The organism is Streptomyces sp. NPDC054834 (assembly GCF_053611185.1).
In genome coordinates, this window is the sequence record NZ_JBSGZV010000006.1 from 225,975 (window position 1) to 280,586 (window position 54,612).

Sequence of the window (54,612 nt, forward strand, 5' to 3'; positions counted from 1 at the left end):
GCATGACAGACACCCCCCAACTCCCTGACAATGAACGAGACATGACCCGCCGTAGGGTCGTCGTCGCAGGTGGAGCGGCCGTGGCGGCCGTGGGCCTCGGCGGTGCCCTCGCGGTGGACGCGTTCGCGGACACGGCGACCGGAACCACCGGAGCGGCCGCCGCGAGCACGTCGGAGGCGTGCTACACGCTCACCTCGGAACTGGTCGAGGGCCCGTATTACATCGACGCCGACAAGCTCCGTCAGGACGTCACCGAGGACCAGGAGGGCATCCCCCTGACCCTCACCCTCAAGGTGATCGACTCCGAGACCTGCAAGCCCCTCAGGAACGCGGCCGTCGACATCTGGCACTGCAACGCGGTGGGCGTCTACTCGGGCTACGAGTCCAACGGCGGCGGCGGTGGCGGCCCGGCCCCCACGGGCGAGCCGCCGACCGGCACCCCCACCGGCGAGCCCCCCACGGGCGGCCCGGGCGGAGGCGGCGGCGGACACCAGGAGCCGACGGACGACGACCGCTACCTGCGCGGCACCTGGCACACCGACCGGCACGGCCACGTCACCTTCAAGACCGTCTTCCCCGGCTGGTACCAGGGCCGCTGCATCCACATCCACGTCAAGGTCCACGTGGACGGCGAGTGGACGGACGCCGGGTACGAGGGCGGGCACACCTGCCACACCGGCCAGCTGTTCTTCGACGAGAAGTCGGTGGTGCTGACGGAGTCGGTGGAGCCGTACTCCACCAACACCACGACCCGAACGACCCTCGACGAGGACACCATCTACCCGGACAACGGGCACGAGGGCGGCCTGCTCTACCTCAAGTACGACAAGAAGAACATCGCCCGTGGTGTACGCGCCCACCTGACCCTGGGCGTCGACCCGAGCGCGACGAACGACGGCACGGGCGGCGGCCCCCAGCCCACCTCGTCGACGTCACCTTCCGCTTCGGCGAGCTGACAGCTCACCGGAGGCGCACAGCGATCCCGACGGTGCGTCACAGCGACCTCCCTTGTCATGAGGGGTGACAAGGGAGGAAGCGACAGCCATGGGATTCAGGATCACGCGAAAGCGCCACCGGTCCGGCCTGGACGCGGAGGTGGAGGCCAACCACTGGCTCGTACGGCTCGGCGGCAGCCTTGCCCCACCCGACGCCAGGACGTGGGCGACGGCACACGAGTACGCGGGGCAGGCACTGACGAACGCGGCGGAGTGCCACCGCACGGCCCGGGTCCAGTTGGCTGCCGCTCGCACGGCGGAGGAGTACGAACAGGTGACGCGAACGGCGCGCGAGGGCCTGCGGCACCTCCGGACGGCACGTCTGTCCCTCGGCCCCGTACCTCAGTCCCCCGGCTCGTCCGGTGACGCGCCCTCCTCCAGCAGCCGCTCGGCGATGTCCGTCGACCAGGCCAGGGCCCAGGCGCGTAGTTCCGTGACCTCGTCCTCCTTCAGGCCGTACGCCGTGAACGCCGAGTCCGCGTAGTAGTCCATGCCCTCCAGGCGGCTCTGGAGGGTGGGCAGGTCGAACTCGTCCCTGGCGTGGCGGCGGGCCAGTTCCTCCAGTTCGGGACGGGTGAAGCGGGCCGAGGCCGCCCTCGCGTCGATCAGGTCGACGGCGAGGCCACGGTCGTAGAGGGCCCGGATCTTGGTGCCGACCGCGTCCTCCAGACAGAGCGCCGGGCCGTAGGGGGTCGGGACGGGCGGGCTCCAGAAGGTTTCCTTGTGCAGGGCCAGGGCGGTGACCGGACCACCCGTCTGCGGGTCCGTGACGGACAGGTGGGCGGAGAGCGGGTCCGCGTCCCGGAGCGTCACCTCACGGCCCCGGGCGGTCAGCGCATCGCCGAGGACGTGGGCGATCCGGTCCATCGGCTCGGTGCTCTCCGTCGCCAGATCGACGTTCGCGTGCGGGCGCTCGAGCAGACCGTGGGCCTCAAGGGCATAACCACCGGCCAGGGCCAACGGGACGACCGCGTCCACGGCGAAGACGTCGGCGAGGAGGCGGAGGTGCGCCTCTGGGCCGGGCTGGGGAAGGTGCGGCAGGTTCACCCCGGAAAGTTTTCCCCAATCGCGGCAACCTTCGCGCCAACCACAACCACTGACGAGTAGTAAGCCGTCCCAGCACGTAAGGACTCCTCCGTGGCATCCCCCTCGCAGCGCCCCTCCCACCGCCGGTCCCACCGCACGCGGCGTGTCCTCGCCGTCTCCGCCGCCGCCGTGGCCGCCGGCGCCGGTGCCGGCTTCTTCGTGATGAACGCGAACGCCAGCGGCACCGACCTGTACCACCAGACGCTGGCCGCCAAGGACGGCTGGGCGTCCTCCGGGTCCGGTACGACCGGTGGGGCGAAGGCCGACTCCGCGCACACCTTCACCGTCTCCACCCGAGCGCAGCTCGTGAAGGCGCTGGGCTCCGCCTCCGACACGACGCCCCGGATCATCAAGGTCAGCGGGACCATCGACGCCAACACCGACGACTCGGGGAAGAAGCTGACCTGCTCCGACTACGCGTCGGGCACCGGCTACTCGCTCCCGGCCTACCTGAAGGCGTTCGACCCCGCGACCTACGGCCGCTCCAAGCTGCCCTCCGGTACGCAGGAGAAGGCCCGGGCCGCCGCCCAGACGAAGCAGGCCGAGAACGTCACCTTCAAGGTGCCGGCCAACACCACCATCGTCGGCGTGCCGGGCACCAAGGCCGGGATCACCGGGGGCATGCTCCAGATCCAGAGCGTGGACAACGTCATCGTCCGCAACCTCACCTTCTCCGCCACCGAGGACTGCTTCCCGCAGTGGGACCCGACCGACGGCGACGACGGCAACTGGAACTCGAACTACGACTCGGTCACCCTGCGCGGGGCGACCCACGTCTGGGCGGACCACAACACCTTCACGGACGCGGCCCACTTCGACAGCGCGAACGCGGAGTACTTCGGGCGGGAGTACCAGATCCACGACGGCGCCCTCGACATCACCAAGGGCTCGGACCTGGTGACCGTCGAGCGCAACCAGTTCACCAACCACGACAAGACGATGCTGATAGGCAGCAGCGACACCGACAGCACCGGCAAGCTGCATGTCTCCATCCACCACAACGTGTGGAAGGGCATCGTGCAGCGCGCGCCCCTGGCCCGGATCGGCCAGGTCCACATCTACAACAACCTCTACGACACCGCGACGGTCAACGGGTACGTGCTCCAGTACAGCATCAACTCCCGCGCCAAGGCGCAGGTCGTGGCCGAGGACAACTACTGGAAGATCCCTTCCACCCAGAAGGTCTCCAAGCTGCTCAGCGGCGACGGCACCGGCTCCGTCGCGGGCAGCGGCAACCTCGTCAACGGCACGGCCACCGACCTGGTCGCCGCCTACAACTCCGCGTCGTCGAAGAAGATCAAGACGACCGTCAGCTGGACGCCGACGCTCACGGCGGGCCTGGAGACGTCGGCGAAGAACCTGCCGACGTCACTGGCGACGACGACCGGTGCCGGGGTGCTGAACTAGCGGATCCGGGCCCCGTGGCGTCCGCTCGGGGCCCGGTCACTGCTGCTCGCCGGGCCCGCCTTCGTAACGCGGCAGGTCCTCGGTGGAGATCGTCCAGTCGGCGATGGTGACGTCCTCGCCGTAGACGAAGTCCTTGCGGGTGGCGTAGCGGGGGCCGTCGGGGGTGGCGTGGATGTCGGTGAGGACGGTGCCGGTGCCGGTGCGGGGGTCGAAGATCGCGTAGACGGGGACGCCCATCAGGGGGTAGTCACGCATCTTGGTGACCCAGTCGTTGTCCGGGTTGGAGCGGGAGATGACCTCCACGGCGGCGACAAGCGACCGGGGGGCGAAGGAACCCTCTCCTTCCATCTCCGCCTCGGCGATCACCATCACATCGGGCCGGCGCATGATGCCCTCGGGCTCGTCCTCCACGTCGGGCTCACCCGTGTGGGCCACGATCTCGTCCGGCATCACCTTTTCCAGGCGCTTCCGGACGCGCAGCACGGTGAGTTCGTGCGGCTTCATGGGCGACATCATGTCGAGGACGATCCCTTCCTTGGTGATCTCGAACTTGCCGGGGAGGTTGTCGTCCGCCGACTGAACGAAATCCCGCATGACCCGGTACAGGTGGGAGGCGCCCTGCCGCGCGTTCTCCGGGGCGATGGTCATGGCGCTCGCTCCTCGTCGTCTGTGCCCAGGGGCAAGGATCGTCACGTTCATGCTAGGCGGCCTCCGGGGAGATCGGATCGGCAGTCGCGGCAGCGGCCGGGAGTGGGTGAGCGGAAGGCGCGGTCACAGCCGTCGCAGTTCACCATGGGGTGCGGCACGGCCGGTGGCGGCTCGGGGGCGCGGAAGGGCGGCAGGGGCGGGAGCTGGGCGGTGAGGCGGTGGGCCAGGAGGGCGGCCGGGCGGCGTAGGGGCTCCGGCGGCAAGTCGCTGGTCAAGGCGTGGCGCACTGCGGTGGGGGTGAGGTCCCGCTCCAGCCAGGCGGCGACGCCCGGAGCGAGGTGCTCGGCGTCGGTGGCGGAGAGGAGCAGGCGGGGGTCCGTGCGGCGGAGGCCGGTGAGGACGTCGGTGGCCGTCTGGAGGAGGGCGGGGGAGGTGTAAGCGGGCTTCGGTACGTCGGGGAGGGCGCGGCGGCGTGCGGGTTTCTGCTGCGGGGCGGTGGCGGCGCGGCGGGCCGGGGGCTTGGGCGGGGTTGCTTCGGATGCGTCGCGGTGGCGGCCCGGCTGGTTGCAGGAGACGGTACGGGTCACGATCCGGCCGGTCTCGGTGCGTTCGCGGGTGCGGCGCAGGTAGCCGTGGTCCTCCAGCTCGTGCAGGGCGGCGGCGATCCGGGTGGGGCCCTCGGGGAAGCGGTCGGCGAGGGTCTTGATGTCGACGCGGGCGCCGGTGGGCAGGGACTGGATGTGGCAGGCCAGTCCGATCGCCAGGAGCGACAGGTCCGGGTGCTGGGTGAGGTGGTTGCCGATGACCGTGAAGCGGGTGGCGTGGCGGAAGTTGTCGTGGATGACGCCGCCGGGGTGCGCGTTCGCGTGCGGGTGGTTTTTGCCGCCGTTACGGGACTTGGCGTGCGGGCGCACGCTAGTGTTCCGGGTGTCCATCGGGAAGGTGCTTCTTCCTTGGTGGTCAGGCCCTCGCAGTGGGATTGCCCGTCCCGGCGAGGGCCGTCGTATGTCTGGGGTTGGGCCGTGCTGCGCTGAGCGTAGGGCAGACAACCCCGTACGAATCCAGCTGAGTTGGTGATGTTCACTCGCCAGAGTGAGCGTGCGCCGTGGGCGGGAGGGGTGGGGCTTGGTGCGGTTTCTTTCCCTCTCGTGTTCCTTGGGGAAGATCGCCGACGGCACCGGAGCACACGCGGTCGGGTTTCGGTGGCAGGTCGAGTTCGGCCCAGACGGTCTTGCGGGGAACGGGGCCCAGCGTGACGCCCCAGCGGTCGGCGAGGGCGTCGACGAGGAGGAGGCCACGGCCTGACTCGGCGTCGGGGGCGGGTGGACGGCGGTGGGGGAGGTTGCCACCGCGGGTGTCCGTTACCGCGATGCGGAGGGTTTCGCGGCGGGTCAGCAGTACGAGGCGGAAGTCGCGTCCGGGGAGTCGGCCGTGCGTGGCGGCGTTCGCGGCGAGTTCGGCGACGACGTGTTCGGCGGCCTCGGTGACGCGGTGGGGCAGGTCCCGGTTGCGCAGCCACTCCGTGGCGAGGAGCCGGGCGAGACGGGCGCCGCGTGGTGTGGGGGACAGCAGGACGCTGAAGTGAGCGGTGGGCGAGAGAAGTTGGGTGGACTTTTCCTGATTCACGTCACCGAGCGTGGCGGTGCGTGCTTACCGTGAACAGTGACAGCGCTGATACGTAGGGTGACTGTCCGGGGCTTGTCTGCCGCTGTCCGGGCTGTCGGAACTGGGCCTACGGGTACGACGGAGGGTGCGGCATGTCGGTGGACGGAGAAGTACGGCGGCTCAAGGGTGAGGCGGACGAGCCGGGGTGGGAGGTGGATCCGGACGACGAGTGGGGAGTGGCCGTCATCACCACTGTGGGCCGGCAGTTGAGGCTGCGGCGGGAGGCGGTGGGGATGCGGGCCGCCGAGTTCGCCACGGCGGTCGGGTACGGGGAGGACCTGGTCTACAAGGTCGAGGGTGGGAAGCGGATTCCGCGGCAGGAGTATCTGGACAAGGCCGACGAGGTGTTGGGCGCGGGCGGACTCATCGCGGCGGCTTGGGAGGACGTGAAGAAGGTCCGGTATCCGAAGAAGGTGCGGGAACTGGGGAAGCTGGAGGCTCAGGCGATCGAGATCGGTGTGTACGAGTGCAATAGCGTCCACGGGCTGTTGCAGACGCCAGACCATGCGAGGGCCCTCTTCGAGGCAGCGCAGCCGCCGTACTCGCAAGACGACGTGGAACGCATGGTGGCTGCTCGCCTGGCCCGCCAGTCGGTGTTCGAACGTGACCCGGCCCCGTCCATCCACTTCGCGCTGGAAGAGGCGGTGGTACGCCGACAAGTAGGGGGCACAATGGTGTGGCGACAGCAGCTTGAACATCTGCTGGAGGTGGGGAAGCTGCGCAACGTCACACTTCAGGTGATGCCGACGAACACCGATGCCCATCCAGGCCTGGACGGCAAGATCGAGCTTCTGAAGTTCCCAGACGGCACGGCGGTTGGGCGCTCGGACGGCGCCTTCAGCGGCCGCCCGATCACCGATCCGAAACAGCTCCGCATTCTTGAACTGCGGTATGGCACTATCCGGGCTCAGGCTCTCCCGCCCCGAGAGTCGCTGGCCTTCATTGCCCAACTGCTGGGAGAAACATGATCCGCAAGACCGCTGCCGGGGACGCCTCCGAACTGGCGTGGTTCAAGAGCAGCTACAGCAGCGGTACCGACGGCAACTCCTGCGTCGAGCTTGCCATCACCCCCGGCACCGTCCACGTCCGCGACTCCAAGAACGCCGAAGGCCCCCGGCTCGCGCTGGCGCCGGAGGCGTGGGCGGACTTCGTGACGTACGCCTCGGGAAACTGAACGGCCCGGTGGCAGCTCACTCCCGGGCCGTTCAGCACACGCGAAGCAGCCCTACGCACCGCTCCTCAGGTCAGGGCTGAGCAGTTCCTCCGGCGTGTCGACCGTGATGGCGCGGTCCAGATAGCGAGTGAGGGCGTCCGGGTCCGGACACAGGTAGAGGGGGCGGAAGATCTCCTTGGGTACCTCGATGTCACGCACCTCCAGGACCCGTAGGACCGCTCCGGCCCACGCCGCGGTGTATCCGGCGGTGTACCCCCGGGCCCATTCCTCGTCCTCGTGTTCGTCATCGGGCCGCTTGTCCACCCTGGCCCGGATGCGGGCCATGTCCCGGAGGGAGAGGGAGCCTCGTCGTCTCAGATCCTCCAGCCCCCAACGGAAGTCGCCCACTACGCGCTCCAGCGGTACGCCCAAGCCCATGGACACCAAGCTGAACCGGAGCAGGTCGTGTAGTTCCGGTGAAGCGTCCAGATCCTCGGTCATGATCGCCCCGTGGGTCAGGCTTCGGCCTGATCCGCGGTGGGCCCCGCGTCCTCGGCGAAGAGCTCGTCGACGCTCTCCAGGTGCGGCGTCCGGTCCAGCCAGCGGTTGAGGAGGTCGAGGTCGGTGCAGCCAGCGATGCGGTCCCGGGCCTCCTCGGGGACGGTGATGCCGCGTGCTTCGAGGAAGCGAAGGATGGCTTTGGCCTCGCCCTTGGCCTCGCCCTTGGCCTCGCCCTTGGCTTCACCCTCTAGGTAGGCCTTCTCCATCACCGTGCCCCGCCCGGGGAAGTAGTTGACGAATGTCACGATGTCCCTCCATTTGTCTCCGGCGGGGGTGTCCCCCAACGCCGAGTCCAGGAACTGAAAGAAGTAGCTGGCGGCGTTCCAGTCCATCCCTGCGAGGGCACGGCCCAGTGCGTCCAGTATGGCGTCGATGTGGGGGCTGTTGGCGTGAGCCAGAGCGGAGAACACGGCCATCGCCGGCTTCTCCGCCGCGGTTCTCGGGTCGGTGATCACAGGGAGGTTGTCCGGTCCGACGACCAAGGGGTACGTCATCTGGGCGGTCCAGCCACGCGTGCCGCAGGAGAAGGGACCGGTCGCCCACTTGGTCGTGGCCCGGTCGCGGCAGACGACGAGCAGGAGCACCGGCAGGCCGTACTTCGCCTGGAGGTAGGCGATGTAGTAGGGCCAGCTCGACTCCTTCTTTGTGTCCCTTCTCTCCTGCGCCTCGACGGCGAGCAGGAAGTCGTCCCCGTCGGACGGACCGATGCGCAGCACGGTGTCGATGTGGCGCGCCAGCGGTCTGGCTTCCGTCATGTCGGTGCCGATCGCGTAGACGGCCGCCTTTTCGGGGAAGGCGATGCCCAGCACCCCGAATACGGGGGAAAGGAGCTCAGGCCGCTCCTGGAAGATCCGGTGCATGCCTTCATGGGCTGATGTAACCACGCGTGCAACGTAAGCGGATCAAAGGCCGGAGTCCCGGTGGACGGAAGACGCTCACTCTTTCGGGGATGGGAAAAACGTTCACGCCGCTGCGGTTGCCGTCGGCCGCAGACTGTTCTTGGAAAACGCCACGTCAGGCGCTAGCGGTGTGCCAGGCCGTTGAGCATCAGGGTGAGGGTGAAGTCGAAGCGGTCGTGGCCCTCGCCGGCGGTGAGTTCGGTGGCGTGGCGGGTGGTGTGGGGGAAGGTCTCGGGGGGCAGGGCGGTGAGGCGGCGGCGCAGTTCGTCGCGGTCGTGGACCCAGACGGCGTCGTCGTCCGCTGATCGCCGGCGCGCGATCGACACTTCGAGGCAGTAGGCGGCCACGTAGAGCAAGAGGGCGTCGATGGTCCAGGCGGCGGCCTGCGGGGCGGCGCCGCCGGCGAGCAGGATCGCCAGCATTCCCTCGCTGACGCGCACGGTCTCGAGGTTGGTGGGGGCCATGGCGAGCGCGGCACGGGAGATCCCGGGGTATTTCAGGTACTGGTCGCGTATCTGGGCGCACACGCCGCGGATCTGCTCCCGCCAGGCCGCGGGGTCGGGCTCGGGCAGTACGAGCTCGGCGCACAGCCGCCCGATGAGCAGCTCGTCGAGGTCGGCCTTGTTGACCACGTGTGCGTAGAGCGAGGCGGGTCCGGTATCGAGCGCGCCGGCCAGCCGGCGCATGGTCAGCGCCTCATAGCCCTCTGTGGCGATGACGCCCAGCGCGGTGTCGACGACCTGCTCCACGGTGATCGGGGCCTTGCGGCGCCGCGGCCTGGGGCCGGCTTCGGGGCTCGGCGGCTGATGGCGCGCCGCGCGTCGCTCTCTCGGGTTCACCCGACCATTATAGCTTGACACGAACAGTGTTCGTATATAGAACGCTGTTCGTGTCTAATGATATGAAGCATGCTGTGGACGTGACCGTGGTCGGAGCCGGGCCGGTGGGCCTCGTGCTCGCCGCGGAGCTGGCGCTCTCCGGGGCGAGCGTGCAGGTACTCGAACGACGGGCCGAGCCGGACGAGGCGATGAAGGCGCAGTCGATCAACATGCCGACGGCCGAGGCACTCGACCGCCGGGGCCTGCTGCCCGCCGCCGAGCAGGTGCAGCGAGAGATCCTCGAACGGGTGGGGGCAGTGGGGGCGTTCGCGCGCATCGCCGACGAGCAGCAGCAGCGGCACGGTGGCGGTCGGCGAGCGGTCGATACGCGGTTCACCGGGCATTTCGCGGGGATGGTCCTCGACGCCGACCTCGTGGACTGGTCCGATCCGGACCTCGCCGCGCACGCCGCGGCCGGCGGGGCGCGGATGGTGCCGCAGCCTCAGCTGGAGAAGCTGCTGGCCGGCCACGTCGCGCGACTCGGCGTCCCGGTACGCCGCGGGGTGGAGGTCACGACGCTCGACGACACCGGCGACGGCGTGCTCGTCGGCACCACCGCCGGCGCGGTACGCACCGGGTGGCTGGTCGGGTGCGACGGCGGGCACAGCACCGTGCGCCGCCTCGCGGGCATCGACTTCCCCGGCACCGACCCCGAACTCACCGGCTACCAGGCGGTCGTCGACATCGTCGACCCCTCGCTGCTCGCGGACGGATGGACGTGGTCGACCCAGGGGGCGTACCGCTACGGACCACAGCCCGGGCGGGTGGCCACCCTGGAGTTCGGCGGCCCTCCCGCCAACCGATCGGCGCCGGTCACCCTCGAGGAGGTGCAGACCAGTCTGCGCCGGGTCTCGGGCACCGACGTCACGCTGACTGCGCTGCGCGCCACCCCCACCCGCTGGACCGACAACACCCGCCAGGCCGCGACCTACCGGTCGGGGCGGGTGCTCCTGGCCGGCGACGCCGCGCACGTGCACCCGCCGTTCGGCGGTCAGGGGCTCAACCTCGGGGCCGGTGACGCGATGAACCTCGGCTGGAAGCTCGGTGCCGTGGTCGCGGGGTGGGCACCCGACGGGCTGCTTGACACCTACGACGCCGAGCGCCGCCCCATCGGCGCCTGGGTGATGGACTGGACGCGGGCCCAGATCGGGGTGCTGCGAGGAGACGCCAAGTCGGCCGCGCTCCGGGAGGTCGTAGCTGATCTGCTGAGCACCCGGGACGGCACGACGTACGCGGTCAAGAAGATCTCCGGTGTCACACAGCGCATCGACCTGCCCGGCGATCATCCGCTGGTCGGCCGGTTCGTCCCCGACCTGTGGCTGAGGGACGGCTCCCGTCTGGCCGACCACGGTCACGGCGGCGGATTCCTGCTGCTCGACCGCACCCCGGACGGCGCGTTCGCTCGCCTCGCCGCGGCCTGGGCCGGGCGGGTGAGCGGCGTGACCGACGGCCACGCGACGCCGGCCGGGGTGCTGGTACGCCCGGACGGGGTGGTCGCCTGGGCCTCCGACACCACCGACACCGCTGCCGTCGCCGGCCTCGAAGCCGCCCTGCACCGATGGGCCGGCGCGCCGTCCTGAACCCCCACCTGAAGAGGCCCGGAAACGAGTCGTTTCCGGGCCTCTGCGCGCGAGAGGGGTACGCCCTACGCGCTCGGCTTCTCCTCGAGGCGCGGGAAGAGGACCGCGCCCTTGGTGACCGTGGAGCCCGCCGGGAGCTTGCCCCACTCGCCGGACTCCTGGACCTTCTGGGTGGCGAGGGCGCCCAGGGAGGCCTCGGCGCCGAGGGAGTCCCAGAGCTTCTGGGAGGTGTCCGGCATGACCGGGTTGAGGAGGACGGCTACCGCGCGGAGCGCTTCCGCGGCCGTGTAGAGGATCGTGGCGAGGCGGGCCTGGCCCTCCGGAGAGTCGTCCTTGGCGACCTTCCACGGCTCCTGCTCGGTGAGGTAGCCGTTGACCTGCTTGACGAAGTCGAAGACGGCCAGGATGCCGCCCTGGAAGTCCAGCTCGTCGCCGATCTTCCGGTCGGCCTCCGCCACGGCCTTGGCCAGGCCCTCGTGGACGGCCTTCTCCGCCTCGCCGACAGCCGTCGCCTCGGGCAGCGCGCCGCCGAAGTACTTACCGACCATCGCGGCGACCCGGGAGGCCAGGTTGCCGTAGTCGTTCGCCAGCTCGCTCGTGTAGCGGGCGGAGAAGTCCTCCCAGGAGAAGGATCCGTCCTGGCCGAAGGCGATCGCGCGGAGGAAGTACCAGCGGTAGGCGTCCACGCCGAAGTGCGAGGTCAGGTCCTGCGGCTTGATGCCGGTCAGGTTCGACTTCGACATCTTCTCGCCGCCGACCATCAGCCAGCCGTTCGCGGCGATCTTGCCGGGCAGGGGCAGGCCCTGGGCCATCAGCATCGCCGGCCAGATCACCGCGTGGAAGCGGAGGATGTCCTTGCCGACGAGGTGCACGTCGGCCGGGAAGGTGTCCTCGAACTTCTCCTGGTTCTCGTTGTAGCCGACCGCCGTGGCGTAGTTCAGCAGCGCGTCGACCCACACGTAGATCACGTGCTTGGCGTCCCAGGGGACCGGGACGCCCCAGTCGAAGGTCGAGCGGGAGATGGAGAGGTCCTGGAGGCCCCGGCGGACGAAGTTCACGACCTCGTTGCGCGCGGACTCGGGCTGGATGAAGTCCGGGTTGGCCTCGTAGTGGGCGAGGAGCCGGTCGGTGTACTCGCTCAGCTTGAAGAAGTAGTTCTCCTCGCTGAGGATCTCCACCGGCTTCTTGTGGATGGGGCACAGCTTCTGGCCCGCGTACTCGCCTTCACCGTCGAGCAGCTCGCCCGGGAGCTTGTACTCCTCGCAGCCGACGCAGTACGGGCCCTCGTAGCCGCCCTTGTAGATCTCGTCCTTGTCGTACAGGTCCTGCACGAACTCCTGGACGCGGTCGGTGTGCCGCTTCTGCGTGGTGCGGATGAAGTCGTCGTTCGCGATCTCCAGGTGCTCCCACAGGGGCTTCCAGGCCTCGGTGACGAGCTTGTCGGCCCAGGCCTGCGGGGTGACCCCGTTGGCCTCGGCCGTGCGCATGATCTTCTGACCGTGCTCGTCCGTGCCGGTGAGGTACCACACCTTCTCGCCGCGCTGACGGTGCCAGCGGGTGAGCACGTCGCCTGCGACGGTCGTATAGGCGTGGCCCAGGTGAGGAGCGTCGTTGACGTAGTAAATGGGGGTGCTGACGTAGTACGCCTTTTCACCCTGCTTCTCGGATCCAGTGGCCGCCATAAGTCGAAATCCTACTGGCCCGCTGAAGATCGACTCACATGCGTTTCGGGGGGTGGACCTGTGGCGCGGGGCCGCTGGTCCACCCCCCGAAGGGGATCGGCGGGGGCTTACGGGCGCCAGGCCGCCAGTACGCCCTCGTAGAGCTCGGTGTCGGTGAGCTCGCGCGGGGTCGGGCCCGCGTGGAAGAAGGACGCGTTGTCGGTCTTCAGTTTGCGTAGGTAGTCGAACGCCTTGTTGTCGTGCTCGCCGAAGGCGACGAAGGAGAAGAAGACGCCGGGGTGGGTCTTCGCGGCCTCGGTGAGGGACTGGGTGGCGGGGGTCTTGGCGTCGGGGGCGCCGTCCGTCTGGAAGATCACCAGGGCGGGGGCGGTGGGGTCGGGGGTCTTGTCGTGCAGGGCGAGTACGGCTTCGACGGCGGCGTGGTAGCTGGTGCGGCCCATGCGGCCCAGCCCTGCGTGCAGGTCGTCGATCTTGTTCTCGTGGTCGGTGAGGGTGAGCTCGCCGGTGCCGTCCACCTCCGTGGAGAAGAACACCACCGGGACCGTGGCCTCGGGGTCGAGGTGGGCGGCGAGGGCGAGGGTCTGCTCGGCGAGGGCCTGGGCGGAGCCGTCCTTGTAGTACGGGCGCATGCTCGCGGAGCGGTCGAGGACGAGGTAGAGCCTTGCCCGGGTGCCGGTGAGGTCGGTCTTCTTGAGGGTGGCTGTGGCTGCCTTGTAGGCGGTGACCAGGGCGGGGGCGCGGGTCTTCACCCGGGTGAGGGGGATGGCGGGGGTCGCCTTGGCGTCGGCCTCGGCCTCGGCCTCCGGCTCCGGCTGCGCCTTGGCCTGCGGCTCGGGGGTCGGCTGGGGTGCGGCCTCGGCTTCGCCTTCGGCCGGGGTGTTCCCACCCGCACCACCCGTGCTGGTTTCGTGGTCGGGTGCGGGTGGCCCCTGTGGGGCGTCCTCGCCGTCGGCGGCCGCAGGCTGCGGTTCCTGGGCGGGCTCCGCCTCGGCCACCGGCTCCGCCGGCACCTCGGGCTCCGCCTCCGGCTCGGCGGCTGCTTCCGCTGCGGGCTCCGCCTCGGCCTCCGGCTCGGCGGCTGCTTCCGCCTCGGGCTCCGCCTCCGGCTCGGCGGCTGCTTCCGCTGCGGGCTCCGGCTGGGCCTCGGCGGCTGCTTCCGTTACGGGCTCGGCCTTGGACTCCGGCTCCGCGTCGGCGGTAGCCGTCGGCTCGGGCTCGGCTTGCGGCTCCGGCTCGGGCTTCGTGGTGACGGCTGTCGGCTTCAGGGTGATTTCGGCTTCGGCGGGCTGGGACGGGTGGGGGACCGTCACCTTGTCGAAGGCGGCCGAGACCAGGTCGTGTTCCGTGGCCTGCTCGTCAGGGGAGGACGGGCGGGGCTCGGGGATCCGGGCCGTGGGTTCCGGCTGCGGCTGCGGCTCCGGTTTCGGTTCCGGGGTGAGCGTCGGCTCGGGCGAAGGCGTGCTGTCCGCACCCTCTGCTTCGGCGGTACGCCCCTTGCGTGACCGGCCGAACGCGTTCCGCAGGAGAGTGAGAATGCCCATGTGCGCAACCCTTCGCTGAGTTGATGCCCGTAGATCCCTGGCCAGGACGGACACGTAAGGTTAGCGGCCCCAGATGGTGATCTTGGGTTGGGTCAGTGCAGTGAGGCGATGGCACGGGCCGCCGCCACTTCCTGGCGCAGCGGTTCGAGGACGCTGCCCGACGGTCCCGTGAGGTCGGTGCGGACGGCGATCAGGGATTCGGCGTGCCGGACGCCGTCCGAGAGTTCCTTCAACTGCATGGTCACCTGGGCGACTTCGGCCGAGGACGGGGAAGCCGCGCCGTGGCGCACGCGGACCCGGGCCGCCGTCGTCGCGTCGACGATGCGTTCCACGGCGACGACCAGCGGCCACCAGGCGGCGGCGCGGCGGCCGGTGGGCGGTGGTTCGGTCAGGGCGCGCTGGAATTCCGTACGGATGGCGGAGAGGTCGCGGTAGAGGCGGCGGCGCATGCGGGCGCGGGATGCCGGGTCCGTCGTCGGTTCCGTGGGTTCGCCGAACGCCGACTCCACGTAGCGGGCCGTGTCCGCGACCGCGTTCGCCAGGCGGTCGCCCACGCGCGTGTGCCAGCTCTCCGGCCAGAGGAGGTAGCCGGCGATCAGGGCGATCGCGCAGCCGAGCAGGGAGTCCGTCAGGCGGGGCAGGAGCAGGGCCGTGCCCTGGTGGTTCAGGATGTCGGAGAGGAGGAGGATCACCGGGGTGATCGCCGCCGTCTGGTAGCCGTACCCGCGGGGGGTCAGGGCCGGGATCAGGGGGGCCAGGATCAGCATCACCGGGACGTCCCACCAGCCTCTGGGCACCTCCGCCAGGACCGCCGCCGCGATCACCAGGCCCGCCACCGTGCCGAGGGCGCGCAGCAGGGCGCGGGAGAAGACCGAGCCGAAGTCGGGCTTGAGGACGAAGGTGATGGTGAGGGCGACCCAGTAGGAGCGGGGGACGGGGATGAGGGAGACCAGGGACTGCGCGATGGCGATGCACAGGGCCAGGCGTAGTCCGTAGCGCCACGAGTGGGCGGAGAGTACGACGCCGCGGGCGGCCCGGGCGGTGCGGATACCGAGGTGGGCGGGGCGGCCGAGCCGGTCGTCGATGCCGCGCGGGTCGACGTCGGGGGAGGCGACGACCTCGGCCGCGTGGCGCAGGGCGTGGTCGACGGCGCGGGCGGTCTCGGTGGTGGGGGTGGGGAGGGGCACCAGGTCCATCGGGCCCGTGTAGCCCGTCTCCACGGCGAGGGCGAGGTGGTGGATCGTCTTCGGGATCTCGGGCGGGAGTGGCCGGCCCGCCAGGTGGGCCGCGGGGGCCGCCTCCACCACCGGGGTGATCGCGTTCAACTGGGCCAGCAGCCGGGTGAGTTCGCGGCTGCGGCCGTGGTGGCGGGCGCGGTGGGAGAGGATGAGGTCGTAGGACTGGTTCAGGGACTGGGTGACGGCGTGGCGGGCGGCGTCGTACTCCTCCGTCCGGTCGGTGCCGCTCGCCGCGAGCAGGGCGGCCACGGTCCGGTAGGTGCCGGCCGCCGCCGTCCGTTCCGGCACTCCGGACCGCAGCGGCCAGGCCAGCAGGGTGAGCAGGAGGACGAGCAGGCCGCCCCCGGTCATCAGGGCCGGCGCCAGCCACCAGGGGCCGGGCAGGGGGAGGCCGGCGCCGATGACCGAGTTCAGGAGTAGGAGCAGTCCGGACACTGAGGCGACCGCGCCGATCGTGGAGATCATTCCGGAGATCAGCGCGACGCCGGTGACGGCGGCGACGGCGAGCCAGCCCCGGCCGTGGACGAGCGCGCCGAGGGTCACGCCGAGCGCGCCGAAGAGCTGGGGGACGGCGATGTTGAGGAGCCGCATGCGGTAGGCGTCGGCGGTGTCGCCGATGACGCCGGACAGGGCGCCCATGGAGGCGAGCGCGCCGTACTGGGGCTGTCCGGCGGCGAGTCCGACGGCCAGGGGCGCCGACATCGCGATCGCGGCGCGGGCCACGGCGGGCAGGTTGACGGGGGCGTGCTGGGGCTGGAGGTTCCGCATCAGCCAGTCGGGAGGTGTGAGGCCGATGGGGAACTCTCGGGGCATGCGCCCATTATGGCCGCCGCGCGCGGCCCCGCTCCGGGTCATTCCCGCTGGTGGAGGGTGAGGTCGGTGAGCAGCGCGCGGTGGTCGGTGCCGGTGAGTCCGAGGAAGCGGGCGCTGGTCGCGGAGAAGTCCGGGGAGATGAGGACGTGGTCGATCTGGGCGCCGACGACCCGGGCGGTGCGGGCCGGCCAGCTGGGCGTGCGGTCGTCTCCGACGAGGCGGGCCGCGTCGCGCAGGCCGGTGTCGAGGATGCCGCGGAAGGCGGCGTGGTCCTGGGAGGCGTTGAAGTCGCCGGCGAGGACGGTGGGGGTCCGCCGGTCGGCGGCGGCGAAGTCGCGCAGCCGGCCCAGCTCGCGGTGCCAGGGGCCGAGCCGGCCGGGGAGCGGCGGCATGGGGTGGGCGAGCTGGAGCCGTACGGGGTGGCCGCGTACGTCGGCGACGGCGCCGGGCATGCCCATGGTGCCGGTGACGCCGTCGGTGCCCCGCAGCGGGTAGCGGCTGAGGATGAGGGATCCCTCGGAGCCGCCCGCGACGACCGCCTGTCGGTGGGGGTAGGTGTCGCCGAACTCCCGCCTGAGCGTGGCCTGACAGGTGTACTCGCACTCCTGCACGAACACCAGGGCGGGCTTGTAGCGGCGGATGGCGGGGACGAGGGAGTCGGTGCCGCGGCCGAACTCGACGTTCGAGGTCAGCACCCGGAAGGAGACCAGCGGCTGCCCGGGGGCGTCGCTGGTCTTGCCGTACGGCTCGATGAACCAGGCCAGCAGCCCGAGCAGGGCCAGGCCCCACACCAGGCCGGTCCACCACCGCGCGAGGAGCGCGAACAGCAGGGCCGTGCCGGTGGGGAGCAGCAGCCACGGCAGGAAGGCGAGCAGCTGGGTCACTGGTGTGATGCCGTCGGTGTCGGCGACCCGGCAGCCGACGACCACGCTCACCCCCGCGCACAGCAGCCCGGCGCACCAGGCACCGAGCCGCCTGCGTTCGGGCTGGTTCGTCACGTGCCCGAGGGTACGAGTCTCCCGTCCGCCCGCGCCAGGAACTCCTCCAGCACCTCGTTGAACTCCTCCGGGCGTTCCAGGTTGGGCATGTGTGCGGCGCCCTCGATCACGTGCAGCGTCGAGTCGGGGAGGGCGGCGTGCATCGCCTCGGCGTCGGGGACCGGGGTGAAGGTGTCGTCGGCGCCGACGACCACGAGCGCGGGCACACCGACCCGGGTCAGCAGGTCGCGGTAGTCGGGGCGTTCGGCCCGGCCGCGCAGGGCCGCCGCGGCGCCCTCGGGCGGGGTGGCCGTCATCATGCGGTGGACGTGGGCCTTGACCTCGGGTGAGGCGTACGGGGCGACCATCTTCTCCAGGACCTCGTCGGCGTACCCGCGCATGCCCTCCCGCAGCAGCCGGTCGGCCATGGCGCCCCGGGCCCGCTTGCCCTCCGCGGTCTCCGCCGCCGGGAAGGTGTCGGCGAGGACCAGGCCCCGTATCCGCTCGGGGAACTGCCGGTAGCAGTCCATGACGATCTGCCCGCCCATGGACAGCCCGGCGAGCACGAAGGACTCCACCTCCAGCTCGTCCAGCAGCTCGGCGATGTCCCGGGCGAACCGGGCGAGCGGGGTGATGCCGGGGACGACGGGGGAGGCGCCGTAGCCGCGCAGGTCGGGGGCGATCACCCGGCGGGAGGCGGAGAAGGCCTCGGTCTGCGGGGTCCACATGGTGCGGTCGAAGGGGTGGCCGTGGACGAGGACGAGGGGGAGCCCGTGCGGAACTTCGGGGCCTTTGTCCTCGTATGCGAGGAAGGAGGTCATGCAAGTGACCCTAGGGCGGTCAATTACTCGGTGCAATAAGATCTTTGCCCTCGGTGCAATCCGATGGACCCGCAGATCAAGGAGAGTTGTGGACGACTTCCGGCAGCTCGCCGACCGGATCGCCGACGAGATAGCCGCCGGACGGCTCCGGCCGGGGCAACGGCTGCTGCCGCAGCGGACGTTCGCCCGGCGGCGCGGGATCGCCGCCTCGACGGCCGGGCGCGTGTACGCCGAACTCGTGCGGCGCGGACTGGTGGTGGGCGAGGTCGGACGCGGCAGCTTCGTGCGCGCGGCCATCGGACCGGAGGCGGCCGGGCGGGCGCTCACGGAAGCGTCCGCCGCCGGCCGCTCGGTCAACCTGGAGCTCAACTACCCCTCCGCGCCCGGCCAGTCGGAGGTCCTCGCCCCCGCCCTGGCCTCCCTGGTCCGCCCGGACGCGCTCACCGAGGCGCTCCGCCCGGCCGCCGCCACCGGCCACGCCGCCGCCCGGGACGCGGTGGCCGCCCTGCTCGGCACCGGGGCCTGGCGCCCGGACCCCGCCGGGATCCTCTTCGCCGGCAACGCCCGTCAGGCCATCGCCGCGACCCTCGCCTCCCTGGTCCGGCCCGGCGGCCGTGTCGGCGTCGAGCCGCTGACGTATCCGCTGGTCAAGGAGATGGCGGCCCGGCTGGGCATCAACCTGGTGCCGCTCGCGGCGGACGACGGGGGCCTCTGCCCGCGGTCCGTCGCCGCCGCCCACCGGACCGCTCCCCTGTCCGCCCTCTACGTCCAGCCGACCCTGCACAACCCGACCTCGGTGACCATGGGCACCGAGCGGCGCGAGCAACTGGCCGCCGTAGTGCAGGACTTGGGCCTGCCGGTCGTGGAGGACCGCATCTGGTCGTTCCTGCACCAGGGCCCCGAACCCCCGCTCGCCGCCCTCGCCCCCGCCCTCACCCACCTCGTCGACGGCCTCTCCAAGCGCGTCGCACCGGGCCTCACCGTCGGCTTCGCCGTCGTACCGCCGGACCGGGTCGAGGCGGTGGCCTCCGCGATCCGGTCCGGCGGCTGGAGCGCGGGCGCGTTCGCGCTGGAGGCGGCGGTGCGGTGGCTCGGCGACGGGACCGTGACGCGTCTGGTGGCGGCCAAGCGGGCGGACGCGGCGCGACGGCAGCGGCTGGTCGCCGAGGAGCTCGCCGGATTCACCGTACGATCCGACCCCCAGGCCTATTTCGCCTGGTGGGAGCTGCCCGCACGCTGGCGCGCCGACACCTTCACGGCCGCCGCGGCGGCTCGCGGGATCGCCATCACGCCGGGTACGGCCTTCTGCGTGGACCCGAGCCGTACGCCGGACGCGGTCAGGCTCGGGCTCGCGTCGGTGTCGGAGGCGGAGCTGGTGGGGGCGTTGCGGGTGCTCGCCGGTGTCGTGGGGGGAGTGCGGCCCGCGGCTGACGTGCGTGCCGGGTGAGGCGGGCGGTCGGTGTCACAGTCGGTCCGCGGGCGGTCAGCCGCCGGGGTGCCGTGGTCGCGCGGTGGCGGGCGAGCACCTTTCGCCGCGGCGGCCGTGGATCCGAGCCGTACACCCGACGCGGTCAGGCTCGGGCTCGCGTCGGTGTCGGAGGCGGAGCTGGTGGGGGCGTTGCGGATGCTCGTCGGCGTCGTGGGGGGAGTGCGGCCCGCAGGTGCCGGGTGAGGCGGGCGGTCAGTGCCACCGTCAGGCCGCAGGCGAGCAGGAGCCAGGAGGCCGTGCGCAGGGTCTCGGTGAGGGCGTCGTAGACGGCGCCCGCCGCCGACGGGGAGACGTCGTCGGGCAGGTCGGCGAGGGTGAGGCGGCGGCCGACGGTGAGGGCGAGGGCGAGCAGGGCGCCGCCCAGGGCCGTGCCGAGGGCGGTGGCGGTGACCGCGCGGCGGCGGCGCACCGCGAGGAGGATCCCGGTGGCGGCGAAGACGACGGCCGCGACGGGTAGCCAGAAGCCGGCGACTTCGAGCACGTGGAACCCCTTTCGGAGCCGGCCCAGCTCACGGGCCGGGAGGACGGTCACCGCGGTGTGCGCCACCGGGATGCGGGCGGCCAGCGGCACGTGGTCGTGGGTGAGCTGCCGTTTGACCAGGGCGGTGACGGGGGCGAGATCGACGGTGACCGGCTGCTCGCGCACGGCGCGTCCGTCGCGCAGCGCCCGGAGCACGGCGTCGTGGGCGGCCCGGTTGCCGGTGTCCCAGGCGACGCGGAAGGCGTGCGTCCGGGTGAAGGAGCGCACCGCGTCGCGTACGAAGGGGCGGACGGCACCGCGCACCGGCCCACCCACGTCGACCTCGCGCATGATGCCGTCCGCCACCGTTTCCGCGACGGCGTCACGCACGTCCGGGTCGGTGGCGAGGGGAGCCATGGCGGTGACGTACCGGCCCGTGTCGGCGAGCCCGTACGACGCCCAGGCCCCCAGCGCGCCGGTGGGCACGAGGAGGCAGGACAGGGCGATCAGTACGGCCGACAGGGCGCTCCTGGGACGTGGGGGCACACTCCCAGGACACGGCCCGGGACCGGGGTGCGCGAGCCGGATGGGTGCATTCGGGGGGTTGCCGGGGGGTGCCGGAGGACGCGGGACACAGGTGTGGGCCCCGGCCGCCGGGCCGGGGCCCACACCTGGCAGGGTCCCCGGTCACCTGACCCGGTGTCCGGCGGCGTCCTCGTGCGTGTAGTAGCGGTAGAAAATCACCGCGAACAAGGGCAGGGCGAACGCCACGGCCAGCCCCGCGGACGCCAGCACGGTGTGGCCGCGGCCGCTCAGGCTGTACAGGAAACCGAGCGCGCTGCCCCCCAGGGCCGCCCACAGGAACGCGTGCACCTCGCGCTTCACGTGCGGGCCGAGGGCCTGCACGCCCATGTACAGGGCGAAGAACACGATCGCGGTCACGAAGCCGAACAGGACGTTCCAGCCGGTGACGGGCCCGCCGTAGCGGGTGTTGGCGGCGGCCCAGTACCCGTAGATCAGTGCGAGCACCAGCGGAAACGCCCACCTGGTGATCGCATGCGTCCGCTCGCTGAAGACGTCGGGCGGGCCGCCGTACCGGGCCACCTCACCGGACGTGGGTGCCGCATGAGCCATGAGAGCTCTCCTCTCTCCTCGCCCCTGCCTTACAGGGCACACCCCAGGGGAACGCCCTGGCAAGCCGGAGGGAGGCCCGGGTTCCCCGGATGCGGCCCACCCACTCCCGTGCTTCGCTGAGGGCATGAAGGGCTGGCCGCACTGCTCACCGTGACCGACCGCGAGGAACTGCGCCGACGGCAGCCCTTGCGGGTCCGTGGCCACAGCGTCGCCTGGGTGGTGCCGCTGCTGCTGCTCGTCTCGATCACGTTGGCCGACGTCAGCACCGACGCGAACATCCGGATCATCTCCTGGATCGTCCTGGTGCCCGGAATCGCCGCCGCGCTCTGCGGGTTGCGGGCCACGGCCGGCTTCGCCGTGCTCGCGGTCGTCGACTACGTGCTCGTGGACAGCGTCTGGTTCAACCAGTACAAGGTGGGCTGGCCCGACTTCGTCCTGGTCACCCTCGGCGGCATCCTCGCCACACTGGCCTGCGCGGTCCGGCTGCGCGGCGAGCGGCGCATGCTGCACATGCGGGACATCGCCGAGACCACCCGCCGCACCGTGCTGCGTCCGCTGCCGCCGGGCTGGGGCGGCCTCGAACACGCAGCCGCCTACCTGGCCGCCGACACCGAGGCCCGCGTCGGCGGCGACTTCTACGACATCCAGGCCGGCCCCAACGGCACCCGCGTCCTCCTCGGTGACGTGCAGGGCAAGGGCCTCGCCGCGGTGGAGGCGGCGGCCGCGCTGCTCGGCACCTTCCGGGAGGCCGGCTACCACGCGCCCGACCTGGCGACGGTCGCCGCCCACCTCGAGGTACGCATGGGCCGCCACCGCTTCCACAGCATCGCCCTGGGCCGCGACGACGGCGACCGCTTCGCCACCGCCGTGCTGATCGGCTTCCCCTTGGTGGACGACGGCACCGTCGAGGTCGTCAACTTCGGCCACGACCCCCCGCTCGCGGTCGGCCCCCACGGGGTACGGCTCCTGCCGGCCGGCGACCGCCTCCCGCTGGGCCTCGGTGGGCTCCTCCCCGCCGTGGACCCGCCGCTGCCCAGCCGGGTGCCCCTCGGCCCCGACGAGACCCTGCTGCTCACCACGGACGGCGTGACCGAGGCCCGGAACGGCCACGGCGTCTTCTACGACCTCGACGGCCAGGTCGCCCGCGCCACCGCCGCCGACCCGGGCAGCGTCCGGCCCCGCCACCTGATCCGCCTGATCCGCGACGGCGTGCTGCGGCACAGCGGCGGCCATCTGGTGGACGACACCACGATCTTCGCGGTACGGCGCATCGGAGGGGCCGTGCTGGGGGGACGTTTCCTGGCCTGACACCCACGTTTGCAGCCGCAGCGGTTACGGTGCTGCTCGGACCGATCAAACAAAGGGGCCGACCGGTCGGCCTGACCGATCAAAGGGGGGACGATGCCCGGAACCGTGCTGCTGCTCGCGGCCTCACCGATGGGCAAGGGGCGCCTGGTGGACGCGGCCTCCGTGCTCCCCGTCCTCGCGGCCGTCGCCCCCGCCGTGCTGTCCGGCACCGACACCGCCAACGTGGTCGAACTCGCCGACCCCCTCGACCCGCAGGCCGTCCTCACCCGGCTGCGAGCCGCCGGGGCCGCCCCCGGTCCGCTGACCGTCTTCGTCACCGGGCAGCTCCAGCTCGACCGCCGCCAGCACCTGCCCCACCTCGCGCTGGCCCGCACCACTCCGGCGACCGTCCGCTACACGGCCCTGCCCTGGCACTGGATCCGCGAGGAGCTGCGGCTGCGCCCCACCGGCGCGACCACCCTGGTCGTCGACCTGCACGCGGACGCCGAGACCTGGGAACACCTGCACGGCACCCCCCTGGACTCCGGCCGGAACAACGCCGTCTTCGGCCGGGTCGCGCCCCCGCCGCCCCGTCGCCAGGTGGCCTCGCCGTCGTACATGAAGGCGGTGGCGACTCTGCTGCGCAGCGGTTCGCGTCCCCCGCTGGAGCAGTTGCACGAGCAGGCGCTGGCCCGGATCGCCGACGAGGGCGCCCACCGTGACCTGGTGCTGGCCGCCACCGGGCGGCTCGGCGCCGCCGACCCGCACGCCGAGATCAGCGCCGCCGTCCAGGGCGGGCGGCACACCGACGCCGACGCCATCGCCGCGCGCCACGAGGAGGCCGCCGTGCGCGCGTACGGGCCCGCCGCGGAGGACGCGCTGCACTGGGCGGAGGTCCGGGCGGACCTGGCGATGTTCGCGGGCGACCCGGTGCGCAGCTGCCGTACCTGGCTGGCCGTCGCCTCGGCCCGGCTGGCCGCCGGGCAGGCGCCGGACGCGCCCGCCGTGGAGGCGGCCGTGGACCGCGCCCACCATCAGTGGGGGTGCATCGACGACACGGCGCGGGCCCGTGAACTCGGGCCCGCGCTCGCGGAGTTGCGGCTCAGGGTGCCGGGGCGCAGACAGGGCGCGCTGGACCATGTCCAGCAGCAGCTGCGGCAGCTCCAGACCCAGGGCTGAGCCTCAGCTGGTGAACGTGAGGTACTTCCAGGCGCCGTGCGTCGTGGAGTTCACGGTGTCACCGGAGGCGTTGTTGATGTACGAGGAGCGGACCCGGAAGCGCCAGCCGACGTCCTCGCTGTGGTTGCCGGTGATCGTCACCTTCGAGACGCCGTCCGAGCCCATGCCGAAGTACTCGGCGTCGCCGGGGTACCAGGTGCCCTGGTAGTACACCTCGAACTCGAACTTCTGCTGCCGCCCCGGGTAGTACGGCATCTTCGTCGTGATCAGCGGGTTCTTGGACTTGTGGAAGAAGTAGTACGTGTGGCCCCACGTGCTCTTCGTCTTGTATTGGCCGCCGACCGAGGTGGACACGCTCACCTGGGCGCCGACCGTGCTGCTCACCGACCGCGGCTGGTAGCGGGCGTCGCCCGCGAACTTCGCGGTGACCTTGGTGTCCCGCTTCAGGTCCAGGACGACCGACAGGTTGCCGGCGGAGTTGACCTTCCCCGACTTCACCAGCTTGTTGGGCTTGTCGGAGCCGAACGGGTCGGCCCAGATCTCCACCGTGCGGTTCTTGTACGTCGTACCGAGGTGGGCCGTGAACTTCACGTCCTTGCCGTACGAGTACACCTTGCCGTTGTTGTCGACCGACAGCGTCGGCTTGGCGCGGGAGACGTCGACGGTGTCGGACGCCTTCCCGGCGGCGTGGTCGGCGTCGCCGGCGTACGCCACCGTGTACTTCACCTTGCCGCCGGCCGGCGGGGTGTCGGTGAAGGAGTAGGTGCCGTCGGCCTTGACCGTCACCGGGGCGAGGGTCTTGCCGTTCGGGGAGTCCAGGTCGGTGCGGGTGACGGTCAGCTGGGCGCCCGCCGGGAGGGCGGCCTTCGAGGTGACCGTGCCCTTGACGGTGAGCTTCTTGGCGCGGGTGGCCGTCGCCGGGGCGTCCACGGTGACGGTGGTGGCCGCCTTGGTGGGCGCGTCGTACTCACGCAGCGAGTACACGCCCTCGCTGTTGTAGGTCACCGCGAACAGCCGTGAGCCGTCCGGCGCCCAGGCCAGGCCGGCGTCGGCGAGGGTGTCGGCACCGCTGGTGTTGCCGGTGTTGGGGAAGTCGTACGTGCGGACCGCCTCGCTGCTGCCCGGCTTGAAGACGTACACGTCCGGGTCGTACCAGGCGAAGCTGCCGCCGGCGACCGTGCCGTCGGGCGCGATGGCGACGGAGTTCGGGTAGGCGGTGGTCACGTACTTGCCGTCCTCGTTGAGGTCGGCGGTCTTGAACACCTGGTGGTAGTACGGCGCCCCGCTGGCCACCACGACGTCCTTGCCGTCGGGGGTGACCTGGAGGTCGCCGAGGTTGCTGCCGGCCTCACGGGTGCTGGCCAGCTTCTTGGCGGTGCCCGACGAGACGTCGTACGAGGCGATCTCGGACGGGCTCAGGCTCAGCTGGCCCGCGACCAGGGTGTCCGAGCCCGGGGCCGCGTCCAGGACCGGTGCCGAGTACCAGCCGTTGTCCTGGTCCAGGGTGACCTCGTGCTGCTCGTTCGTGAGGTCGACGGAACCGAGGTTGCCGGCGGCGTCACCGCCGTAGCCGAACCACAGCTTGCCGCCCGCGAGGGCGACGCTCAGCGGCTTGTCGCCGACCGTGTAGCGGGTGGTCTCGGTGTCGGTCGCGGTGTCGATGACGGCGATGGCGTCCAGGTCCTGCACGGCCGCGTAGAGCGTGCCCGAGTCGGCGGACAGTTCCAGGCCGGAGACGCCGGAGAGGTTGGTGGTGAGCTGCTTGACGACGTCGCCGGCGTAGTCCGTGACGACGATCTTGCCGTTGAGCGGGTCGCTGACGAAGACCCGCTGGTGGACGCCGTCCACAACGATGTCACCGGTCGACTTGACCGGCAGGATCTTGGTGGAGTCGGCGGACGCCGGAGTGGCGGCGAGCGCCGCCGAGCTGAAGAGGACCGCCAGGGTGGTGGCGGCTGTGAGAGTGCGCATACGCACGCTGATTCGAACCCCCCGGAACGAATGGAAGAAAAGAGCGTCACGCGACACGGCCGCTGATGTGTGTGTCCCCTGTGGGCCGCGTGTGACGACTGAGTGAAGCGCTTGCAGGCTACGTCATGCAACTGACAACTGGGAGAGGGCGCCGGCCACCAAGGTCCGGACACCCGGTGCGACCGTGGACAGATCGGGCGCGAAGTGCGGGCTGTGGTTGCTCGGCACGGCCTGGAGCTTCTGCGGGATCTCCACGCCCTCCGCCGCCTCCCACACCGCGTGCGGAGTGGTCGTCACGAACCAGTACGAGTACGGGATCGAGCCCGCCGCCAGCCGGGGGAAGTCCTCGCTGCCCATCGCCGGGCCCGGGTCGAACACGGTCGCCGCGCCGAACACCTCGCCGTGCACGGCGGCGACCCGGCGGTCGGTCTCCATGTCGTTCACCGTCACCGGGAAGGTCGCCCCGACCGTCACCTCGGGCTCCCTCGGGCACCCGGCCGCCAGGCACTCGCCGAGCGCGATACGCCGGATCGCGGCGAGCATGCGCTGCCGCACCGCCTCGGACTGGGTGCGCAGATTCAGGGCGATGCGCGCCTCGGCCGGAATGATGTTGTGCCGGGTGCCGGCCTCGATCCGGCCGACCGTCAGCACGGCGGACTCGGCCGCGGCGGTCTCCCGGGCGACGACGGTCTGGAGCCGGGTGACGAGATACGCGGCCGTCACCACGGGATCGACACTCGCCTCGGGCCGGGACCCGTGCCCGCCCCGCCCGTGCACGACGATGTCCACGTCCGTCGAGGCGGACATGATCAGTCCGGGCGCGTGCGGGTACAGCCCGGCCGGGCCGGGGGCCGCGTGCTGCCCGAGCAGCACGTCCGGTCGTACGAACCGTTCGTACAGTCCGTCCTCGACCATGCGGGCCGCGCCCTGCCCGGTCTCCTCGGCCGGCTGCCCCACCACCAGCAGCGTCCCCGACCAGGTCTCCCGCCCGTCCGCCAGCGCCGCCGCCGCGCCCGCGAGCCAGGTGACGTGCAGATCGTGCCCGCAGGCGTGCATCACCCCGTCCGCCTCCGAGGCGTACGGCAGCCCGGTCTCCTCCCTGACCGGCAGCGCGTCCATGTCCGCCCGCAACAGCACGGCGGGCCCGTCACCGTTGCGCAGCAGCCCCGCCACCCCGGTCCCCCCGACCCCCTCGACCGTCTCGAACCCGGCCGTCCGCAACCGCTCGGCGAGCCTTCCGGCGGTGCGGTGCTCGGCCATGGACAGCTCCGGGTGACGGTGCAGGTCCCGGTAGAAGTCCTCCAGGGAGGGGACGGGGAGGCCGGCGGTCAGGTCGAGGGCGGTGCGGGCGGCGGGGGAGGTCATGGGGGTCAGGGTAGGCCTTCGTCCGTCACCCGTCCGGCTGTGCCCGGACGCCGGGGAAATGAGCCGGCGGCCGTGGCACGGCAAGGGCGCCAACGGCAGGCGCTCCGGCGGGAGTCATGGGTCGAAGGGCGGGTGGAACGGCAGGGCGGCTGCCCGGGCGGATGCGTCGTGCACGCCCTGTCCGGCGCTGACAGGGCGTGCACGACACGCGGAGTGCCGGACAATGGTCACAACTGGGTTCCCGCCCGGAGCGGAGTGCCCCAGGTGGGGCGCCTGGACGGGTACCCCGGCCCGATTGCGGCGGGCCGGGGGCTCCATCTCAGGCATCAGGCTCAGTTCCAGTCGTGGTCGTTGTCGTCGTGGTCGTTGTCGCGGTCGTGGTCGTTGTCGTGGTCGCGGTTGTCGCGGACCACCCGGAAGCTGGCCGCGCCGAGGGTGGGCACCACGCCGAAGCTGGAGCTGTGGGGGCCGACCGTGGTGATGGGAGCGCCGTTGTCGCAGACCACCCCGTTGAACACCTCGACGGTCCTGTTGCTGTCATTGCGGATGTTCAGGCTCGTGGCGCCGCCCAGGAGGAGCACGGTGATGCAGTTGCCCGGGTGGCTGGAGTAGCTCCGCTCGTTGATCTCGATCCGGCCCTCCTCCTCGCGGTTGCGGTCCTCGTGGCGGCCCTCGTGGCGGTCCTCGTGACGGCCCTCGTTGCCTTTGCCCTGGAAGCCGTTGTTGCCCCCGACGTTGCCGACGAAGCCGCCTACGTTGCCGGTGCCCTCGTTGCCCTTTCCTCCGGGGTCGGCACCGGTACCGGTACCGAGCGCGGGCGCCTGGACGGCTTCCGCCTTCTGGACGGCCGGCGCCTGGGCGACCGGCCCGGAGGCGGCCGAGGCGTAGGTGAGGCCGCCCGCGGCCAGGGCCGCGGCGGCCACGACTCCCGCGGTGACAGCGGTGGAGCGGCGGGTCTTCAGCATGCAACTTCTCCTGTCTGAGAGAGACCGGCCCGGACAGCCGGCGCGTGATTGAACGTACTAACCGCCACGATGGCTGTCATATCGGGCAAATCGGCAGGCTGCTCTCAGGGCTCCGAACGGGGGACGCCGGGCGACCGCCCGGGCGGCTGACGGCTTGTGAAATAGCCGCGAAAAAAAGGAACTTGAGGGACAGTTAGCCTTTCAAGGTGATAATCTGATATTTCGTCACTCCTACGGCAGCACGCACCTGGAAAACTGCCGGACAATCAGCTGAGTGACCATCAGAGAAGCCGCGCCGGGCCTAGCGGCGCGGTGCGTGCTGGGCCGAGGGTGTGGCGGGGGTGCTGTCCGTGGCCCGGGCCGGGCCCGCGTTCGCCGCCGTGACGAGGGCGACGACGGCGACCACGGCCGCGGCGACGCCTCTGGCGTACCGTGCGGTGGGGCGTCCGTAGCGTGCGGCTGAGCGTCCGAGCACGGCAACCTCGCAACAACAGCGGCGTATTAAGCACGTTTAATGCGACGCTTAACCTAGGGGCTGGCCAAGCCGAACGGCAAGGGGCATAGGGGGAGTTGGGGGTGCAGGAACGTGACGATCCTGAGACCATCGGGCGGCGGGTGCAGCAGCTGCGGGCGGAACGCGGCCTGACGCAGAAACAGTTGGCGGAGCCCGCCTACACGCCCGCCTATGTCTCGACGCTCGAGGCAGGACGGGCGCGGGCCTCCGACGAGGCGTTGCGGCACATCGCGGGCCGGCTCGGCGTCACCTTCGAGGAGCTGGCCAGCGGGCGCTCCCCCCACCTGGCCACCGATCTGCGGCTGCGGCTCACCGAGGCGCAGCGGACCCTGGCCACCGGCGAGGCGAAGGAGGCGGCCGTCCAGTACGCCGCCCTGTTCGCGGAGGCGGAGACACACGGGCTGGCCGGCGAACAGGCCACCGCGCTGCTCGGGCTCGGGGAGTGCGCCCTCGAGACCGGCGACCTGGTGGAGGCCAGGCAGCACTTCGAGCGCGCCGAGGAAGGGATGGCCTCAGAGCCGCTTCCGGTGCGGGTGCCCGCCCTGCGCGGCCGCGCCGTCGCCCACTACCTCTCCGGTGAACTCCGTTACGCGGTGTACCTGTTGGAGTCCGCCGTCGACGAGCTCAACCGTGGCGGGCTGCACGACCCGGACGCTCTCCTCCTGCTCTACGCCAGCGTCATCGGCCCCTACATGGACATGGGCGCCCACGCCCGCGCCGCCCAGGCCGCCGAGTTCGCCCTCGCGCTCGCGCCGCAGGTCGAGGACCCCGCGCTGCTCGCCCGGATGCACCGCTCCGTCGCCCGTACCCTGCTCGCCGAGGGCCGGGTCGCCGAGGCCGACGCCTCCCTGGCCAAGGCGGCCGAGCTCTACCGCCGGCTCCAGATCCGTACCGAACTCGCCAACTGCCACTGGATGCGCGGCTACGTGTACGCCCAGGACGGTGAACTGGAGCGCGCGGAGCACGAGTTGCGCGAGGCGCTCGCCATGCTGTCCGCCACCCGCGCCGCCCTCTACAGCAGCCAGGCCGCCGTCGAGCTCGCCGACGTCCTGCACCGGCGCGACAAGTCGGAGGAGGCCGCCGAGCTGCTGCACAGGGTGCTCGGGGACCTGTCGTCGGAGCGGGGCGCCGTGCACTCGGCGGCCGCGCACCGCCTGCTCGGGATCATCGCCGAGGACGCCCGGGACACGGAGGCCGCCGAGGAGCACTACGTGCGCGCGCTGAGCCTGCTGGAGCGGGCGGGCGCCGCCGGTGACCTCGCCGACCTGTGCCGGCTGCTCGGCGATCTGCTGCGCCGGACCGGGCGGGTGGAGGCCGCCCTGGACGCGTACCGGACGGGGCTGGGACACCGTACGGCCCCCGGCACCACCACCCTCGGGCCCGCTCCCGCGCAGCCTCCGCTCTGAGCTGCGTCGAAAGCTGTTTCGCCCCCCTCGCCACGGGTAGCCGGACCGAGGCTGAAGGAGGCGGTGAAGGTGCGGCCCAGGGACGACGGTGCGCGTCTCGGCGGTTCCGGCGGCGCACCGGAGGAGCGGCGCCGCCCGAGCGTTCCCGGAAACGCGGCACCGCACCGCAAGGACCCGGCGGAAACCCTGGCCGAGGCGGTACGGGGCGCGACGCCCGAGCGGGTGCCGGAGCGGCTGTGCGCGGCCGCGGTGGACCTGCTGCCGGTGGCCGGCGCGAGCGTGTCACTGCGCAGCGAGGGCGTGCCGGTGCTGGTCGGGGCCAGCGACGACACGGCGGCCGGCGTGGCGGAGATGCAGGCCACGCTGGGCGAGGGGCCGTGCGTGTGCGCCGCCGAGACCACCGCGGCGGTGTTCGCCGGCGACCTCACGGCCGGGCAGGACATGGCGCGCTGGCCGGTGTACGCGCAGCAGGCGACCGGCGCGGGGGTCCGGGCCGCGTACTCGCTGCCGCTCGGCGACTCCGCGGTGTGCGTGGGCACGTTCGACCTGTACGGCACCGACCCCGGCGAGCTGACCGGCCCCGATCTGCACACCGCCCGGCTGCTGGCGAGCGCGCTGACCACGGCGCTGATGTCGCTGCCCCGGGGCGAGGAGGAGATCGGCCGCGCGGGTGGCTTCTGGCTCGGCGGCCTGACCACCGGGCACAGCGAGATCCAGCAGGCCATCGGCATGATCATGGCCCAGCTGGGGATCGACGCCGACGAGGCCCTGGCCCGCCTGCGCGGCCGCGCCTTCGCCTGCGGGCGTACGGTGCTGGAGATGGCCCGAGACGTGGTCGCCCACCGCGAGCGGTTCCACGAGGAGCGGGCCTGAACCGTGGACGGGCGGTCAGGCCTGCGTGCGGGCCTGGGCGCGGATCTGGGTCAGGCGCTGGGCGCCGAGTTCCAGGGCCCGGCGCGTGCTGTCGTCCGGGGGTACGGCTCCGAGCGCGCCGTCGGTGAGCACGATCGCCTCGTCCGCGACCCGTACGGCGGCGACCTCCAGGGTGAGCACGGGCGCCTGCCCGTTCATGTCGCTCTCGCCGGTCAGCGTCACCCGCAGGCCCTGACGGGCGTCCCCGACAGCCGGCAGCGGCAGCTCCTCGACCTGGACGGCCTCGACGCCCGAGCGGGTGGTCGTCGCCAGGAACTGTCCGCAGGTGCCCGGCAGCGTCCGCAGCCAGGCAAGCGCGCGGTCCACGTCCGCCGGGCGGTGGGCGGCGACCTGGTAACGCAGCTGGGCCTGGTCGTCGCCGTCGTCGAGAACGGCCACGGCCAGGCTGCCCGACGGCCGGCCGAGCGGTTCTTCGGTGTACAGCGACTCCAGCAGCCGCTGGCAGTCGGGCGCGGCGGTCGTCGTCGCCTTCAGCAGGCCGTCCCGCCAGGTCGCCGCGCCTTCGGACGGCATCCAGGGCGCGCCGAGATCGGCCTCGTTGATCAGGGCGGCCCGGGCCTGGGCGGCGGTGAGGCCGGGGGTCGGGCCGGCCTCGGTGTTCGGCTCGGTCGAGACGGGAGCGGCGAGCGGGTCCCGGGCCTGCCCCGGCGTGCCAGCCAGGCAGGCGGAGGCGGTGAGCAGCGTGGCCGCGGTGACGGCGACGGCGGCGGGGCGGCGGGCAACCGGGGGGTGGGGCATGTACCCACGGCACCATTGCCTCCGGCGGGTCACCAGTCTGTCCGGTCCGTCCGGGTGAGGGGGTGAGGTGGGTGCGGGCAGCAATGCGGACCGGCATCGAAATGCGCTGCCACGGCCTGAGTGATCGCGCGAAAAAAATGCGTCGCCCCCGCCGCGCGCCCCTGTTACCGTCCCCCACATGAAGCGCGCCCCGTCCTCCCCCTTCCGTACGACGACGCCGGAGTACGTCCCGGTGCGCTGACAGGTGACCTCAAGTCCGAAGCCCCGGGGCGAGTGCCCCGGGGCTTCGGTGTGTGTGCGTCCCGGTTCTCGTCCCGGCCACCACACCATCCGCGAGGAGACCGCCATGCACGACCACCGCCGGCTCGGCCGTGAGCTGGGTCTGTTCGACACCGATCCCCTGATGGGCGCGGGGCTGCCGTACTGGCTTCCGGACGGGGCCGTCGTACGGCACACCCTGGAGGAGTACGTCCGGGAGGCGGAGCGCGCGGCCGGGTACCGGCACGTGTACTCGCCCGTCCTCGGCAAACGGGAGCTGTACGAGCTGTCCGGCCACTGGGACCACTACAGCGACGACATGTTCCCGCCCATGCGGCTGGGGTCGGAAGAGGTCGTGCTGCGCCCCAGCCTCTGCCCCCACCATGCGCTCATCTACCGCTCCCGCTCCCACAGCTACCGTGAGCTGCCGTTGCGGATCGCGGAGTTGGGTGCCATGTACCGCTCCGAGCCGTCCGGGGTGCTGGGCGGGCTGACCCGGGTGCGGTCCATCCAGCTCAACGACGCCCATATCTTCTGCACCCTGGACCAGGCGGTCGAGGAGGCCCGGGCGGCCCTGGGCCTGATCGCCCGCGCCTACGCCGACCTCGGCATCCGGGCCTCCCGGTACCGTCTCTCGCTCCCCGGGGAGGGCGGCAAGTACGTCGCCGACCCGGCCCTGTGGCGGCGGGCGACCGCGATGCTGCGGGAGGTGCTGGAGGAGTCCGGGCAGGAGTACGAGGAGGCGGAGGGCGAGGCCGCCTTCTACGGCCCCAAGATCGACGTGCAGATCACCGACCCCGCGGGCCGTGAGGCCACCCTCTCCACCGTCCAGATCGACTTCCACCAGCCCGAACGCTTCGACCTGCACTACGTCGGCGCCGACGGGGCCAAGCACCGCCCGGTGATGGTGCACCGCAGTGTCATCGGCAGCATGGAGCGCGCTGTCGCGCATCTCGTCGAGGAGCACGCAGGCGCGTTCCCGGTCTGGCTGGCGCCGGTGCAGCTGGTCGTGCTGCCGGTCGCCGAGGGCCAGGTGGAGCAGGCGGAGGCGGTGGTGCGGGAGGCCGCCGCGCGGGGCCTGCGGGCCGAACTCTCCGGTCCCGGGCAGGGCACCCTGGGCGCCCGGATCCGCGCGGGGCGCCTGGTGCCGTACCAGGCGGTGATCGGCGACCGGGAGGCCGGCGCGGGCCAGGCCGCCGTACGGCTGCGGGACGGCCGGCGACCCGGGGCCCTTCCGGTCGACGACCTGCTGCGGCGGATCGGTGACCGGGTGCGGGCGCGCGGCACCGCCCTGTGGGAGTGACCCGGTGACGCAGGGCCTGTCCCGGACCTGGCCTAAGGTCGGTACGACGGAAGGAGACCGCCGTGACCGGTCAGCCCATCCCCGTGATCATCGACTGCGACACCGGTGTCGACGACGCCCTGGCCCTGCTGTTCGCCGTCCGCCACCCGGACCTGGACCTGCGCGCGGTGACGTGCGTGGCCGGGAACACGGACGTCGACGGGGTGGTCCGCAACACCCTGACCGTGCTGGAGCGGGCGGGCGCACCGGACATCCCGGTGGCCCGGGGCGCCGAGCGGCCGCTCATCGAGCCGGCCCGCTCGGCACGGCACGTGCACGGCCACGACGGGATGGGCGACCTGGGGCTGCCCGTGCCCACCCGGGCCCCGGCCGCCGTGGACGCGGTGACGCTGCTGCACCGCGAGATCCTCGCCTCGCCCCGCCCGGTCACCCTGATCCCGACGGCCCCGCTCACCAACATCGCCCTGCTGCTGCGCACCCACCCGGAGGTGACCGGCAACATCGAGCGGATCCTGTTCATGGGCGGGGCGGTGGCCGGCGGGAACGCCACGCCCGTCGCCGAGTTCAACGTCTGGCACGACCCGGAGGCGGCGGCGGTCCTGCTCACCGCCGGGGTGCCGATCACCATGTACGGGCTGGACGTCTTCCATCGGGTCGTCGTCCCCGGCGTCCAGGTACGGCGGCTGCGGGCGAGCGCCGAGCCCGGCACCCGGCTGGCCGGCGAGCTGCTCGCCCACCGGCCGACCACGCAGGGCGGCTCCGCCGAGGCCGAGGCGGCGGGCGGCCTCGGCGACGCGGGCGCGGTCTGCGCGGTCGCCGACCCGGAGGGCATCACCACCCGCCTGCTGCCCGTCGAGGTCTCCCTCGCCCCCGGCCCGGGCCGGGGCCAGACGATCGTCGACCGCCGGCCCCGGCCGGGCGAGTCCGAGATCCACGAGGGCGCCCGCGAACAGGCCCTGGTGGACGTGGCGTTGGACGTGGACGTCGACCGGTTCGTGAAGCTGTATCTGGAGACGGTGGAAAGGCCGTAGGCGGAGCGGACTCAGTCGGTCGTGGCGGGGGCCGGGGCCGGGGCCTGGGGCGTCCACCGTTCCTCGACCCTGGCCACCTTCCAGTACGCCACTGCCGCCGCCCACACGACCACGAACAGGCCGACGACGATGTAGCCGACGTTGCCGAGTTCGAGGCCGAGGAGTTCCATCGTGGCGATGACGAAGGCGACGGCGATGGACAGGCCGGTGATGGCGAGGTTGTAGAAGACCTTGCGCACCGGGTTCGAGAACGCCCACTGGTAGGCGAAGTTCATGAACGTACCGTCGAGGGTGTCGAACAGGCTCATGCCGGCCGCGAACAGCAGGGGCAGGCAGAGGATCGCGTACCAGGGCAGGCCCGCCGCCGCGCCCGAGCCGGCCATCACCATCAGCGTGACCTCGGTCGCCGTGTCGAAGCCGAGGCCGAAGAGGAAGCCCAGCGGGAACATCTGGCCCGGCCGGGTGATGGACCTGGTGAGGCGGCCGAGGACGCGGTTCATGAAGCCACGGGAGTCGAGGTGCTGTTCGAGCTCCCTCTCGTCGTACGAACCCGCCCGCATCGCCCTGAAGACGCGCAGGATGCCGACGAGGGCGACCAGGTTGAGCGCGGCCACGAGATAGAGGAACGTGGCCGAGATCGTCGTACCCATGAAGCCCAGCACCTGGTGGGTGCGGGAGTTCTCGTTCATCACCCGGCCCGCCAGCTGTGTGCCGCCGGCGATCATCGCGGCCAGCACGACCACGACGCTGGAGTGCCCGAGCGCGAACCAGAAGCCCACCGACACCGGCCGCTTGCCGTCGGCCATCAGCTTGCGGGTGGTGTTGTCGATCGCGGCGATGTGGTCGGCGTCGAAGGCGTGCCGCATGCCGAGGGTGTAGGCGGTGACGCCGAGCCCGATGCCGAAGGCCTTGGAGCCGACCTCGTAGTGACCGGGGGCGACGAGGAGGAACAGGATGCCGAAGGCGACGACGTGGAGGGCGGCGATCACAGCCATCAGCCCGGCGGTCTTGACGGTGTCCTCGCGCCGCCAGCGGAAGGAGGCGGCCTTGGTCTCGGGCAGGGTCATCCGGTTCACGCTCCAGCACCTCGTGGATCACTTCGTGAGCTGCCGTGGCCGGTCTCCTGGCTTACGGGTATGACGTCCGCCGCCCCTGGCCTTCCCGGTCGTACGACCAGTGGCCCCGGCGGGTGCCGGACAGGACGGGAACTCCCCGATCACAGTGGCGAGGGCCGCGTCGACATCGCATCGACTTCCCGAACACCACGGCCCGCCCACCGTAGGGGCGCGGGCGGTTGTCTGCATAGCTGCGTACCTGCGCAGGTATCGAAGATCACAGAACGGCGCCTGCGAATATGGCGGTATGCATCTCGTGCCTGCCGACCGCGCGGACCGTCGCACCATCGACGGTCACCGGGTGTGCGACGCCATCGCCGCGATCGGCGAACCCGGCCATGTGCGCGCCTGGGCCGACCGCTTCTCCCTGCTCGCCGACGCCAAACGGCTCGCTCTGCTGCTCGCCCTGTACCGCACCGGCCCGCTCGCCGTGTCCGACCTGGCGATCGCGACGGGAATGAACGACCCCGCGGTGTCGCAGGCGCTCAGGCTGCTGCGGGCCGCGGGGGTCGTGGAGGGGGAGAAGGAGGGACGGGTGGTCAGGTACCGGGTGGTGGACGCGGAGGTTCAGGGCTTGCTCAAGCACTGCGCGGCCGACGGAGGCTGACCGGACCCGCCTCCCCCGGGAGGGTCAGCCGCGCGCGGTCCGCTTCCGGCGCGTCGCGACGACGATGGCCGCGCCGCCCGCGAGGAGCACCGCCGCGCCCCCGGCGATGATGCCGGAGCTGCTGCCGCCACCGGTCTCGGCGAGGTCGCCGCCGCCACCGTCGGGCGTCGGGGCCGCGGCCGGGGTGGACTCGGAGGCGGACGGGGTCGGCGTGCCGGAGGACGTCGACTCCGAGGCGCTCGGGGTCGGGGTGTCGCTGTCCTTGGCCGGGGTCGACGGCTGGGCCGGCGGGACGGACGCGGGGGAGGACGGGGTCGGCGTGGCGGACTCGGTGGAGGTGCAGTCCTTCGTGCCGCCGTTCCAGGCCGCGATCAGCTTGTCCTTGATGACCGGGTGGTCCGGGCCCTTGGGCAGGTCGCCGTGCTCGAAGCCGTCCTTGGCGTCGAGGTCGCCGTCGAACTTCACCGCGCCCCGGTACAGGTCGATCTGCGCGAAGCAGCCCGCGTCGGGCACCGCGATGTCGAGGGAGTCGGTCTGGCCCGGCTTGACGGTCACGGAGTCGAAGTCGATGAAGATCTGCTCGCCGGAGGTGTTGAAGGAGGCGCCGTGGGCGAGGTAGGAGGCCAGCGAGGCGGTGCAGGTGGAGGCGTCACCGGCGGTGCGGACCTTGACGTGGACCTTGCCGTCATCGGTGGGCTTGAGGTTCTGGTCGTCGACCTTCACCGAGTCGTAGAAGTCGGTGCCGTCGAGCGAGAACTGGCAGCGGTCGGTACCGGTCTCCGTGCCCGCGCCCGTGCCCGGCTTGTAGGTACCGCCGGACTTCCAGCCGTCGCCGCCGGGCGCGTCGTTGGCCAGAGCGGCGGAGGCGGCGGCGACGGAGGCCGCACAGAGGGCGAGCGTCGCGACGCCCGTCCCCAGCAGGCGGCGCGTGGTGGCACGTCTCGCTATGGACATGTGTATCCCATCAGGAGTTCTGAGAGTGCTTCAGGCAGCGTGCTGCGGCCTGTGGCAGGCAGAAGCAGGTCGAAGACACCGGGCCCATTGGTCACATGCGCCACAGCGTGTGCACATGGTGGGTCGACCGGCCGAACCCTGTCAACCTGCGTCGCAACAAGGGGAGTTCGGGATTCATCACAACTTCGCCACACTGGGAATGATCTATTCCGCAGAGTGTGAAGGTTCGCTTTCCCGGCAATGTGGACAGGCTTTCCTCTGTCGTCCTTCCCAAGGGAGCCACTGTGAACGACCTCTCGTCCAGGAACCCCGACTGGTGGCGCCAGGCCGTCATCTACCAGGTCTATCCCCGCAGCTTCGCCGACGCCGACGGCGACGGGCTCGGCGACATCCGGGGCATCGCCGAGCGCCTGCACCATGTGGCCGCGCTGGGCGTCGACGCCCTGTGGCTGAGCCCCTTCTACCCGTCCGAACTCGCCGACGGCGGCTACGACATCGCCGACCACCGGGACGTCGACCCCCGCCTCGGCACGCTGGACGACTTCGACGCCATGGTCGCCGAGGCCCACCGGCTGGGCCTGAAGGTCATCGTCGACATCGTCCCCAACCACACCTCGCACCAGCACCCCTGGTTCCAGGAGGCGCTGCGGGCCGGTCCCGGCTCCGCCGCCCGCGACCGCTACGTCTTCCGCGCCGGGCGGGGCGAGCGCGGCGAACTCCCGCCCACCGACTGGCAGTCGGTGTTCGGCGGCAGCGCCTGGCAGCGGGTCCCCGACGGCCAGTGGTACCTCCATCTGTTCGCCCCCGAACAGCCCGACCTCAACTGGGACAACGACGACGTCCGCGCCGACTTCCGCACCACCCTGCGCTTCTGGTCCGACCGGGGCGTCGACGGCTTCCGTGTCGACGTCGCCCACGGCCTGGCCAAGGACCTCACCGAACCGCTGCGTGATCTCAGCGAACTCGGTGACCTCGGCCCGACCGGCGAGGAGTCCCTGGAACACGTACCGCCCGGCAGCCACCCCTACTGGGACCGGGACGAGGTCCACGAGATCTACCGCGACTGGCGCAAGATCTTCGACGCCTACACCCCGCCCCGCACGGCCGTCGCCGAGGCCTGGGTCCCGGACGCCCGCCGCGCCCTGTACGCCCGCCCGGACGAACTGGGCCAGGCGTTCAACTTCGAGTATCTGCAAGCCGGTTGGGAGGCGAACGGGCTGCGCCGAGTCATCACCGACTCGCTGCGCACGGCGCGCACGGCAGGGGCCTCCGCCACCTGGGTCCTGTCCAACCATGACGTCGTACGTCACACCTCCCGTCTGATGCTCCCGCCCGGCACGGACTACGACGCCTGGCTGCTCGCCGGCGGCCGGGCACCCGGGATCGACGAGGCGGCGGGCCTGCGACGGGCCCGGGCGGCGACCCTGCTGATGCTGGCCCTGCCCGGATCCGCGTACGTCTACCAGGGCGAGGAACTCGGCCTGCCCGAAGTGGCCGGTCTGCCCACCGAGGTCCTCCAGGACCCGATCTGGGAACAGAGCGGCCACGTCCGCAAGGGCCGCGACGGCTGCCGGGTGCCGCTGCCGTGGACGACCGGCGGCCCGTCGTACGGCTTCGGCGCGGCCGGCGCCTGGCTGCCCCAGCCGCCGGTCTTCGCCGCGTACGCGGTCCAGGCCCAGGACGGCGTCGAGGGCTCCACCCTGGAGCTCTACCGCAGGGCCCTGCGCCTGCGCCGCAAGCTCCTGGAGGGCGAGTCGCTGACCTGGGCGCCGGACGTACCCGCCGGTGTCCTCCAGTTCGCCCGCTCGGACGGCTGGCGGTGCGTCACCAACCTCGGCGACGAGCCGGTACCGCTGCCGCCCGGGGAGGTGCTGCTGAGCAGCGCGCCACTGCCGGACGCGAGGGTCCTGCCGCCGGACACCACCGTGTGGCTGGCCCGGTGACCCCGGGGCCCGGTGACCCCAGGGCCCGGTGACCCCGGGGCCTGTCGGCCCTAGCCCGCCGACGGGCTGGGGCCGGCGGCGGCGCCTCCGGCGGCGTTGCCTCCGGCGGCGTTGCCGCCGGCGATGGCGTCGATGTCCAGCGGGGTGGACGTCTCGGTCGGCGGCGCGGTGAGCACCACCTGCGGCTGCCCGGCGGGCGGGACCGGCGGGGTCACTTGGGCGCCCGGCAGCTTCGGCGGGTTCGTCTGCGTGTTGAGGGTCGTGTCGAAGTCGACCAGGCCCGTCTTCTCCATGACCGTGATGTGGTCGAGGACGGTGTCGTTGGCCTGGTCGGCGAGGGCGCGCACCAGCGAGTTCTTGGTGGTGGAGCGGATCTTCGCGATGGTGTTGAAGATCGATCCGTGTGTCATCCGCAGGATGTTGGCGAAGTCGGTGTCGAACTGCTTGCCGCTCTCAGCCTTCAGCTGGGTGACGAAGCCCTCCTGCTGTGGGCTCGCCACGTTGGGGATCGTGATGTTCAGCATGGGGGCGATCTTGCGGCAGGAGGCGTCCAGTGCGGCGTGGCCGTCGATCAGGTGGTTGCTGGCCGTCTTGACCGCCGGGCTGCTGCCCTTCTGAAGCCCGATCTGACCGAGCGGGTACTCCCACAGTCCGGCCGCGCGCACCTTGACCACGAAGTCCCGGTCGCCCTCCGTCAGCGGTCCCCACTGGGTGTTGGCGATGACCCGGGACTGGTCGCTGGAGACGGTGGACACCCCGAGCATGCTCGGGTAGACCATCGCGGTGAGCGTCACCGCCATGGCCCCGCCCACGAAGAGAGTTCCCGTCGCGTTTCGCGAAAAGCGCACCGTGCCTCCTGCCCGGCAGTGGATCCCACCCGCAAGGCGAGCGGTTCGGACGCACAGCAGTACGGATGGGGAAGCCAGGCGACTCTATGGTTTCGGTAAAAAGTTGTGGGAGTTCTCGGCGGCGACCCACCTTTCCGCTCGTCGACCCCCTTTCCGTTGACCGAACATTGACCAGTCGCGGGGAGAGTCCAGAGGGGCCCCGGCTATACCTTCGCCGCATGTCCATGTCACCACGGCCCGGACGGCCCGCGCGGGCTGCCGCCCCCCTCCCCGTGCTTCCCTACCGCAAGCCCACCAAGGGCCGCGACTACTGGGTCCTGGACGACGTCCTGCCGGACGTGGACGCCGTACGGCAGCGGTGTCTCGCCAAGGACGACTGGGTCGAGGGATATCCGTACACGCAGGAGACCTGGCCGGGGCTGCGGGCCATGCCGGGGCTGGAGCCGGGTGAACTGGGGCGGATCGAGCGGCTGGTGAAGAAGGCCACGGGCGCCCGGGAACTGTGGGTGCAGCAGGCGCCCGGCGGCGGCACCCTCAACCACAACTGCGTGCAGGTGGTGGGCGAGGGGGAGAGCGAGCCCCGGCCGCACACCGACTCGCGTGCCCTGTGCCGCTACGCGGCCGTGCTCTACCTCAACCCGGGGGTGCCCAAGGACTGCGGCACCGGCTTCTACCGGCAGTCCCTGCCCGGCGGACGCCTCGGCGGCAACGTCGTCCAGGCCCCGCACAACAACCTCGTCGAGGCCCTCGGCACCCGGTTCGTCGCCCCGGACGCCTTCGAGGAGGACGTGCGCGTCCCCCACAAGTACAACCGTCTGCTCCTCTACAACGCCAACCTCGTGCACAGCGCGACCGGTTACTTCGGCAAGACGCTGGAGGAGAAGCGGATGACGGCGGTCTTCTTCTGGATGGCCTGAGCCGGTCCGCGGGGCCGCGGTCCGGCCGGTGGCCGGGTGCCTCAGTACCGCAGCGCCCGCGCCACCACCGTCTTCACCTGTCCCGTCAGCTTGCGGTGACTCTGGGCCGTCGCCTTGCCCGACTTCCCGGCAGCCACATCGGAGACCGTCACGACGGTCGTGTCCAGGAGGTTCCCGCCGCTGTCCGTGAAGTTGACCTGGACGGCGAAGGACTTGGTGGAGCTCGCCTTGTTGACGGCCGTGACGTCGACCGTCGTATGACCGTCGGATGTCGAGGCCGGGGTGCCCAGTGTCACCGCGTCCTTGGCGTTGACGCCGCCCTTCACCTCGTTCAGCTTGTTCCCCGCCTCGGCGGTCGCCGAGGCCAGCGCCGACGCGCCCTGCGAGGCGAAGGACGCCGCCTTGCTGACCGCGGACGTGGGGCTGCTGGAACTGTTGCCGTTCGAGCAAGCGCTCAGCCCCGCGCCCAGGCATGCGACGAGCGCCAGCACCGTGCCTGTCCGTAGACCCGTCATTCCGCACTCCGTCCGTGTCCTGGCCCCCGCCGTTCTCCCGTCCAGTCAAGGACCGCGACCGCGATCGCGCATGCCGGGTCATCCGTACGGCGTACCGCCGCACGCACAATGTCGACCAGCGAGCTCGCCGCGGACGGCGTCCACAGCCTGTGCACGCAGGTGAACCCGGACAAGCTGAGCGGCTTGCGTCCCGACGATCCACTGGCGGCCTCGTGACCATGGCGCGCTTTTCGTCGTCTGACATGGCGTAAACAAAAGCTCGTAGGACAGGATGCCCAGGTGAACGACGACTACATGGAGCAGTCCGCCGGTCTGCGGTCGGATCGGATCGCGGAGTGGTGTGCCGTGGGCGGGCTGCTGCTCGCGGGGGCCGCCTGGGCCGCCCGGGCGGTGTGGCAGGTGCGGCTCTCGCTGGCCGGGGAGCCGGTGTCGGGGCCGCCGGACCAGGGGGACGGCGTGCACCGGAAGCTGACCGCGCTGGAGGACTCGTACCACGTCGTCAGTGCGCTGGGGGACGGTGCCGCGCTGATCTGCGCGCTGGCGTTCGTGTCCTGGATGTGGCGCGTCCGGGACAACGCGCGCGCCCTCTCGCCCGAGCCGCCGCGCTATTCCGGGTTCTGGGTCTACCTGGGGTGGGTCGTGCCCATCGTGAACCTCTGGGTGCCGCGCGGCATCATCGCCGACGCCTACGAGAAGAGCGTCCCGGGGCGGCCCGTGCCGCGCTCGCTGAACGTGTGGTGGGGGCTCTGGGTGGCCGGCATGCTCAGCGGTGTCGGCCTGATGTACACGGACTCCACGGACAAGGTCATCGAGCGCGCCTACACCGGGGTCTGGCCCCTCCTGGTCTGCGAGACGGCTGTCATCGCCGCCGCCGTCGCCGGAGTCTGCGCCGTCCGCGCCATCACCGCAGCCCAGCACAACCACCCGGCAACCGCCCCCGCGACCTCGCACTCCGCCCCGGTCGGCTCGGCCCATTCGCAGTCCTGACCCGAGGAGCGGGCGCCGCCCACCGCACCCTTGCCGGTGCGGCCGCGCTCGTCGGCGCCCGGTCGAAATGTCCCCCGAATCCCCTCCGGTGTCCTTTGTCCCGTTCATGCGTAACGATGGGGTAAGGCCGGTTCCGTGATCGGTCGTATGGCCGGATGCTCTCACTGAGGGGGCCGATATGGCTGTGGAAATACCTCCCCTGATCAAACCCTCCACGCTCAGGCGTCGCGGGGGCCTGCTGGGCGAATGCATGGCGGAGTTCCTGGGGACATTCGTCCTGATCTCGTTCGGAGCCGGTTCCGTGGCCGTGGCCGTCGCCGGACTGCCCGGTTCGGGCCGCACGGAGTCGCCCACCACGATCTTCCTCGCCGCCGGCGACTGGCTGCTGATCACGTGGGGCTGGGCCATGGCCGTGGTCTTCGGCATCTACGTGGCCGGAGGCGTGAGCGGTGCTCACATCAACCCGGCGGTGACGCTGGCGTTCGCGGTGCGCCGCAAGTTCCCCTGGATCAAGGTCCTGCCGTACTGGCTGTCCCAGGTGGTCGGCGCCTTCGCCGGGGCGGCCCTGGTCTTCGCCGTCTACCACGACGCGATCAACGCCTTCGACGCCGCCTCGAAACCGCCGAAGACGAACGGGCACACGCTCGCCACGTTCTCGATCTTCGCCACCTTCCCGGCGCCGTACTTCCACGGCGGCGTCTGGGGACCGCTGATCGACCAGATCGTCGGCGCAGCCTTCCTCGTGATGCTGGTCGCGGCCGTCATCGACCTGCGCAACACGGCGGTGCAGGCGAACCTCGGCCCACTGGTGATCGGCTTCGTGGTGGCCGCCATCGGCATGTCCTTCGGGACGAACGCCGGCTACGCCATCAACCCGGCCCGTGACTTCGGCCCGCGCCTGCTGACCTGGCTGGCCGGCTGGCAGAGTCTGGCCTTGCCGGGGGATGGTCCATGGTTCAGCAATTACTTCTGGATCCCGATCGTCGGACCGCTCGTCGGCGGAGTCATCGGGGTCCTGGTGTACGACCTGTTCATCGGCGACGTACTCCACATCCGCGCCCAGCTGGGCGAGTTGCCGGAAGTCGGGCGCACCCGGCCCACCGAGGGCACGGACGAGAAGTAGCCGGCCGGGCGCTACTCCACGCGGCCACCGAACGCCGCCGCGCCTTCCCGGCCCTTGGCCTGGTTCTCCGCTGCGTACGGCCGCAGTTCGGCCTCGTACCCGGCGAACGCGGCCGCGTGGTCGCCGCCCGCCCCGGCCAGGTGCCGGGCCAGTACCCGTGCGCCGATCAGCGCCTGGGACGTGCCCATGCCGCTGGTGGGCGCGGCGCAGTACCCCGCGTCGCCGAGCAGCGCCACCCGGCCGTCCGACCAGCGGTCCAGGTGGACCTGGCAGGCCGAGGAGAAGTAGAAGTCGTCCGCCTCCGTCATCGCCTTCAGCAGCCGGGGCGCCTCCCAGCCGTGCCCGGCGAACGCGTCCCGCACCGCCTCCTCCTGCTCGCTCCGGCCGCGCCGGTCCAGCGCGGGGGACTCGGTCGCGAAGGAGAGGCTCACCGACAGCCGCTCCGCATCCGCCCCGCTGAACATGTAGACCGCCGTGCCCTTGCCCTGCTGGAGCACCCCGCTGTGGTCCAGCCCGAGGAAGTTGTCGGTGGTGAACCCGGCGCCGGACATCCCCAGGTGGCGCAGGGCCTCGGCGTGCGGCCCGAACGCGAGCCGCCGCACCTTGGAGTACAGCCCGTCAGCCCCGAAGACGAGGTCGAACTCGCGGGTGGCACCTCGCTCGAACTCGACCGTGACGCCGGACTCGTGCTGGGTGAGCGCGCTGATCGAGTCGTCGAACACGTACTCCACGTCGGCGGCGGTGATCCGGTGCAGGATCTGGGTCAACTCCCGCTTGGGCACTTCGAGGTCACCTGCGAACACCTCCGCCGGTAACTGTCCGGCCCCGGCGCCCGTCTCGTCCAGGAGGGCGGTGCCGCGCATCCGTGTGTCGTGGCCGCGCACCTCGTCGAGGATGCCCAGCTCGTCGAGCACGTCGAACGCGGCACCGCGGAAGTCCACGGCGTATCCGGTCTCCCGGAGGGACGGCGCACGCTCGACCACGGTGACGTCGTACCCGTCGCGGAGCAGGAAGTGGGCGAGGGCCGGACCGGCCACGCTCGCACCCGAGATCAGAACCCTGTTGTCGGTCATGGGACGACCGTAGAGGGGATTTGACCATATGGTCAATCCGCTTGGTCAAACCATGCGGATAAACCATTTGGCCAATCCCCGGCTATGCTGCCTGCCATGGGAAACCGAGAGGACCTGCTCGCCGGAGCCAAACAGTGCCTGGTGGAGCGCGGCTGGGCGCGCACTACGGTGCGGGACATCGCGGCGGCTGCGGGAGTCAGCCACGCCGCAATCGGCTACCACTTCGGTTCCCGGGAGGCGCTGCTCACGCAGGCTCTGGTGGAGGCGGTGGACGAACTCGGCGACGAGCTCGCCGGGCACGCCGCGGAGGGCCACCCCGAGGAGCGCTGGCAGGCGCTGATCGACAGCTTCTCGACCCATCGGTCGCTGTGGGTGGCCCAACTCGAGGCCGCCGTACAGGCCGAACGCTCCCCGGCGGTCCGCAAGCACCTCGCCGAGGGCCTCCGACTAGGTCGGGAGGGCCTCGGCGGTCAGGTGCCGCTGGCTCTGCTCGGCGGCCTGATGCTCCAGTGGCTGGTGGACCCCGAGCACGCCCCGTCCGGCGCCGAGGTGGTGGCGGGACTGCGCGAACTGGCGCAGTGACGGGGCGTGGAGGCGCGGGGCCGTGCCGTCAGCCGGCGGGCTGCTGGGCCTTGGCCTGGACGTGGGCGACGTAGCGGACGGTGAAGACCATCGGGACGGCGAAGCCGGCGATCTGGACGAGGGTGGCCGGGGTCGAGTGGGCGTTCCCGGCGTGGGCCACGAAGGCGAGGACGGCGGCGGTCACGGCGAAGGCGGCGGTCCATACGGCGGTGATGACGACGTTGGTCCGGATGAACGGCTTCAGCCCCCACACCTCGCGCGGGGTGGTGCGCTTGGCGATGCCCAGCGTGAACGGCTTGCCGATGGCGAGGGAGACCCCGGCTACGGCCGCGAGGGTTCCGGAGGAGAGGGCCGCGGAGTAGTCGTGCACGCCCGAGTGCGGGTCGGCGAAGGCTATGACGGCCAGTACGGCGAAGAAGGCCGCCGAGCCCAGCTCGATGATCAGCGCGTCGAACCCGGCACCGGCCCGCACCTGCTGGCCGATCACCGCCGCCGCGACCACCAGGGCGGCGAGCGCGCCCCACTGCCAGCTGCCGGAGGGCAGCACCGCGAAGACGATCCACGGGAGGAAGGTGCGCAGGTAGGACATGAGGGTTTCGCTCCGTTTCGGCGTTGCTTGCCGGGCTTGCGTTCTCCCGCTGCTTTCTCTTCTGACATGTCAAAAGTAGAAGGTCCATGAGTGACATGTCAATACTGGAATGTAAGGTGTTGGCATGAGCCTTCGACACGCGCTGCTCGGCCTCCTCGCGGAGCGCCCCGCGAGCGGCTACGACCTGCTGAAACTGTTCGAGACGTCGCTGGCCAACGTCTGGCCGGCCACCCAGAGCCAGATCTACACGGAGCTCACCAAGCTCGCGGACGCCGGTCTGATCACGGTGACGGCCGAAGGCCCGCGCGGCCGCAAGGAGTACGCCCTCACCGACGACGGCATGACCGAGCTGCGGCACTGGCTGACCGAGACCCGCCCGCAGCGCACCGTCCGCAGCGACGTCCTGCTCCGCGTCTTCTTCCTCGGCGTGCTGCCCCCCGAGCAGGCCCGGGCCTACCTGACCGAGCTGGTCGAGCTCTCCGACCAGGTCCACGACGACCTGCGCCACCTGGTGGACTCCATCGACTGGGACGAGGGCGACCTCTCGGTCTACGGCCGGATCGTCCTGGAATACGGCCTGCGGTTCAACGCCATGCGGCGGGAGTGGGCCCAGTGGGCGGCGGGGCTGATCAAGTAGGTGCCCCTCCCTCGAACACCGTGTGACACAGAGCACAGGAACTCCCCGCGTTCCGCAGTGAGTACCAGATGTGAGGCGGCAACCGGAACGAGGAGAGTCAGTGCGTGCGCGCATACGGGCAGGGGACCGCGAAGCCTTCGCCGAGCTGTACGAGCAGTACGCGCGGGCGGTCTACAACCACGCCCTGCGGCTGACCGGCGACTGGGCGGAGGCCGAGGAGGCGATGTCCGAGACCTTCCTCGCCGCCTGGCGGGCCCGCGGGACGGTGGAGCCCGAGGGCGGCTCGCTCAAGCCCTGGCTGCTCGGCATCGCCACGCACAAGGCACGCAACGCCAACCGCGGTGTGCGCCGCAGGCTCGCCTTCCTGGCCCGCAGCCCGGAGCCCCGGCCGGTCGAGGACTTCGCGGACGAGACGGCGGGCCGCATCGACGACGCCCGCCGGCTCGCGCTGGTCCACGACGCGCTGCGCCGGCTGCGCCGCCAGGACCGGGAGGTGCTCACCCTGTGCGTGGCCTCCGGGCTGGACTACCAGCAGGCGGCCGAGGCCCTCGGCATCCCGGTCGGCACCGTGCGGTCGCGGCTGTCGCGGGCCCGCGCGCGGCTGGCCCGGCTCAGCGCCTCCGGTGAACCCGACCGCGAAAAACCGGAACCGCCCCAGCCCCGCGGAGAGATGGAGAGTGAGGCCGCCTTCGCGGCCCTGTTCCTTCAGGAGGAAACCCCATGAACGCTGACGACCTGCCCGGCGCCGGCTCCGCCCGGAGCGAGGCCGAGGAGCTGCTGTCGGCCCCGGCCGAATGGGACCTCCCCCGGAACCGGCACCTCCACCACAAGGACGTACTGATGCAGCGCATCGACCAGGACCTGAACCCCTCCCCGCGGACGGCCGGGGCACCGCGCCGCCGCAAGCTGCTGCGCCCCGCCGTGCTGCTGCCCGCCGCGTCGATGGCACTGGCCGGGGCGCTGGTCGTCACCCTCTCCGGCGGTGGCGGGTCCACGCCGAAGGGCGGGACGGCCACCGCGGGACCGGCCCGGGCCAACCACGCGTCCGTGACGCTCGGCCGGATCGCCGCCGCGGCCATGGAGACCGACACCAGCCCGGTGAAGGACGGGCAGTTGGTCTACGTCAAGACGCTGCTCCGCGCCAACAAGGGCACGTTCGAAGGTCCGGTGAAGCTCGGCGCCCTGCACACGCTGGAGGAATGGACGGTGCAGAACCCCGCCCCCGTCAAGACCGCCGGGTGGCTCAAGGAAACCGGCAAAGACGCTGTGATGCCCGGTGAGACGATCCCCATCGAGGAGGGCGGCGACCCTGTCCCGGCGGGCTGGAACCGCCCCACCTACAAGTGGCTGGCCTCCCTCCCGACCGACCCCGACGCCCTGCTCCGCCTGGTCTACTCCAAGACGAAAGCGGACGAGACCGAATCGCACGACCAGGCCGCCTTCGACAAGATCGGTGACCTGCTGAGCGGGACGATCATGCCCGCCGCGAACAACGCCGCGCTCTACGAGGCCGCCGCGAAGATCCCCGGCGTGACCGAGCTCCCCGACGTCAGCGACGCCGCCGGCCGGCACGGCCTCGGCATCACCCGCGAGGACCCCAGGTCCGCGATCCGCGACGTCTGGATCTTCGACAGGCACAGCCTCGCCTACCTGGGCGCCCGCTCGTACATCACCAAGGACAGGAAGAAGGAGCCGCGGCCCACCACCCTCTTCGGTGTCACCGCCGTCATGGAACGCGCGGTCGTCGACCACCGCGGCGGCGAACCGGCCAAGAAGGCGAGCTAGGACAGTCCCTGACCCGCCCTCGGCAATGTCCAGGGCCGGGAAACTGCCGGACTCCGCACAAGCGAGCGCGGCCCCGCCGATGACAGGCTCCGTCCATGACCGATGTCCGGGAAGTGACCTGTCTACCCCCGCGGAAGCGGACCCTGTGGTTCTTCGTCGTCCTCGGAGCGGCCGGGGCGGCCCTGGCCGGGGTGCGCCTGGCGTACTGGGGCGGGCTCATGGACGTGTGGCCGGTCCCCGGCCTGCTGATGGCGCTGATGGGCGTCGTGGCGCTCCACGGGGTCACCGCCCGGGTGAGCGCCGACGCGTACGGTCTGCGGATCCGCACGCTGTGGGGGACCCGGAGCGTGCCCTGGCGGGACGTCGCCGGCCTGCGGGTGCACCTGAGGTACGCGAACAACCCGCGGGTCCCCGAATCCCGTCGCGTCGGCCTGGCGCTGCGCGACGGCCGCAAACGGCTCCTGCCGCTGCCGCGGAGCGCGTCGTCCGACGACCCCGAGTTCGACGCGACGCTGGAAGCGCTCCGCACGCTGCACCGCCGCCACGGGACCCCGGAGTCCGGTCACGTCCCCGTCGTCTCGTACCGCACCGCCGGGCGCGGCTGGGCGGGGTCGCTGAGCCTGTGCGCGCTGCTGCTGGTGTGCGCCGGGGTGGCCGCGTGGTTCGTGCCGAACGCCGCGTCGGCGGAATTGGCGTGGCGGTCGGCCCGCCCGTGCACCGCGGCGACGCCCGCCTCGGCGCGCGCCGACTGTCTGACCACCGTGCCGGCCGTGATCGCCCGCACCGACGCCAACAGGCCGAAGAAGAGCAGCTGGCTGTACTTCGTCGGCAGCAGGCCGACGGCGCGGGTCGAGGTCTCCCGGGAGGCCGCGCAGGGGTTCCGTCCCGGTGACCGTGTCGAACTGACCGTCTGGCGCGGTGCGGTGCGGGAGGTCAGCGGAGCGCACTACGTGTGGCACGAGCACGTTCCGGGCGCCGGGGACGTGGCCGCCGTGGCCGCCGTGTTCGCCCTCGCCGCCGGCTACCCCGCCGCCCAGGTGCTGCTGCGGCTGCGCGGGCGCCGGCTGCCCGACGACGAGGTCCTTCCGTCGGCGCTTCCCTTCGCGGGCGCGCTCGTCGGCACCGCCCTGTGGCTGCTGCCGCTCTGCTACCTCCACCCCACCACTCTGTTCACCTCTCCCGTCGCACTCACCTGGGCCGCCTCGGGCTCCCTCGCCACACTGGCCCTCCTCACCTGGGCCTGGCGGAGCACGCGTGTGCGTACGCCCCAACAGGCCGCGGGGAGCGAGGAGTCCGCCGCCCGGGAGGCGCACGAGGTCTTCCTGGCCGCCCGTTTCCTGGAGCACACCGACTACAACCCGCACGGCTTCGGCACCCACATCGCCCTCGGAGACGGCCCGTCGGCGGTCACACCCGGCCCGGGCAGGTTCGCCGCGAAACGCATCCCGGTGGAGCGGCTCGCCATGAGAACCGTGCGGCGCGCCCGGGGCAGTGACGGCGACACCGTGCCCAGGAGCTGGCACATCGCCGAACTCGACGACGCGGGCAGAACGGTCCGCCTCGCCGCCGCCCCGGCCGACCTCGACCGCATCGTCCGCGAGCTGAACCTGGTGAGAGCCACCGCGAACACCTGAGGCGCGCGGCGGCACGCTTGAGGGCGGTCGGCCTACGACAGCCCGGACGCGCGGAGGACCGCTCGCGCCGTCTCGGTGTCGATGCGCTCGCCCAGCCGCCGGAACGCGTCCTCTCCGTGCAGCAGGGTGCCCCGGTGCACGGAGCGGCGCAGGCCGGTGTCGAGTTCGTGCCACAGGAAGGGACTGGCGGCCAGCACGCGGGTGTCGAGTTCGAGGCGTCCGCCGTGGGCGTCCCGCAGGACGAGGCGGGTGGCGATGCCCTCGGACTGCCGTACGGACACCAGCGCGTCCGTCCGTACCACCCGCCGGCCGAACGAGCCGCGCACCATCAGCCAGCCGGGGCCCGCGGTGACCCGCGGCGGCAGCAGGACGGCGAAGACGGCGGCGGACAGGGCGAGCCACAGTGCGGCGCGGGCGACGGTGAGGGTGCCCGCGTCCCAGTCGACGAGGACGGTCAGCGCGCAGAAGGCGAGGGCACAGCTCGCCGCGAGCCGGGCGCCGCCGCGCCAGTGGCGGTCGGTGACCGGGCCGTCGCACGTTCCGCTTCCTCGCATGCCATCGACGCTAGGCGGCGTCGTGCCCCTGGGTGAAGGGCGCTGACGGTGTCCTGACGCGATGAGGTCCGGTCTTGACGGGGTCCTGACGCGGACGTTGATGTGCAGCCGGGATTTTCAGCCCGGATTTTCAGCCGACGTGGACGCGGGGGCGGCGGGCCCGGTCCGGTTCCGCTTCGCGCAGCACCTCGCGGGTGACGGGGGCGACCTCGCCCTGGCCGAAGAGGAAGAAGCGCAGGAAGTTGGCGAGGGGGGCGCCCTCGGTCCACTCGAAGTAGATGTGCGGGATGCAGCCCGTGGTGTCGCGGACGTGCAGGAGGAGGGCGGCGAGGGCATTGGGGACGGAGGAGGACTCCAGGGTCAGGACGCGGTACCGGCCGTGCAGTACCTCGCCGCGTACGGTCAGCTCCGCCTCGAACTCGGAGGGGTCGGTGACGGTGACCTCGGCGAAGACGAAGTCCTCCTGTTCCGGGAGGTCGTTGTCGGCCCGGATCTGGTTGATCTTGTCGCGGTACTCGGCCTTGTCCCGCTCGCCGGGCTCGTTGGCGAGGAAGCGGATGCGCCGGTGGGAGATGTCGCGGACGAACCGCTGCGCCATGTCGTCCAGCGTCACGTCGGTCACGCGCAGCTCGAAGGCGCGGGCCAGCCGGGACAGCAGCGAGACCAGGATGATGCCGACGATGAAGCAGGCGCCGATCTTCACACCGTCGGGGCGTTCGATGACGTTGGCGACGGTGACGTAGAGCAGGACCGCGGACACGACCGCGAAGCCGGTGGTCCAGCCGTGTTGCAGGGCCTTGTGCGAGGCGATGGTCACCGCGATCGCCGCGGAGGACATCAGGACCAGCACACCGGTGGCGTAGGCGCCGCCCTGCGCGTCCACGCTGGCGTCGAAGATCCAGGTGACCAGGAAGGCGATGACGGTGAAGACGATGACCATGGGCCGTGCGGCGCGGGCCCAGTGCGGGGCCATGCCGTAGCGGGGCAGGTAGCGCGGCATCAGGTTGAGCAGGCCGGCCATCGCGGAGGCGCCCGCGAACCACAGGATGGCGATCGTGGAGACGTCGTAGACCGTGCCGAACGCGTTGCCCAGGTACTCGTGGGCGAGGTAGGAGAGCGCACGCCCGTTGGCCCGGCCGCCCGGCTCGAACTCCTTCTCCGGGATCAGCACCGTGGTGATGAAGCTGGTGGTGATCAGGAAGACGCTCATGATCAGCGCGGCGGCCGTGAGCAGCTTCTTCGTGTCCCGGATCCGGCCCTTCGGGTTCTCCTCCGTGTCACCCGGGTCGCCCCGGACGTGCGGCATGACGGCGACGCCGGTCTCGAAGCCGGACAGGCCCAGCGCAAGCTTCGGGAAGACCAGCAGGGACAAGCCGATCATGACGAAGACGCTGCCGTGCTCCGCGGTGAGGGCACTGGTCCAGTCGGTGATCAGGTGTTCGGCGGTGAGCACGTGCCAGAGGCCGGCGACCACGACCACGGTGTTCAGCCCGAGGTAGAGGACCACCAGGGCGAACGCGACGCCGATCGCCTCCAGGAAGCCCTTGAGGAACACCGCGCCGAGCAGTGCCACCAGCAGCAGGGTGAACAGCATCTGCTTGCCGTGCAGGGCGTTGGTCAGATGCGGGTTCTCGACGAGGTGCGTGGAGGCGTCGGCGGCCGACAGGGTGATGGTGATCAGGAAGTCGGTGGCCGCGAAACCGAGCAGGGTGAGCACGAACAGCTTGCCCTGCCAGAAGGACAGCAGCCGCTCCAGCATGGCGATGGAGCCCTGCCCGTGCGGGCTCTCCTCCGCCACCCGGCGGTACACGGGAAGCGCGCCCGCGAGGGTGACCACGACGAGCACGAGCGTGGCGATCGGCGACAGCAGGCCCGCGGCGAGGGCCGCGATGCCGGGCTGGTAGCCGAGGGTGGAGAAGTAGTCCACGCCGGTCAGGCACATCACCCGGTACCAGCGCTGACCCTTGTGCGGGGGCTCCGGCTTGGCGTACGGGCCGGTGTGACCGCCGAGCTTGCCCATGTCGGACAGGCCCTCCAGCATCCACGTCCGCAGCCGGCTCTGCGGCGGGTGTTCGGTGGCGGCCATCGGCGTGCTCTCTTCTGCCGTGCGGCTCAGCGTGTGTGGTTTTCGGCCAACACGCGGAGAACGGCACCAGCGTAAGCAGAGAGTGACACAAGGGCCCACGCGAGAGTCCGCCGATCGCGTCAAGGGCTCGTGCCCGTGGTGCGCGGTCCCGGAATCTCCGCGTCCGCGGCGTCCGCGGGCGCCCTGGCGAGCGGCCCTCGCCGCGGGCCTGCTGCCGCCGCACGTGAACGGTGGCGAACGGTTCGGCCGAGGGGCGTGGCGCTACTTGTGCTTTCCGCTGCCCTTGTCCTCGTTCGACCGGCCGTTTCCGGACGTGCCGTTTCCTGAGGTGCCGGTGTTGCCGGACGTGCCGTTGCCGGGGTTCGCGGAGCCCGCGCCCGGGTTGTTACCGCCCGGCGTGGCCTTCGCCCCGGCCAACTGGGCGGAGCAGTACGCGGCGACCTTGTCCTTTCCGCCGGCGGCCGCGACGAGCCGCTGCCAGGCCGTCGAGCCGAGCGCCTTGCCGCGGTTCTCGACCTGCTCGTAGGCGCGGCAGTGCGCCTCGGTGTCCTGGGCGGTGGCCGGGCGGTCCGTCGGCCCGTGGCCGCCGGCGGACGTGGGCGGGGCCGCACCGCCCGGTCGGTCCGGGGCGACCGACGACGGGTGCGCGGTTCCCCGTCCGGCGTCGGCTCCGTCCGCGGACGAGCCGACCGAACCGATGGCCGCCACCGCGACACCGCCCAGGGTGAGGCTGGCGAACACCACGCCGAACGTCGTCTTCACCGAGCGCCCGGCACGCCGCTCGGCGGGCAGCCGCCAGTCGTCCCGGCGCCGGGTACGCGCCTTGTGCGCGCCCGTTCCGCGGGCGGCCCGGAACGCGGCCAGGGCCCGCCGCTCGGCCTCGGGGGCGAGACCGTCGTCGCGTAGGGCGGTGGCAAGGGCCGTTTCCAGCGCGGCGGAGTCACGTACGTCCCACGGGCCGGACACGGCGTCACCGGGATGCGCACGCCGACGGCCACGGCCCGGAACTCCGCCACCGCTCAGCCGCTCACCCATGTCCGCATCCGTTCGTGTCCGACAGGTTCGATCCGTTCGCCGTTCATTTCGACTCACCCAGCGTCCGGGACGCCTCATCCGTCACACCCTCGTCCGCCTTGCCGCCGAGACCCAGCTGATGAGCGAGGCGTTTCAGGCCCCGGTGGGCGGCGGTGCGTACCGCTCCCGGGCGCTTGCCGAGGACGCGTGCGGCAGCGGGACCGTCCAGGCCGACGACCACGCGCAGGAGCACCGCCTCGGCCTGGTCCCGAGGCAGCCCGCGGACCAGTTCCAGGGCACGCTCGGTGGAGAGGGACTCCAGGGCCTGCTCATGGGTGCTGTGCGGGCCGGCCAGGTCCAGTACGTCCTGTTCGGTCCCGCCCGCCCGGGGCCGCACGCGCTGCCGGCGCAGATGGTCCAGGGCCCGGCGCCGGGCGATGGTCGCCGTCCAGCCGCGGAACCCGGCCCCGTCCCCCTTGAAACGCCCGAGGTCACGGGCGATCACCAGCCAGGCGTCGGACGCCACGTCCTCCGCGTCGTCGCCGACGAGGCCGCGCAGATAGCCGAGCAGGCCCGGCTGCACGATCCGGTAGGCGACCGCGAAAGCGGCCTCGTCACCGTCCTGGGCCCGCGCGACCGCCGCGCCCAGTTCCCCGTCGTACGCCTGTACGCGCCGGGGTTGCCGTACCTGGCCCAAGACCGTCCTCGTTCGCACCGGTTCCGCAGCGAGTCCATGCCCTCCGCCGCGCTCCGGTCGCGTCGACGGCCCCCATGGTGACCAGCGTCCGCCCTCACGGAAGTGTCACAACATGTCGCGAGCCCTTCACGTGGTCGCCGGCGCCGCTCACCCCAACGACGCCCCGCCGCGCAGCCGTTGGCGGCACGAGAGCCGGTGCGGCGGTTCGAGACGGCCCGTCGCGCCGGGGACCGGCGTCCGCGCCGGGTGATGTTTCGCGACGGCCGGGCGCTGCATGAGTCGCGAGCCCCCGCTCCCCAGACCTCTCTCCGTGCCGCTCCTCACTCCCCCCGTGGGCGGCACGGAGAGAGCCGGAGAGAGCCACAGCGGGCCGCGTAATGCTTCGGCGCCCCCGTGCGCTCCTTCTGGCATGAGTACGCACCTCCGCCTGCGAGCGGTGCCGCCCCCGGCGCTGCGCAACAGCGCGACCTGGCTCGACCGGATGTTCGAGGACGACTCGGAGACCGTCCGGCACCACCTGGACCAGGAACGCATCTACGCCGGCCCGCCCCCGCGCCGTGCCGAGGACCGGCCCCGGACCCAGGTGGTGCTCGGCGGCCGGCCGGTGTTCCGCCCCGACCCGCGCAAGCCGCCGCTCCTGGTGCTGACGGCGGCCCAGACCCGCCGGGTGGCCAAGTTCCTCGCTACGGCCGACTTCGACGCGCTGTGGCTGTTCGCCCGCGACGAACTGCTACCGCGCTACGGCGGTGTGTCCTCGGAGCCCGAGACGTGGGGTGCCTTCGCCTCGACGCACCGCGAGTTGACGGCGTTCTACGCACAGACGGCCGAGTGCGGGGACGCGGTGGTGAAGCGGCTGCCGGCCTGAGGCACGGCAGGCGGATCTCCCGAGCCGGCCGGCCCGGTTACTGTGTGGCGCAGGTCACGGGAAGCCGGTGTGGGGTGCCGGACAGCTCATTGAGGTGAGCACTCATATGC

Annotated in this window: 53 protein-coding genes and 1 riboswitch (1 of these 54 cut by a window edge); of the genes, 24 read left to right on the forward strand and 29 right to left on the reverse strand. The window is 71.7% G+C overall.

Annotation, left to right across the window (positions count from 1 at the left end; all coding sequences use genetic code 11):
* Window positions 1-41 precede the first annotated feature (41 nt).
* Window positions 42-956: an intradiol ring-cleavage dioxygenase gene (locus ACWGJM_RS11445; protein ID WP_453411420.1), complete on the forward strand. Its 915-nt coding sequence runs from the start codon at window positions 42-44 to the stop codon at window positions 954-956.
* A gap of 381 nt (window positions 957-1,337) precedes the next feature.
* Here the strand turns inward: ACWGJM_RS11445 and ACWGJM_RS11450 are convergent, their stop codons facing one another.
* Window positions 1,338-2,036, reverse strand: coding sequence for a hypothetical protein (locus ACWGJM_RS11450; protein WP_453411508.1), 699 nt, complete (start codon window positions 2,034-2,036; stop codon window positions 1,338-1,340).
* Window positions 2,037-2,132: 96 nt separating this feature from the next.
* Here ACWGJM_RS11450 and ACWGJM_RS11455 point away from each other — a divergent pair, with 96 nt between their 5' ends.
* Window positions 2,133-3,488, forward strand: coding sequence for a pectate lyase family protein (locus tag ACWGJM_RS11455; protein ID WP_453411421.1), 1,356 nt, complete (start codon window positions 2,133-2,135; stop codon window positions 3,486-3,488).
* A 36-nt stretch (window positions 3,489-3,524) separates the two neighbouring features.
* On the opposite strand, the gene ACWGJM_RS11460 is transcribed toward ACWGJM_RS11455, so the two are convergent.
* From ACWGJM_RS11460 to ACWGJM_RS11470, 3 genes are all read right to left on the reverse strand, one after another.
* Window positions 3,525-4,136, reverse strand: a complete 612-nt coding sequence (locus tag ACWGJM_RS11460; protein ID WP_453411422.1) for a Uma2 family endonuclease — start codon at window positions 4,134-4,136, stop codon at window positions 3,525-3,527.
* 47 nt (window positions 4,137-4,183) lie between these two features.
* Window positions 4,184-5,071: a helix-turn-helix domain-containing protein gene (locus ACWGJM_RS11465; RefSeq protein WP_453411423.1), complete on the reverse strand. Its 888-nt coding sequence runs from the start codon at window positions 5,069-5,071 to the stop codon at window positions 4,184-4,186.
* Between the two features lie 145 nt (window positions 5,072-5,216).
* Window positions 5,217-5,762, reverse strand: a complete 546-nt coding sequence (locus ACWGJM_RS11470; RefSeq protein ID WP_453411424.1) for an ATP-binding protein — start codon at window positions 5,760-5,762, stop codon at window positions 5,217-5,219.
* A 131-nt stretch (window positions 5,763-5,893) separates the two neighbouring features.
* Here ACWGJM_RS11470 and ACWGJM_RS11475 point away from each other — a divergent pair, with 131 nt between their 5' ends.
* The gene (locus ACWGJM_RS11475; RefSeq protein ID WP_453411425.1) at window positions 5,894-6,769 is read left to right on the forward strand and encodes a helix-turn-helix domain-containing protein; all 876 of its coding nucleotides are present in this window, start codon (window positions 5,894-5,896) and stop codon (window positions 6,767-6,769) included.
* Window positions 6,766-6,975 (forward strand): DUF397 domain-containing protein, encoded by a 210-nt coding sequence (locus ACWGJM_RS11480; RefSeq protein WP_453411426.1) that lies wholly within the window; start codon window positions 6,766-6,768, stop codon window positions 6,973-6,975. Before ACWGJM_RS11475 ends, ACWGJM_RS11480 begins: the two co-directional genes overlap by 4 nt.
* A 51-nt stretch (window positions 6,976-7,026) precedes the next feature.
* Here ACWGJM_RS11480 and ACWGJM_RS11485 read toward each other — a convergent pair whose 3' ends face one another.
* The 3 genes from ACWGJM_RS11485 to ACWGJM_RS11495 form a co-directional block, all read right to left on the reverse strand.
* Window positions 7,027-7,455, reverse strand: coding sequence for a hypothetical protein (locus ACWGJM_RS11485; protein WP_453411427.1), 429 nt, complete (start codon window positions 7,453-7,455; stop codon window positions 7,027-7,029).
* A 14-nt stretch (window positions 7,456-7,469) separates the two neighbouring features.
* The gene (locus ACWGJM_RS11490; RefSeq protein WP_453411428.1) at window positions 7,470-8,399 is read right to left on the reverse strand and encodes a hypothetical protein; all 930 of its coding nucleotides are present in this window, start codon (window positions 8,397-8,399) and stop codon (window positions 7,470-7,472) included.
* Between the two features lie 137 nt (window positions 8,400-8,536).
* The gene (locus ACWGJM_RS11495; RefSeq protein ID WP_453411429.1) at window positions 8,537-9,253 is read right to left on the reverse strand and encodes a TetR/AcrR family transcriptional regulator; all 717 of its coding nucleotides are present in this window, start codon (window positions 9,251-9,253) and stop codon (window positions 8,537-8,539) included.
* 62 nt (window positions 9,254-9,315) lie between these two features.
* Here ACWGJM_RS11495 and ACWGJM_RS11500 point away from each other — a divergent pair, with 62 nt between their 5' ends.
* Complete coding sequence (locus ACWGJM_RS11500) at window positions 9,316-10,872, forward strand: FAD-dependent oxidoreductase (protein ID WP_453411430.1); 1,557 nt, start codon at window positions 9,316-9,318, stop codon at window positions 10,870-10,872.
* Between the two features lie 65 nt (window positions 10,873-10,937).
* On the opposite strand, the gene metG is transcribed toward ACWGJM_RS11500, so the two are convergent.
* From metG to ACWGJM_RS11525, 5 genes are all read right to left on the reverse strand, one after another.
* Window positions 10,938-12,554, reverse strand: a complete 1,617-nt coding sequence (gene metG, locus ACWGJM_RS11505; protein ID WP_453411431.1) for a methionine--tRNA ligase — start codon at window positions 12,552-12,554, stop codon at window positions 10,938-10,940.
* Window positions 12,555-12,661: 107 nt separating this feature from the next.
* Window positions 12,662-14,095, reverse strand: coding sequence for a VWA domain-containing protein (locus tag ACWGJM_RS11510; RefSeq protein WP_453411432.1), 1,434 nt, complete (start codon window positions 14,093-14,095; stop codon window positions 12,662-12,664).
* A 92-nt stretch (window positions 14,096-14,187) separates the two neighbouring features.
* Complete coding sequence (locus tag ACWGJM_RS11515; protein ID WP_453411433.1) at window positions 14,188-16,146, reverse strand: FUSC family protein; 1,959 nt, start codon at window positions 16,144-16,146, stop codon at window positions 14,188-14,190.
* Window positions 16,147-16,184: 38 nt separating this feature from the next.
* Window positions 16,185-17,144 carry an endonuclease/exonuclease/phosphatase family protein gene (locus ACWGJM_RS11520; protein ID WP_453411434.1) on the reverse strand — a complete coding sequence of 320 codons (960 nt, stop codon included), beginning with the start codon at window positions 17,142-17,144 and terminating at the stop codon, window positions 16,185-16,187.
* The gene (locus ACWGJM_RS11525) at window positions 17,141-17,944 is read right to left on the reverse strand and encodes an alpha/beta fold hydrolase (protein WP_453411435.1); all 804 of its coding nucleotides are present in this window, start codon (window positions 17,942-17,944) and stop codon (window positions 17,141-17,143) included. Before ACWGJM_RS11525 ends, ACWGJM_RS11520 begins: the two co-directional genes overlap by 4 nt.
* Window positions 17,945-18,032: 88 nt before the next feature.
* Between ACWGJM_RS11525 and ACWGJM_RS11530 the strand changes: the two genes are divergently transcribed.
* Entirely contained in the window at window positions 18,033-19,391 is a 1,359-nt protein-coding gene (locus ACWGJM_RS11530; RefSeq protein WP_453411436.1) for an aminotransferase-like domain-containing protein, read from the forward strand.
* 124 nt (window positions 19,392-19,515) lie between these two features.
* Here ACWGJM_RS11530 and ACWGJM_RS11535 read toward each other — a convergent pair whose 3' ends face one another.
* Both ACWGJM_RS11535 and ACWGJM_RS11540 read right to left on the reverse strand, forming a co-directional pair.
* Complete coding sequence (locus ACWGJM_RS11535; RefSeq protein ID WP_453411437.1) at window positions 19,516-20,439, reverse strand: hypothetical protein; 924 nt, start codon at window positions 20,437-20,439, stop codon at window positions 19,516-19,518.
* 141 nt (window positions 20,440-20,580) lie between these two features.
* Window positions 20,581-21,027 carry a hypothetical protein gene (locus ACWGJM_RS11540; RefSeq protein ID WP_453411438.1) on the reverse strand — a complete coding sequence of 149 codons (447 nt, stop codon included), beginning with the start codon at window positions 21,025-21,027 and terminating at the stop codon, window positions 20,581-20,583.
* A gap of 150 nt (window positions 21,028-21,177) precedes the next feature.
* Between ACWGJM_RS11540 and ACWGJM_RS11545 the strand changes: the two genes are divergently transcribed.
* Window positions 21,178-22,335, forward strand: coding sequence for a PP2C family protein-serine/threonine phosphatase (locus ACWGJM_RS11545; RefSeq protein ID WP_453411439.1), 1,158 nt, complete (start codon window positions 21,178-21,180; stop codon window positions 22,333-22,335).
* Between the two features lie 93 nt (window positions 22,336-22,428).
* Window positions 22,429-23,493: a hypothetical protein gene (locus ACWGJM_RS11550; protein ID WP_453411440.1), complete on the forward strand. Its 1,065-nt coding sequence runs from the start codon at window positions 22,429-22,431 to the stop codon at window positions 23,491-23,493.
* Window positions 23,494-23,496: 3 nt separating this feature from the next.
* Here ACWGJM_RS11550 and ACWGJM_RS11555 read toward each other — a convergent pair whose 3' ends face one another.
* The 4 genes from ACWGJM_RS11555 to ACWGJM_RS11570 form a co-directional block, all read right to left on the reverse strand.
* Window positions 23,497-25,464: a YncE family protein gene (locus tag ACWGJM_RS11555; protein ID WP_453411441.1), complete on the reverse strand. Its 1,968-nt coding sequence runs from the start codon at window positions 25,462-25,464 to the stop codon at window positions 23,497-23,499.
* Between the two features lie 123 nt (window positions 25,465-25,587).
* Window positions 25,588-26,829 (reverse strand): amidohydrolase, encoded by a 1,242-nt coding sequence (locus ACWGJM_RS11560; protein WP_453411442.1) that lies wholly within the window; start codon window positions 26,827-26,829, stop codon window positions 25,588-25,590.
* 332 nt (window positions 26,830-27,161) lie between these two features.
* On the reverse strand, window positions 27,162-27,794 hold the full coding sequence (locus ACWGJM_RS11565) for a hypothetical protein (RefSeq protein WP_453411443.1): 633 nt from the start codon (window positions 27,792-27,794) through the stop codon (window positions 27,162-27,164).
* 301 nt (window positions 27,795-28,095) lie between these two features.
* Complete coding sequence (locus ACWGJM_RS11570; protein ID WP_453411444.1) at window positions 28,096-28,269, reverse strand: hypothetical protein; 174 nt, start codon at window positions 28,267-28,269, stop codon at window positions 28,096-28,098.
* A 101-nt stretch (window positions 28,270-28,370) separates the two neighbouring features.
* On the opposite strand from ACWGJM_RS11570, the gene ACWGJM_RS11575 reads away from it, so the two are divergent.
* On the forward strand, window positions 28,371-29,714 hold the full coding sequence (locus tag ACWGJM_RS11575; RefSeq protein ID WP_453411445.1) for a helix-turn-helix domain-containing protein: 1,344 nt from the start codon (window positions 28,371-28,373) through the stop codon (window positions 29,712-29,714).
* Window positions 29,715-29,783: 69 nt separating this feature from the next.
* Window positions 29,784-30,587, forward strand: a complete 804-nt coding sequence (locus ACWGJM_RS11580) for a GAF and ANTAR domain-containing protein (protein ID WP_453411446.1) — start codon at window positions 29,784-29,786, stop codon at window positions 30,585-30,587.
* 15 nt (window positions 30,588-30,602) lie between these two features.
* Here ACWGJM_RS11580 and ACWGJM_RS11585 read toward each other — a convergent pair whose 3' ends face one another.
* Window positions 30,603-31,385 carry a hypothetical protein gene (locus ACWGJM_RS11585; protein ID WP_453411447.1) on the reverse strand — a complete coding sequence of 261 codons (783 nt, stop codon included), beginning with the start codon at window positions 31,383-31,385 and terminating at the stop codon, window positions 30,603-30,605.
* A 328-nt stretch (window positions 31,386-31,713) separates the two neighbouring features.
* Between ACWGJM_RS11585 and thrS the strand changes: the two genes are divergently transcribed.
* Both thrS and ACWGJM_RS11595 read left to right on the forward strand, forming a co-directional pair.
* The gene (gene thrS, locus ACWGJM_RS11590) at window positions 31,714-32,946 is read left to right on the forward strand and encodes a threonine--tRNA ligase (protein WP_453411509.1); all 1,233 of its coding nucleotides are present in this window, start codon (window positions 31,714-31,716) and stop codon (window positions 32,944-32,946) included.
* Window positions 32,947-33,008: 62 nt separating this feature from the next.
* The gene (locus ACWGJM_RS11595; RefSeq protein WP_453411448.1) at window positions 33,009-33,977 is read left to right on the forward strand and encodes a nucleoside hydrolase; all 969 of its coding nucleotides are present in this window, start codon (window positions 33,009-33,011) and stop codon (window positions 33,975-33,977) included.
* An 11-nt stretch (window positions 33,978-33,988) separates the two neighbouring features.
* Here ACWGJM_RS11595 and ACWGJM_RS11600 read toward each other — a convergent pair whose 3' ends face one another.
* On the reverse strand, window positions 33,989-35,044 hold the full coding sequence (locus tag ACWGJM_RS11600) for a HoxN/HupN/NixA family nickel/cobalt transporter (protein WP_453411510.1): 1,056 nt from the start codon (window positions 35,042-35,044) through the stop codon (window positions 33,989-33,991).
* Window positions 35,045-35,073: 29 nt separating this feature from the next.
* Window positions 35,074-35,259: riboswitch (cobalamin riboswitch) on the reverse strand.
* Window positions 35,260-35,339: 80 nt separating this feature from the next.
* Between ACWGJM_RS11600 and ACWGJM_RS11605 the strand changes: the two genes are divergently transcribed.
* Window positions 35,340-35,699 (forward strand): ArsR/SmtB family transcription factor, encoded by a 360-nt coding sequence (locus ACWGJM_RS11605; protein WP_453411449.1) that lies wholly within the window; start codon window positions 35,340-35,342, stop codon window positions 35,697-35,699.
* Window positions 35,700-35,723: 24 nt separating this feature from the next.
* Here ACWGJM_RS11605 and ACWGJM_RS11610 read toward each other — a convergent pair whose 3' ends face one another.
* Window positions 35,724-36,653 (reverse strand): LAETG motif-containing sortase-dependent surface protein, encoded by a 930-nt coding sequence (locus ACWGJM_RS11610; protein ID WP_453411450.1) that lies wholly within the window; start codon window positions 36,651-36,653, stop codon window positions 35,724-35,726.
* A gap of 284 nt (window positions 36,654-36,937) precedes the next feature.
* On the opposite strand from ACWGJM_RS11610, the gene ACWGJM_RS11615 reads away from it, so the two are divergent.
* Window positions 36,938-38,596: a glycoside hydrolase family 13 protein gene (locus ACWGJM_RS11615; protein WP_453411451.1), complete on the forward strand. Its 1,659-nt coding sequence runs from the start codon at window positions 36,938-36,940 to the stop codon at window positions 38,594-38,596.
* Window positions 38,597-38,646: 50 nt separating this feature from the next.
* On the opposite strand, the gene ACWGJM_RS11620 is transcribed toward ACWGJM_RS11615, so the two are convergent.
* Window positions 38,647-39,408, reverse strand: coding sequence for a DUF4142 domain-containing protein (locus ACWGJM_RS11620; protein WP_453411511.1), 762 nt, complete (start codon window positions 39,406-39,408; stop codon window positions 38,647-38,649).
* Between the two features lie 260 nt (window positions 39,409-39,668).
* On the opposite strand from ACWGJM_RS11620, the gene ACWGJM_RS11625 reads away from it, so the two are divergent.
* Window positions 39,669-40,361: a DUF6445 family protein gene (locus ACWGJM_RS11625; RefSeq protein ID WP_453411512.1), complete on the forward strand. Its 693-nt coding sequence runs from the start codon at window positions 39,669-39,671 to the stop codon at window positions 40,359-40,361.
* A gap of 41 nt (window positions 40,362-40,402) precedes the next feature.
* Here the strand turns inward: ACWGJM_RS11625 and ACWGJM_RS11630 are convergent, their stop codons facing one another.
* A complete protein-coding gene (locus tag ACWGJM_RS11630) occupies window positions 40,403-40,876 on the reverse strand; it encodes a hypothetical protein (protein ID WP_453411452.1) in 474 nt (157 codons plus the stop codon).
* 294 nt (window positions 40,877-41,170) lie between these two features.
* Here ACWGJM_RS11630 and ACWGJM_RS11635 point away from each other — a divergent pair, with 294 nt between their 5' ends.
* Together ACWGJM_RS11635 and ACWGJM_RS11640 are read left to right on the forward strand one after the other, a co-directional pair.
* Window positions 41,171-41,863 carry a DUF4328 domain-containing protein gene (locus ACWGJM_RS11635; protein ID WP_453411513.1) on the forward strand — a complete coding sequence of 231 codons (693 nt, stop codon included), beginning with the start codon at window positions 41,171-41,173 and terminating at the stop codon, window positions 41,861-41,863.
* Between the two features lie 178 nt (window positions 41,864-42,041).
* Window positions 42,042-42,986, forward strand: a complete 945-nt coding sequence (locus ACWGJM_RS11640; RefSeq protein WP_453411453.1) for an MIP/aquaporin family protein — start codon at window positions 42,042-42,044, stop codon at window positions 42,984-42,986.
* Between the two features lie 11 nt (window positions 42,987-42,997).
* Here the strand turns inward: ACWGJM_RS11640 and ACWGJM_RS11645 are convergent, their stop codons facing one another.
* Entirely contained in the window at window positions 42,998-44,059 is a 1,062-nt protein-coding gene (locus tag ACWGJM_RS11645; protein ID WP_453411454.1) for an FAD-dependent monooxygenase, read from the reverse strand.
* A 96-nt stretch (window positions 44,060-44,155) separates the two neighbouring features.
* On the opposite strand from ACWGJM_RS11645, the gene ACWGJM_RS11650 reads away from it, so the two are divergent.
* Entirely contained in the window at window positions 44,156-44,641 is a 486-nt protein-coding gene (locus tag ACWGJM_RS11650; RefSeq protein WP_453411455.1) for a TetR/AcrR family transcriptional regulator, read from the forward strand.
* Window positions 44,642-44,669: 28 nt separating this feature from the next.
* Here the strand turns inward: ACWGJM_RS11650 and ACWGJM_RS11655 are convergent, their stop codons facing one another.
* On the reverse strand, window positions 44,670-45,230 hold the full coding sequence (locus tag ACWGJM_RS11655) for a hypothetical protein (RefSeq protein ID WP_453411456.1): 561 nt from the start codon (window positions 45,228-45,230) through the stop codon (window positions 44,670-44,672).
* Between the two features lie 124 nt (window positions 45,231-45,354).
* On the opposite strand from ACWGJM_RS11655, the gene ACWGJM_RS11660 reads away from it, so the two are divergent.
* The 4 genes from ACWGJM_RS11660 (at window position 45,355) to ACWGJM_RS11675 (ending at window position 49,286) form a co-directional block, all read left to right on the forward strand.
* Window positions 45,355-45,867 carry a PadR family transcriptional regulator gene (locus ACWGJM_RS11660; protein WP_453411457.1) on the forward strand — a complete coding sequence of 171 codons (513 nt, stop codon included), beginning with the start codon at window positions 45,355-45,357 and terminating at the stop codon, window positions 45,865-45,867.
* A gap of 100 nt (window positions 45,868-45,967) precedes the next feature.
* A complete protein-coding gene (locus ACWGJM_RS11665) occupies window positions 45,968-46,591 on the forward strand; it encodes an RNA polymerase sigma factor (RefSeq protein WP_453411458.1) in 624 nt (207 codons plus the stop codon).
* Window positions 46,588-47,652 (forward strand): CU044_5270 family protein, encoded by a 1,065-nt coding sequence (locus ACWGJM_RS11670; RefSeq protein ID WP_453411459.1) that lies wholly within the window; start codon window positions 46,588-46,590, stop codon window positions 47,650-47,652. The genes ACWGJM_RS11665 and ACWGJM_RS11670 overlap by 4 nt, the downstream gene beginning before the upstream one ends.
* A 95-nt stretch (window positions 47,653-47,747) precedes the next feature.
* The gene (locus ACWGJM_RS11675; RefSeq protein WP_453411460.1) at window positions 47,748-49,286 is read left to right on the forward strand and encodes a PH domain-containing protein; all 1,539 of its coding nucleotides are present in this window, start codon (window positions 47,748-47,750) and stop codon (window positions 49,284-49,286) included.
* Between the two features lie 32 nt (window positions 49,287-49,318).
* Here the strand turns inward: ACWGJM_RS11675 and ACWGJM_RS11680 are convergent, their stop codons facing one another.
* From ACWGJM_RS11680 to ACWGJM_RS11695, 4 genes are all read right to left on the reverse strand, one after another.
* The gene (locus tag ACWGJM_RS11680) at window positions 49,319-49,840 is read right to left on the reverse strand and encodes a hypothetical protein (protein ID WP_453411461.1); all 522 of its coding nucleotides are present in this window, start codon (window positions 49,838-49,840) and stop codon (window positions 49,319-49,321) included.
* Window positions 49,841-49,970: 130 nt separating this feature from the next.
* Window positions 49,971-51,926, reverse strand: a complete 1,956-nt coding sequence (locus ACWGJM_RS11685) for an amino acid transporter (protein ID WP_453411462.1) — start codon at window positions 51,924-51,926, stop codon at window positions 49,971-49,973.
* A 261-nt stretch (window positions 51,927-52,187) separates the two neighbouring features.
* Window positions 52,188-52,961 carry a hypothetical protein gene (locus tag ACWGJM_RS11690; RefSeq protein WP_453411463.1) on the reverse strand — a complete coding sequence of 258 codons (774 nt, stop codon included), beginning with the start codon at window positions 52,959-52,961 and terminating at the stop codon, window positions 52,188-52,190.
* Window positions 52,962-53,004: 43 nt separating this feature from the next.
* Window positions 53,005-53,637, reverse strand: coding sequence for an RNA polymerase sigma factor (locus ACWGJM_RS11695; RefSeq protein ID WP_453411464.1), 633 nt, complete (start codon window positions 53,635-53,637; stop codon window positions 53,005-53,007).
* Between the two features lie 409 nt (window positions 53,638-54,046).
* Here ACWGJM_RS11695 and ACWGJM_RS11700 point away from each other — a divergent pair, with 409 nt between their 5' ends.
* Together ACWGJM_RS11700 and ACWGJM_RS11705 are read left to right on the forward strand one after the other, a co-directional pair.
* Window positions 54,047-54,502 (forward strand): DUF1877 family protein, encoded by a 456-nt coding sequence (locus ACWGJM_RS11700; protein ID WP_453411465.1) that lies wholly within the window; start codon window positions 54,047-54,049, stop codon window positions 54,500-54,502.
* A gap of 106 nt (window positions 54,503-54,608) precedes the next feature.
* Window positions 54,609-54,612, forward strand: the beginning of a protein-coding gene (locus tag ACWGJM_RS11705) for an RNA polymerase sigma factor (protein ID WP_453411466.1). Its footprint extends 653 nt past the window's final position; 4 of the gene's 657 nt are visible here — the first part of the coding sequence; the start codon lies at window positions 54,609-54,611; its stop codon lies beyond the right edge, outside the window.

What these genes read in the sequence shown, in the direction of transcription:
- ACWGJM_RS11565 (WP_453411443.1), bottom strand. Translation starts at nt 27,794, where the DNA reads ATGCTGAAGACCCGCCGCTCCACCGCTGTCACCGCGGGAGTCGTGGCC.
- ACWGJM_RS11465 (WP_453411423.1), bottom strand. Translation starts at nt 5,071, where the DNA reads ATGGACACCCGGAACACTAGCGTGCGCCCGCACGCCAAGTCCCGTAAC.
- metG (WP_453411431.1), bottom strand. Translation starts at nt 12,554, where the DNA reads ATGGCGGCCACTGGATCCGAGAAGCAGGGTGAAAAGGCGTACTACGTC.
- ACWGJM_RS11475 (WP_453411425.1), top strand. Translation starts at nt 5,894, where the DNA reads ATGTCGGTGGACGGAGAAGTACGGCGGCTCAAGGGTGAGGCGGACGAG.
- ACWGJM_RS11675 (WP_453411460.1), top strand. Translation starts at nt 47,748, where the DNA reads ATGACCGATGTCCGGGAAGTGACCTGTCTACCCCCGCGGAAGCGGACC.
- ACWGJM_RS11560 (WP_453411442.1), bottom strand. Translation starts at nt 26,829, where the DNA reads ATGACCTCCCCCGCCGCCCGCACCGCCCTCGACCTGACCGCCGGCCTC.
- ACWGJM_RS11685 (WP_453411462.1), bottom strand. Translation starts at nt 51,926, where the DNA reads ATGGCCGCCACCGAACACCCGCCGCAGAGCCGGCTGCGGACGTGGATG.
- ACWGJM_RS11445 (WP_453411420.1), top strand. Translation starts at nt 42, where the DNA reads ATGACCCGCCGTAGGGTCGTCGTCGCAGGTGGAGCGGCCGTGGCGGCC.
- ACWGJM_RS11660 (WP_453411457.1), top strand. Translation starts at nt 45,355, where the DNA reads ATGAGCCTTCGACACGCGCTGCTCGGCCTCCTCGCGGAGCGCCCCGCG.
- ACWGJM_RS11690 (WP_453411463.1), bottom strand. Translation starts at nt 52,961, where the DNA reads ATGGGTGAGCGGCTGAGCGGTGGCGGAGTTCCGGGCCGTGGCCGTCGG.
- ACWGJM_RS11640 (WP_453411453.1), top strand. Translation starts at nt 42,042, where the DNA reads ATGGCTGTGGAAATACCTCCCCTGATCAAACCCTCCACGCTCAGGCGT.
- ACWGJM_RS11600 (WP_453411510.1), bottom strand. Translation starts at nt 35,044, where the DNA reads ATGACCCTGCCCGAGACCAAGGCCGCCTCCTTCCGCTGGCGGCGCGAG.
- ACWGJM_RS11700 (WP_453411465.1), top strand. Translation starts at nt 54,047, where the DNA reads ATGAGTACGCACCTCCGCCTGCGAGCGGTGCCGCCCCCGGCGCTGCGC.
- ACWGJM_RS11480 (WP_453411426.1), top strand. Translation starts at nt 6,766, where the DNA reads ATGATCCGCAAGACCGCTGCCGGGGACGCCTCCGAACTGGCGTGGTTC.
- ACWGJM_RS11635 (WP_453411513.1), top strand. Translation starts at nt 41,171, where the DNA reads ATGGAGCAGTCCGCCGGTCTGCGGTCGGATCGGATCGCGGAGTGGTGT.
- ACWGJM_RS11515 (WP_453411433.1), bottom strand. Translation starts at nt 16,146, where the DNA reads ATGCCCCGAGAGTTCCCCATCGGCCTCACACCTCCCGACTGGCTGATG.
- ACWGJM_RS11460 (WP_453411422.1), bottom strand. Translation starts at nt 4,136, where the DNA reads ATGACCATCGCCCCGGAGAACGCGCGGCAGGGCGCCTCCCACCTGTAC.
- ACWGJM_RS11680 (WP_453411461.1), bottom strand. Translation starts at nt 49,840, where the DNA reads ATGCGAGGAAGCGGAACGTGCGACGGCCCGGTCACCGACCGCCACTGG.
- ACWGJM_RS11525 (WP_453411435.1), bottom strand. Translation starts at nt 17,944, where the DNA reads ATGACCTCCTTCCTCGCATACGAGGACAAAGGCCCCGAAGTTCCGCAC.
- ACWGJM_RS11655 (WP_453411456.1), bottom strand. Translation starts at nt 45,230, where the DNA reads ATGTCCTACCTGCGCACCTTCCTCCCGTGGATCGTCTTCGCGGTGCTG.
- ACWGJM_RS11585 (WP_453411447.1), bottom strand. Translation starts at nt 31,385, where the DNA reads ATGCCCCACCCCCCGGTTGCCCGCCGCCCCGCCGCCGTCGCCGTCACC.
- ACWGJM_RS11485 (WP_453411427.1), bottom strand. Translation starts at nt 7,455, where the DNA reads ATGACCGAGGATCTGGACGCTTCACCGGAACTACACGACCTGCTCCGG.
- ACWGJM_RS11540 (WP_453411438.1), bottom strand. Translation starts at nt 21,027, where the DNA reads ATGGCTCATGCGGCACCCACGTCCGGTGAGGTGGCCCGGTACGGCGGC.
- ACWGJM_RS11650 (WP_453411455.1), top strand. Translation starts at nt 44,156, where the DNA reads ATGGGAAACCGAGAGGACCTGCTCGCCGGAGCCAAACAGTGCCTGGTG.
- ACWGJM_RS11630 (WP_453411452.1), bottom strand. Translation starts at nt 40,876, where the DNA reads ATGACGGGTCTACGGACAGGCACGGTGCTGGCGCTCGTCGCATGCCTG.
- ACWGJM_RS11555 (WP_453411441.1), bottom strand. Translation starts at nt 25,464, where the DNA reads ATGCGCACTCTCACAGCCGCCACCACCCTGGCGGTCCTCTTCAGCTCG.
- ACWGJM_RS11605 (WP_453411449.1), top strand. Translation starts at nt 35,340, where the DNA reads ATGCATCTCGTGCCTGCCGACCGCGCGGACCGTCGCACCATCGACGGT.
- ACWGJM_RS11550 (WP_453411440.1), top strand. Translation starts at nt 22,429, where the DNA reads ATGCCCGGAACCGTGCTGCTGCTCGCGGCCTCACCGATGGGCAAGGGG.
- ACWGJM_RS11510 (WP_453411432.1), bottom strand. Translation starts at nt 14,095, where the DNA reads ATGGGCATTCTCACTCTCCTGCGGAACGCGTTCGGCCGGTCACGCAAG.
- ACWGJM_RS11625 (WP_453411512.1), top strand. Translation starts at nt 39,669, where the DNA reads ATGTCACCACGGCCCGGACGGCCCGCGCGGGCTGCCGCCCCCCTCCCC.
- ACWGJM_RS11670 (WP_453411459.1), top strand. Translation starts at nt 46,588, where the DNA reads ATGAACGCTGACGACCTGCCCGGCGCCGGCTCCGCCCGGAGCGAGGCC.
- ACWGJM_RS11645 (WP_453411454.1), bottom strand. Translation starts at nt 44,059, where the DNA reads ATGACCGACAACAGGGTTCTGATCTCGGGTGCGAGCGTGGCCGGTCCG.
- ACWGJM_RS11500 (WP_453411430.1), top strand. Translation starts at nt 9,316, where the DNA reads ATGAAGCATGCTGTGGACGTGACCGTGGTCGGAGCCGGGCCGGTGGGC.
- ACWGJM_RS11610 (WP_453411450.1), bottom strand. Translation starts at nt 36,653, where the DNA reads ATGTCCATAGCGAGACGTGCCACCACGCGCCGCCTGCTGGGGACGGGC.